36 protein-coding genes and 2 pseudogenes (1 of these 38 running past the window's edge) are annotated in these 40,569 nt (G+C 56.3%); 9 read left to right on the forward strand and 29 right to left on the reverse strand.

The genetic code is table 11. The features are described 5' to 3' along the window. A protein-coding gene (locus NX775_RS14935) for a hybrid sensor histidine kinase/response regulator (RefSeq protein ID WP_258836707.1) crosses the window boundary here: on the reverse strand, positions 1-303 show its 5' end (the start). The gene continues 1,659 nt to the left of window position 1, outside the view; the window shows 303 of its 1,962 coding nt (coding positions 1-303); its start codon is at positions 301-303; its stop codon lies beyond the left edge, outside the window. Positions 304-505: 202 nt separating this feature from the next. On the opposite strand from NX775_RS14935, the gene NX775_RS14940 reads away from it, so the two are divergent. Further along, positions 506-1,276 (forward strand): exodeoxyribonuclease III, encoded by a 771-nt coding sequence (locus NX775_RS14940; RefSeq protein WP_258836708.1) that lies wholly within the window; start codon positions 506-508, stop codon positions 1,274-1,276. Here the strand turns inward: NX775_RS14940 and NX775_RS14945 are convergent, their stop codons facing one another. From NX775_RS14945 to NX775_RS15000, 12 genes are all read right to left on the reverse strand, one after another. Next, the gene (locus tag NX775_RS14945; RefSeq protein ID WP_258836709.1) at positions 1,277-2,215 is read right to left on the reverse strand and encodes a pseudouridine synthase; all 939 of its coding nucleotides are present in this window, start codon (positions 2,213-2,215) and stop codon (positions 1,277-1,279) included. A gap of 7 nt (positions 2,216-2,222) precedes the next feature. Beyond that, complete coding sequence (locus NX775_RS14950; protein ID WP_307732225.1) at positions 2,223-3,104, reverse strand: M48 family metallopeptidase; 882 nt, start codon at positions 3,102-3,104, stop codon at positions 2,223-2,225. 145 nt (positions 3,105-3,249) lie between these two features. Further along, the gene (metW, locus tag NX775_RS14955; protein ID WP_183556659.1) at positions 3,250-3,867 is read right to left on the reverse strand and encodes a methionine biosynthesis protein MetW; all 618 of its coding nucleotides are present in this window, start codon (positions 3,865-3,867) and stop codon (positions 3,250-3,252) included. Beyond that, positions 3,864-5,033: a homoserine O-succinyltransferase MetX gene (gene metX / locus NX775_RS14960; RefSeq protein WP_370660585.1), complete on the reverse strand. Its 1,170-nt coding sequence runs from the start codon at positions 5,031-5,033 to the stop codon at positions 3,864-3,866. Before metX ends, metW begins: the two co-directional genes overlap by 4 nt. 67 nt (positions 5,034-5,100) lie before the next feature. Continuing rightward, a complete protein-coding gene (ptsP, locus tag NX775_RS14965; protein ID WP_258836712.1) occupies positions 5,101-6,855 on the reverse strand; it encodes a phosphoenolpyruvate--protein phosphotransferase in 1,755 nt (584 codons plus the stop codon). A gap of 41 nt (positions 6,856-6,896) precedes the next feature. Then, positions 6,897-7,166 carry an HPr family phosphocarrier protein gene (locus tag NX775_RS14970; protein ID WP_258836713.1) on the reverse strand — a complete coding sequence of 90 codons (270 nt, stop codon included), beginning with the start codon at positions 7,164-7,166 and terminating at the stop codon, positions 6,897-6,899. 87 nt (positions 7,167-7,253) lie between these two features. Further along, a complete protein-coding gene (locus NX775_RS14975) occupies positions 7,254-7,655 on the reverse strand; it encodes a PTS sugar transporter subunit IIA (RefSeq protein WP_183556650.1) in 402 nt (133 codons plus the stop codon). A 4-nt stretch (positions 7,656-7,659) separates the two neighbouring features. Next, positions 7,660-8,604: a glutathione synthase gene (gene gshB, locus NX775_RS14980; RefSeq protein WP_258836714.1), complete on the reverse strand. Its 945-nt coding sequence runs from the start codon at positions 8,602-8,604 to the stop codon at positions 7,660-7,662. An 88-nt stretch (positions 8,605-8,692) separates the two neighbouring features. Then, a complete protein-coding gene (gene gshA, locus NX775_RS14985; protein WP_258836715.1) occupies positions 8,693-9,994 on the reverse strand; it encodes a glutamate--cysteine ligase in 1,302 nt (433 codons plus the stop codon). A 162-nt stretch (positions 9,995-10,156) separates the two neighbouring features. After that, positions 10,157-11,557: an ammonium transporter gene (locus NX775_RS14990; protein ID WP_258836716.1), complete on the reverse strand. Its 1,401-nt coding sequence runs from the start codon at positions 11,555-11,557 to the stop codon at positions 10,157-10,159. A gap of 14 nt (positions 11,558-11,571) precedes the next feature. Beyond that, positions 11,572-11,910: a P-II family nitrogen regulator gene (gene glnK, locus NX775_RS14995; RefSeq protein ID WP_137171558.1), complete on the reverse strand. Its 339-nt coding sequence runs from the start codon at positions 11,908-11,910 to the stop codon at positions 11,572-11,574. A 19-nt stretch (positions 11,911-11,929) separates the two neighbouring features. Next, complete coding sequence (locus NX775_RS15000) at positions 11,930-12,664, reverse strand: TorF family putative porin (RefSeq protein WP_258836717.1); 735 nt, start codon at positions 12,662-12,664, stop codon at positions 11,930-11,932. A gap of 282 nt (positions 12,665-12,946) precedes the next feature. Between NX775_RS15000 and NX775_RS15005 the strand changes: the two are divergent. Further along, a pseudogene (locus tag NX775_RS15005) lies at positions 12,947-13,180 on the forward strand (accessory factor UbiK family protein); the annotation flags it as partial. Between the two features lie 257 nt (positions 13,181-13,437). Here the strand turns inward: NX775_RS15005 and NX775_RS15010 are convergent. Continuing rightward, a complete protein-coding gene (locus tag NX775_RS15010; protein ID WP_258836718.1) occupies positions 13,438-17,019 on the reverse strand; it encodes an ABC transporter permease/M1 family aminopeptidase in 3,582 nt (1,193 codons plus the stop codon). Positions 17,020-17,028: 9 nt separating this feature from the next. After that, positions 17,029-17,955, reverse strand: coding sequence for an ABC transporter ATP-binding protein (locus NX775_RS15015; protein WP_258836719.1), 927 nt, complete (start codon positions 17,953-17,955; stop codon positions 17,029-17,031). 237 nt (positions 17,956-18,192) lie between these two features. Between NX775_RS15015 and NX775_RS15020 the strand changes: the two are divergent. The 6 genes and pseudogenes from NX775_RS15020 to NX775_RS15045 form a co-directional block, all read left to right on the forward strand. Further along, positions 18,193-18,429, forward strand: a pseudogene (locus NX775_RS15020) (magnesium chelatase domain-containing protein); the annotation flags it as partial. Positions 18,430-18,776: 347 nt separating this feature from the next. Further along, positions 18,777-19,013 (forward strand): helix-turn-helix domain-containing protein, encoded by a 237-nt coding sequence (locus tag NX775_RS15025; RefSeq protein ID WP_307732263.1) that lies wholly within the window; start codon positions 18,777-18,779, stop codon positions 19,011-19,013. 228 nt (positions 19,014-19,241) lie between these two features. Continuing rightward, positions 19,242-20,507 carry a site-specific integrase gene (locus tag NX775_RS15030; protein WP_258836721.1) on the forward strand — a complete coding sequence of 422 codons (1,266 nt, stop codon included), beginning with the start codon at positions 19,242-19,244 and terminating at the stop codon, positions 20,505-20,507. Then, positions 20,497-22,197, forward strand: coding sequence for a hypothetical protein (locus tag NX775_RS15035; RefSeq protein ID WP_258836722.1), 1,701 nt, complete (start codon positions 20,497-20,499; stop codon positions 22,195-22,197). Before NX775_RS15030 ends, NX775_RS15035 begins: the two co-directional genes overlap by 11 nt. Positions 22,198-22,382: 185 nt before the next feature. Further along, positions 22,383-24,227, forward strand: coding sequence for a hypothetical protein (locus tag NX775_RS15040; RefSeq protein ID WP_258836723.1), 1,845 nt, complete (start codon positions 22,383-22,385; stop codon positions 24,225-24,227). Further along, a complete protein-coding gene (locus NX775_RS15045; protein WP_258836724.1) occupies positions 24,214-24,654 on the forward strand; it encodes a hypothetical protein in 441 nt (146 codons plus the stop codon). The genes NX775_RS15040 and NX775_RS15045 overlap by 14 nt, the downstream gene beginning before the upstream one ends. A gap of 404 nt (positions 24,655-25,058) precedes the next feature. Here the strand turns inward: NX775_RS15045 and NX775_RS15050 are convergent, their stop codons facing one another. The 3 genes from NX775_RS15050 to NX775_RS15060 all read right to left on the reverse strand — a co-directional run bounded on the left by NX775_RS15050 (position 25,059) and on the right by NX775_RS15060 (position 28,354). After that, positions 25,059-26,303 carry a P-loop NTPase fold protein gene (locus NX775_RS15050; protein ID WP_258836725.1) on the reverse strand — a complete coding sequence of 415 codons (1,245 nt, stop codon included), beginning with the start codon at positions 26,301-26,303 and terminating at the stop codon, positions 25,059-25,061. A gap of 173 nt (positions 26,304-26,476) precedes the next feature. Beyond that, complete coding sequence (locus NX775_RS15055; protein WP_258836726.1) at positions 26,477-27,352, reverse strand: hypothetical protein; 876 nt, start codon at positions 27,350-27,352, stop codon at positions 26,477-26,479. A gap of 624 nt (positions 27,353-27,976) precedes the next feature. Continuing rightward, complete coding sequence (locus NX775_RS15060; protein WP_258836727.1) at positions 27,977-28,354, reverse strand: VOC family protein; 378 nt, start codon at positions 28,352-28,354, stop codon at positions 27,977-27,979. Between the two features lie 124 nt (positions 28,355-28,478). Between NX775_RS15060 and NX775_RS15065 the strand changes: the two genes are divergently transcribed. Further along, positions 28,479-29,564, forward strand: a complete 1,086-nt coding sequence (locus tag NX775_RS15065; RefSeq protein ID WP_258836728.1) for a serine hydrolase domain-containing protein — start codon at positions 28,479-28,481, stop codon at positions 29,562-29,564. 231 nt (positions 29,565-29,795) lie between these two features. Here NX775_RS15065 and NX775_RS15070 read toward each other — a convergent pair whose 3' ends face one another. The 11 genes from NX775_RS15070 to NX775_RS15115 form a co-directional block, all read right to left on the reverse strand. Further along, on the reverse strand, positions 29,796-30,239 hold the full coding sequence (locus NX775_RS15070; protein ID WP_258836729.1) for a hypothetical protein: 444 nt from the start codon (positions 30,237-30,239) through the stop codon (positions 29,796-29,798). 196 nt (positions 30,240-30,435) lie between these two features. Then, positions 30,436-30,765 (reverse strand): H-NS histone family protein, encoded by a 330-nt coding sequence (locus NX775_RS15075; RefSeq protein WP_258836730.1) that lies wholly within the window; start codon positions 30,763-30,765, stop codon positions 30,436-30,438. A 203-nt stretch (positions 30,766-30,968) separates the two neighbouring features. After that, positions 30,969-31,595, reverse strand: a complete 627-nt coding sequence (locus tag NX775_RS15080) for a tyrosine-type recombinase/integrase (protein ID WP_258836731.1) — start codon at positions 31,593-31,595, stop codon at positions 30,969-30,971. Between the two features lie 114 nt (positions 31,596-31,709). Beyond that, entirely contained in the window at positions 31,710-32,051 is a 342-nt protein-coding gene (locus NX775_RS24250) for a DUF6968 family protein (protein WP_379732045.1), read from the reverse strand. A gap of 169 nt (positions 32,052-32,220) precedes the next feature. Further along, positions 32,221-33,120 (reverse strand): alpha/beta hydrolase, encoded by a 900-nt coding sequence (locus tag NX775_RS15085; RefSeq protein WP_258836732.1) that lies wholly within the window; start codon positions 33,118-33,120, stop codon positions 32,221-32,223. 1,198 nt (positions 33,121-34,318) lie between these two features. Then, complete coding sequence (locus NX775_RS15090; RefSeq protein WP_258836733.1) at positions 34,319-35,713, reverse strand: hypothetical protein; 1,395 nt, start codon at positions 35,711-35,713, stop codon at positions 34,319-34,321. 7 nt (positions 35,714-35,720) lie between these two features. Next, positions 35,721-38,144, reverse strand: coding sequence for a heavy metal translocating P-type ATPase (locus tag NX775_RS15095; protein ID WP_258836734.1), 2,424 nt, complete (start codon positions 38,142-38,144; stop codon positions 35,721-35,723). Between the two features lie 186 nt (positions 38,145-38,330). After that, complete coding sequence (locus NX775_RS15100; protein ID WP_499560824.1) at positions 38,331-39,230, reverse strand: CopD family protein; 900 nt, start codon at positions 39,228-39,230, stop codon at positions 38,331-38,333. Continuing rightward, positions 39,231-39,599 (reverse strand): copper homeostasis periplasmic binding protein CopC, encoded by a 369-nt coding sequence (gene copC, locus NX775_RS15105; protein WP_258836736.1) that lies wholly within the window; start codon positions 39,597-39,599, stop codon positions 39,231-39,233. A 23-nt stretch (positions 39,600-39,622) separates the two neighbouring features. Next, positions 39,623-40,051, reverse strand: a complete 429-nt coding sequence (locus NX775_RS15110; RefSeq protein ID WP_258836737.1) for a YybH family protein — start codon at positions 40,049-40,051, stop codon at positions 39,623-39,625. A gap of 91 nt (positions 40,052-40,142) precedes the next feature. Further along, a partial coding sequence (locus NX775_RS15115) for a DUF305 domain-containing protein (protein ID WP_258836738.1) occupies positions 40,143-40,569 on the reverse strand: 427 nt, incomplete at its 5' end.

Raw genomic sequence — 40,569 nt, forward strand, 5'->3', positions numbered from 1 at the left:
GCGCAGACGCGCCGGCTGGTCGTACAGCGCCTCGCCCGCCAGCAGCGTGCGCAGGATGAAGTCGATCGTGTCCGGGTCTTCGTGAAAGTCGGCGATATGCCGCCCGACGTAGTCTTCCCAGCCGTAGCCAAGCATCTGCAATTCGGCCCGGTTGGCCCACAGGATGGTGCCGTCGGGGCCGACGCGGTGCAGCCCTTCGACGGCGTTCTCCACGAAATCGTAGAGTTCGGCGGCCGTGGCGTCATCGTGCTCGCGCACGGGAATAGCGACGACGTCCGCAGGGAGCGGTTTGTTAATGTTCATGGGGTCGGGAAGAAGAAAGTGCGGCGTGCCATCGACACGCAGGGGACCGGCAGTATACCAGATCGTTTCCATTTATCACGAACGGTCCCCATAAAGCAACAGATCGAGGGCATGACGGGCAGCATCAAAACACGCTACACTTGCCGGCTGACGACGCGCTTCCCGCTGCGCTCTGCCCTCTTCCACCTGCCTGACCATCTTCATGCCACGAATCATCTCCGCAAACCTCAACGGTATCCGCTCCGCCCACAAGAAGGGCTTCTTTGACTGGCTGGCCACGCAGGACGCCGACTACATCTGCGTTCAGGAGCTCAAGGCCCAGGAAGCCGACATGACCGAAGATTTCCTGCGCCCGCACGGCTACCACGGGCGCTTCCACTACGCCGAGAAAAAAGGCTACTCGGGCACCGGCGTCTACAGCCGCACGGAACCCGACCAGCACCGCATCGGTTTCGGGTGCCTGGAGTTCGATGCCGAAGGCCGCTACACGCGCTGCGACTACGGCAACCTGACGGTCATCTCGGTCTACTGCCCATCCGGCTCCTCGTCGCCCGAGCGCCAGCTGGCCAAGTTCCGCTTCATGGAAGTCTTCCTGCCGCATCTGCAGGAACTGCAGGCCGAGGGCCGCGAAGTTGTCATCTGCGGCGACTGGAACATCGCGCACAAGGAGATCGACCTGAAGAACTGGAAGGGAAACCTGAAGAATTCAGGCTTCCTGCCGGAAGAACGCGCATGGATGACGCGCATCTTCGACGAGCTGGGAATGGTCGATGTGCACCGCGGCCTGGATGCGCGCCCCGACCAGTACACATGGTGGAGCAACCGCGGCCAGGCCTATGCGAAGAACGTCGGCTGGCGCATCGACTATCACGTGGCCACGCCCGGCATCGCGGCGCGCGCGAAAGCCGTCTCGGTCTACAAGGACGTGAAGTTCTCGGACCACGCCCCGCTCATCATCGACTACGACCTGTAATCACACCGGCCAGCGCAAATCGAAGCGGCTGGCAAAGCTGCGCGGCTGGCGCGTGAGCGGATCGTCGAACGCGATGGCGCGCGCCAGCAACTGCAGCGGCGCGCTGAAATCGTCGCTGCCGCAGGGCCGCGCCACCGGATAGAAACTGTCGCCGACGATCGGCGCACCGAGCGACGCCAGGTGCAGGCGCAGCTGGTGCTTGCGCCCCGTGTGCGGATGCAACCGGTAGCGCGCGAGCGGCCCGCGCCCCTCGATCAATTCGATCAGGGTTTCCGAATTGGGTTCGCCCGCCACTTCTTCGCTGAGAAAGAACTGCGCCGCATCCTGCATGCGGCTGCGGTACGTGAACGGCAGCGTGCGCCCTTGCAGCAGCGGCGCGATCGCTTCATAGGTCTTGGTGACCACCCGCTTCTGGAACATCGACTGGTAAGCGCCGCGCGAGGCAGGATTGTGCGAGAAAATCACCACGCCCGCCGTCTCGCGATCGAGCCGGTGGATCGGCACCAGGTGCGGCAAATCGTACGTGCGCTTCAGGCGCACCAGCAGCGTCTCCCTCAAGAAGCGCCCGCTCGGAATCGTCGGTAAAAAATGGGGCTTGTCGGCGACCAGGATGTGGTCATCCTGGAACAGCACCGCCTCCTGGAACGGGATGGGCACCTCGGGCACTTCGAGCTCGCGGTAGTACCAGATGCGCATGCCCTGGCGCACTGGCGTGTCGAACGCCACCCGCGCGCCCTTCGCGTCAACGACCTCGCCGCGTCCCAGCCGCGCCGCCCAGGATTGCATCGGCACGTCGGGAAAGCGCTCGCACAAAAAGCGCAGCATGCCGCCGGCGCGCGTCTCGGTCAGCCACAGGTAGCTGGGCGCGACGCCGTCGCGCAGGGGCAGCGGGACGAGTGCATTGGCTTCGGCCTGACGGCCCCTGGCGCTACTGCCCATCAACGCCTCAATTCAGCGCAGTGCTCTTGTAGGCAGGCAGCTTGGCAACCGTCGTCTTCTTGGCACGCGCATACAGCGGCAGCAGCACGTTCATGTGCGCTTCCATGTCCTTGATGCGGGTGTCGCCGCCCGGGTGGGTCGACAGGATTTCCATCGGCGCGCTCTGGTTCAGCGTGGCCATCTTGCGCCACAGGACGATGCCGGCGCGCGGATCGTAACCGGCACGCGACGAGATATCCAGGCCCACCAGATCGGCCTCGCGCTCTTCGTCGCGCGAGAATTTCAGCACCAGCATGCTGCCCAGGCCATTGGCCGCGGTAGCAGTCAGGTTGGGATCGACGCCGAAGATGCCCGACAACAGCGCGCCGCCGACACGCGCGCCCAGCGCGGTGACGTTGGACTTGGCCAGGCGCTCGCGCCCGTGTTCGCGCAGTGCGTGCGCGATCTCGTGGCCCATGATGGCCGCGGCTTCGTCGTCGGTCAGCTGCAGCTTGGTGAGGATGCCGGTGTAGAAGCCAATGCGGCCACCCGGCATGCAGAACGCGTTGACCTCGTCAGCCTGGATCAGGTTAACCTGCCAGTCCCACTTGCTGGCCACCGGATTCCAGCGCGGCGTGAACGGGATGATGCGCTGGGCGATCGTGCGCAGGCGCTTGAGTTGCGGGTCGCTGGTTGGCGCCAGCAAGCCCTTCTCCTTGGCCTGGCTCATCATCTCGGTGTACTGCAGGCGCGCGGCCTCGTTGACCTGCTCTTCGGGCGCGAGCACGCGCATGCGCGAGAGCGGCTTGACCTCGATGCCATCCTGGACGACGACGCCGGCCTCCTGCGCTGTGGCCAGGCCGGTCGCGGCGAACAGGGTCAGACAAACGGCGAGTTGTTTCAGTTTCATCATGGCTCCGGCAGGCTATTGTTGGCAGCCTGCCTCGTAAAATTGGTTATAAATGGGCAGCGCCCGCGCAGAATCGACGTGATCATGCCGTATGTACCGGCCCAGCTCAAGCCGCCAACGCACATAAGTCGCAACCTGCCCCGCCTTACACTGCCGGCGGCGCTTTTTTACGCAGGCGGAAGACCGCCATGCTGCCGCGCAGGTTCGGCAGAAACTTGACCACCTTGCCGTCGGCCAGCGCCACGCATTCCAGCACTTCCAGGCCGCATTCGACCGCCAGTTCCTGGAAATCGTAGATCGTGGCGCAGCGCACGTTCGGCGTGTCGTACCACTGATACGGCAGCGCGCGCGAAACCGGCATGCGCCCGCGCAGCAGCGCCAGGCGGTGCGGCCAGTGGGCAAAGTTCGGGAACGAGACGATCGCCTCATGGCCGACGCGCACGATGTCGCGCAGCAGGCCCTCGACATGCTGCATCATCTGCAGCGAGTTCAGACACAGCACGGTGTCGAACGTGTTGTCGCCAAAGAGGCCCAGGCCCTTTTCCATATCGTGCTGGATCACGTTGATCCCGCGCGCGGTGCTTTCCAGGACCTTGTCGTCGGCGATCTCGATGCCGTAGCCCGAGCAGCGCTTGCCCGATTCGAGGTAGCGCAGCATGGCGCCGTCGCCGCAGCCGACATCGAGCACGTGGGCGCGTTCGCCCACCCAGTGCGCGATGAAGGCCAGGTCGGGCCGCAGCGTATTGAGGTCGGCGAAATTCATGCGGCCTCCGTGGCGGTGGTGACGGCGCCTGGCGCCAGTTCAAGCGCGATGCGGTTGTAGTACGCGCGCACCACGTTCATGTAGCGGGCATCGTCGAGCAGGAAGGCATCGTGGCCGTGCGGCGCGTCGATTTCGGCGTAGGTCACGCGGCGCCGGTTGCTGATCAGGGCTTCGACGATCTCGCGGCTGCGCTCGGGCGAGAAGCGCCAGTCGGTCGTAAATGACGCAATCAAGAACTGCGCCTGCGTACCGGCCAGTGCCTTTTCGAGATCGCCATCGTACTCGCGCGCCGGATCGAAGTAATCGAGCGCCTTCGTGATCAACAGGTAGGTATTGGCGTCGAAGTATTCCGAGAACTTGTCGCCCTGGTAGCGCAGGTACGATTCGATCTCGAAGTCCACGCCGAAGTCGAAGTTGTAGTCATTCGTCTCGGCCGCGTTGCGCAGCTTGCGCCCGAACTTCTCGGCCATGTCGTCGTTCGACAGATACGTGATGTGGCCGATCATGCGCGCCACTTTCAGGCCGTTCTTCGGCACCACGCCATGTTCGTAGAAGTCGCCGCCATGGTAATCAGGGTCGGTCAGGATCGCCTGGCGCGCGACGTCGTTGAAGGCGATGTTCTGGGCCGACAGCTTCGGTGTGGACGCAATCACGATGCAGTGGCGCAGGCGCTCGGGGAACTTGATGCTCCACGACAGGGCCTGCATGCCGCCCAGCGAGCCGCCCATCACGGCGGCAAAGCGGTCGATGCCGAGGCGGTCGGCCAGCAGCGCCTGCGCGGTTACCCAATCTTCCACGGTCACCAGCGGAAAGCTCGCGCCATACGGCTTGCCAGTGGCGGCATTGACATGCATCGGGCCGGTCGAGCCGAAGCACGAGCCCAGGTTGTTTACGCCAATGACGAAGAAGCGGTCGGTGTCCACGGGTTTGCCCGGGCCGACCATATTGTCCCACCAGCCCGCGCTCTTGGGCGAGTCATACTGGCCGGCGACGTGGTGCGATGCATTCAGCGCGTGGCAGACCAGTACCGCATTGGACCTGTCGGCGTTGAGCGTGCCATAGGTTTCATACATCAGCGTGTAGTTGCTGAGCTGGGCGCCGCTTTGCAGGCGCAGCGGCTCTGCGAAGTGCATCGCCTGCGGTGTGACTATTCCTAGAGATCCCATGGGACTGTGTGCTTTGATTGATGATGCGGTGGTCGGGCCGTTGCCGGGCATGGCAACGGCGCGCGACTCACAGGGTCTGCAACTGCTCGACGGCGCTGGCGATTTCACCCGGCTCCATCGCGCGCAGGATGCGGCGGGTACGGGTCGTGACCACGCCAAGATCGGTATTCAGAATTTCCTGTTTCACCGCCAGCAGCTGCGCCGGGTGCATCGAAAACTCGCGCAGGCCCATGCCCAGCAGCAGGCGCGTGAGCTTGACGTCGCCGGCCATCTCGCCGCACACCGCTACATCCAGCCCGGCCTTGTGGCCCGTGGCGATGGTCGAGGCGATCAGCTGCAGCACCGCCGGGTGCAGCGGATTATACAGGTGCGCCACTTCGTAATCGACGCGGTCGATCGCCAGCAGATACTGGATCAGGTCATTGGTACCGATCGACAAAAAATCCATGCGGCGCACGAACAGCGGCAACGCCAGCGCGGCAGCCGGAATCTCGATCATGGCGCCGACTTCGATGCCTTCGTCGAAGCGGATCTTCTCGTCGCGCAGCTGGATCTTGGCCTGCTCGATCATGCCCAGCGTCTGGTCGATCTCGAACGCGTGCGCGAGCATCGGGATCAGGATGCGCACCTTGCCGAAGGCCGATGCGCGCAGGATCGCGCGCAGCTGCACCAAAAACATCTGCGGCTCGGCCAGGCAATAGCGGATCGCGCGCAGGCCAAGCGCCGGATTGAGCGCCGTGTGGTCGGTCTGGTCGAGCGGCTTGTCGGCGCCCACGTCGAGCGTGCGGATCGTGACCGGGCGGCCCTTCATCGCCAGCACCGCCTTGCGATACTGCTCGAACTGTTCTTCTTCGTCCGGGATGCGCAGCGCCTGCGCGCCGCGGCCCATGAACAGGAATTCGGAGCGGAACAGCCCCACGCCATTGGCGCCGGCTTCGAGAGCGGCCGGACAATCGTCGGGCAGTTCGATGTTGGCCAGCAGCGTGATCGTGGTGCCGTCGCGCGTGATGGCCGGTGTCTTCTTGAGCTTGAGCAGGCGCTTGCGTGCCTTGGCCATCGTGATCTGGCGCGCGCGGTATTGTTCAAGCACCAGCTGGCTCGGATTGCAGATGACGACGCCGGCGTCGCCGTCGACGATCAGCCAGTCGTCCTGCTCCACCAGGCGCGACGCCTGGTCCATGCCGACGACTGCCGGGATATCCAGGCTGCGCGCGACAATGGCTGTGTGCGAGTTCTGGCCGCCGACATCGGTGACAAAGCCGATAAACGAACGGTCACGAAACGCCAGCATGTCGGCCGGCGAGATGTCGTGGGCCACGACGATCATTTGCGGCGGTGGCTGGTCTTCGTCGGCAAACACCGGCGCGACGCTCAGCGCGGTGCCGGTCAAGACCTTCAGCACGCGCTCGGCGACCTGCTGGATGTCGTACTTGCGCTCGCGCAGGTAGGGGTCTTCGATTTCGTCGAACTGCGCCGAGAGCTCATCGATCTGCGTCACCAGCGCCCATTCGGCGTTGTAGTGGCGCGCGCGGATGATGTCCAGTGGCGCTTCCGAGATCATCGGGTCGGACAGGATCAGCGCATGTACGTCGATGAAGGCGCCCAGTTCGGTCGGGGCATCCTTCGGCAGGCCGGCCCAGAGTTCCTGCAGATTGTGGTGGACGGCGGCGATCGCATCCTGCAGCCGCCGCACCTCGGCCTCGACCTGTTCTTCAGGGACCAGGTAATGCTTGACGTCGAGTGCGGCCGGCGTGAGCAGGTGCGCGCGGCCGATCGCGATGCCGCGCGAAACCGGAATGCCGTGAAGGAGAAAGGAAGCCATGGAAGAATCCGTTGAACGCGAGGGGACCGCTTCACGCGGCATTATTCACCTTCACCGAACTTGTCGTTGACGAGCGCCGTCAGGGCGGCCAGCGCGGCTTCTTCGTCAGCGCCATCGGCTTCGAGCGTGACCTTGGCGCCCTTGCCGGCGGCGAGCATCATGACACCCATGATCGACTTGGCATTGATGCGGCGGCCATTGCGGGTGAGCCAGACATCGCTCTTGTACCTGGCGGCCATTTGCGTGAACTTGGCGGAGGCCCGTGCGTGCAGGCCCAGCTTGTTGATGATCTCGAGTTCTTGTTGAATCATAGTCGCTTTATCTTTTTTGTAATGTGTCTGACTGCGCCCGGTATCTCCTCGCACGCATCGCCATTGCCAACGCCATCGCCGCCTGCCCTAGCCAACCCGGATCCGGTTATCCACCCGCACTGCCCCGTTCTGCGCGCCGGCCAGCGCCATCTCGACGACCACGTCGAGCGAGTCGCGCCGGTAGGTGATCGCGCGCAGCAGCATCGGCAGGCTGATGCCGGCGATGACTTCCACGTGGCCCGCGTCGGCCAGTGAATTGCAGCAGTTCGACGGCGTGCCGCCCTTGACGTCGGTGATCACCAGGACGCCGTCGCCGTCGTCCAGGCGCGCGATGGCCTCCTTGGCCAGGCAGTTGATCTGGCCGATATCCTGGTCAGCGGTCACGTCGATTGCCTCGACGCGCTCGGTGGGGCCGCGAAACACGTGCGTCGCTGCGGCGATGAATGCCTGGCCCAAAGGTGCGTGGGTCAGGAGCAGAATGCCTACCATGTCGTTATCCAAGTACTTTCTGTTCAACCGCGTCGATGAACATCGCGGCCACGTCAAAACCGGTCTGGTCGAAGATCTCCTGGAAGCAGGTCGGGCTGGTCACGTTCACTTCGGTCAGGTTCTCGCCGATCACGTCCAATCCTACCAGTAACAGGCCACGCTCGGCCAGCAACGGGCCGAGGGCTTCGGCGATCTCGCGATCACGCTCGCTGATCGGCTGCGCCACGCCGATGCCGCCGGCGGCCAGGTTGCCGCGCACTTCGCCGTTTTGCGGAATCCGCGCCAGCACGAATGGCACCGGCTTGCCGCCGATGACCAGCACGCGCTTGTCGCCCTTGTCGATCGCCGGGATGAATTTCTGGGCCATGATCGTGTAACGGCCATTGGCCGTCAGCGTCTCGATGATCGAACCCAGATTGAGCGCGTCGCTTTTGACCCGGAAGATGCCGGCGCCGCCCATGCCGTCGAGCGGCTTGAAGATCACGTCGCCATGCTTGGCGTGGAAGGCGCGCAGGCGCGCTTCATCCGACGTGACCATCGTTGGCGACGTGTATTGGCTGAACTGGCCAATCGCCAGTTTTTCGTTGTGATCGCGGATCGCCGACGGGCTGTTGATCACGCAGGCGCCTTGGCGCACGGCCAGTTCGAGCAGGTAGGTGCCGTAGACGTATTCCATGTCGAACGGCGGGTCCTTGCGCTCGATGATCGCGTCGAACTCGGACAGCTTCACGTCGACGGCAGTATCGGCCGTGTACCAGACATCCGGCTCGCCCGTCAGGTGGATCTGCATCACGCGCGCGCTGACGATGCCTTCTTCGAGCACCATGTCGCGCTGTTCGAAGAAGTACAGGGCATGACCGCGCCGGGCCGCCTCGCGCATCATGGCGAAGGTCGAATCCTTGTAAATCTTGAATCCGGACAGCGGGTCGGCGAGAAAAGCGATTTTCATGGGGCGTCCAATCGATGTAATACCTTGATTTTAGCCCGAAACGGCAAACCTCGCGGACCAAGCCCCGAGGTTTGCCGGACGCAGTGCGTCAGTACACTTCCGGATTCGGATCGGTGCGTTCGAGTTCGAGCGATGCGGCCAGCATGCCCAGGCGCGCGACCACGCCGTACACGTAAAAGCGGTTGGGCGCGGCGGTGCCCGGCTTGGCCTTCGGATCGGGCATCGCGTGCTGCTGCGCGAACGCCAGCGGCACGAACTGCGAACCGGGCGCATTGAGGTTCTGGTCGATGCCGCGCTCGGCGTGCACGCGGTAGAAGCCACCCACAACATAGCGGTCGATCATGTAGACGACCGGTTCGGCGACCGCGTCGTCGATCGATTCGAAGGTGGGCACGCCTTCCTGGATGATCAGATCGGTCACGGCCACGCCATCCTTGACCACCGACATGCGCGCGCGCTGGGCCGGGGTCAGGTCGCGCACTTCGCTCGCGTCCTTGATGGTCATGATGCCCATGCCATAGGTGCCGGCGTCGGGCTTGAGGATCACGAAGGGCTTGCGCTCCTTCATGCCGTATTCCTTGTACTTCTTCTTGATCTTCGAGAACAGCGCCGAGACGTCGTCGGCCAGCGCTTCGGTGCCGACGTTCTCGCGCAGGTCGACTTCGGCGCAGGTGCTGTGCAGCGGGTTGACCAGCCACGGATCGATGTCGATCAGCTTGCCGAACTTCTTGGCCACTTCGTCCAGCGCCTTGAGGTGGTTGCTCTTGCGGCGCAGCGCCCAGCCGGCGTGCAGCGGGGGCAGCAAGGCCTGTTCGTGGACGTTTTCGAGGATCGACGGGATGCCGGCCGACAGGTCATTGTTGAGCAGGATGGTGCACGGGTCGAAGTCAGGCAGGCCGACGCGGCGGCCATTGCTTGATCGCACGAGCGGTTCGAGCACGAGCATATTGCCGTCAGGCAGCGCCAGCGGGGTCGGCTCGGTGATCTCGGGCGAGAACGTGCCAAGGCGGACATGCAAGCCGGTCTGGCGGAAGATCTGCATCAGGCGCGCGACGTTCTGCAGGTAGATCGGGCTGCGGCGGTCGGCGTCCGGCACCAGCAGCAGGTTGCGCGCGTCGGGGCAATACTTGTCGACGGCGGCCATGGCCGCCTGCACCGTCAGCGGCAGCATCTCGCTGGCCAGGTTGTTGAAGCCGCCCGGGAACAGGTTGGTGTCCACCGGTGCGAGCTTGTAGCCGGCATTTCGCAGATCGACCGAGCAATAAAATGGCGGCGTGTGCTCCTGCCACTCGAGGCGGAACCAGCGCTCGATGGCAGGCGTGGCTTCGAGGATTTTCTTTTCCAGGTCCAGCAAAGGACCGGTCTGGGCGGTGGCGAGGTGCGGAACCATTGATTGGACGTCCTTGTTGTGCGCTTCTTGTTGTTAATTTAACTTGGGAATCGCATATGGGGTTGGTCCGGGTATTTTAAAGGGCAATGCGAAGAATGCAAAAAACGCCGTCCCCGCTTGTGCGGAGACGACGTTTTCAGGGACCAGCGACGACGGAGCGGATCAGTAACGGTAAGCCGACTCGCCGTGGCTCGTGATGTCCAGGCCTTCGCGTTCCTCTTCTTCCGGCACACGCAGACCGATCACGATATCCACCAGCTTGAAGGCGATGAAGGCGACGACGGCCGACCAGATGACGGTCACGCCGATTGCATGGGCCTGGATCCACAGCTGGCCGACGATCGAGTAGCTCGTGTTCATCGCATTGGTCGTGTAATCCCACACGCCCTGCCCGCCTAGTGCCGGCGACGCAAACACACCGGTCAGCATCGCGCCGAGGATACCGCCCACGCCGTGCACGCCGAACACGTCGAGCGAATCGTCAGCGCGCAGCAGGCGCTTCAGACCCGTCACGCCCCACAGGCAGACGATACCGGCCAGCAGGCCGATGACCAGCGCGCCCATCGGACCGACGAAGCCGGCGCCCGGGGTGATGGCCACCAGGCCCGACACGGCGCCCGATGCGGCGCCCAGCATCGATGGCTTGTGCTTGAAGACCCACTCGCCCAGCACCCAGGTGAGGGTCGCGCCGGCAGTGGCCAGCAGCGTGTTCAGGAACGCCAGTGCCGCCACGTCGCCTGCTTCGAGCGCCGAGCCGGCATTGAAGCCGAACCAGCCGACCCACAGCAGCGACGCGCCGACCATCGTCATCGGCAGCGAGTGTGGCGCCATCGATTCACGGCCGTAGCCGATCCGCTTGCCGATCACATAAGCGCCCACCAGGCCGGCCACGGCCGAGTTGATGTGCACCACGGTGCCGCCCGCGAAGTCGAGCGCGCCCTGCTGCCACAGGTAGCCAGCAGCTGCAGTAACGGTTTGCAGCGACGCAGCGTCGGTGATGGCGTCAGGACCGGCCCAGAACCAGACCATGTGCGCGACCGGCAGGTAGCCGAACGTGAACCACAGCACGACGAACACCAGCACGGCCGCGAACTTGGCGCGCTCGGCAAAGGCGCCGACGATCAGCGCGCAGGTAATCGCTGCGAAGGTGCCCTGGAAGGCGACGAAGATGAATTCGGGGATCATCGTCTCTTTGCTGAAGGTCGCGGCCATCGCAAACTTGCCGGCGACCGGATCCCAGATGCCTTGCAGGAAGGCGCGGTCGAAGCCGCCGATGAACGCGTTGCCCTGCGTGAAGGCCAGCGAGTAGCCGTACAGGCACCACAGCACGATCACGAGGGCAAACACCATCATCACCTGCATCAGCACCGACAGCATGTTCTTGGCGCGCACCAGGCCGCCGTAGAACAGCGCCAGGCCGGGAATGGTCATCAGGATCACCAGCAGCGTGGCGACGAACATCCAGGCCGTATCCCCCTTGTTGATGGACGGCGCCGCCATGGCCGGCAGGGCAACGCCCAGGCCCAGCAAGGCGGTCAGTATCGTTGTAGTTATGCGCTTCATGAAAACATTCCCTCTTACAGTGCGTCGTTGCCGGTCTCGCCGGTACGGATACGGATGACCTGGTTCAGGTCGGCCACGAAGATCTTGCCGTCACCGATCTTGCCGGTGCGGGCAGCGCCCTGGATCGCATCGATGACCTGGTCGACGATGGCATCGTCGACGGCGGCTTCGATCTTGATCTTGGGCAGGAAGTCGACGACGTACTCGGCGCCACGGTACAGCTCGGTGTGGCCTTTCTGGCGGCCGAAACCCTTCACTTCGGTCACCGTCATGCCTTGCACGTTGATTTCCGACAGTGCCTCTCGCACCTCGTCGAGCTTGAAGGGCTTGATGATGGCGGTGATCATTTTCATGGTATTGCCTCTTTTGCAATCAAAAAGTTTTTGAGACGGACAGCACGGCGGCGGACTTGCCGAGGTTCTTGCCTTCCGGACTCAGGTAGGCGTCGGTATTCGCCTTGTGCCACGCCAGCGCCACGGTGGCGACGCCGAAGTCCTTGGTGACGCCAACCTTGTAGTCGGTGTACGAAAACGCGCTGTTGTTCTTCAGTTTCTGGCGCCCGACGTGCAGGTTCAGGATGAAGCCGTTGCTGACGTCGATGTCGGCGCCCACGTCCAGGTAGCCGCTGCGCTTGCTGTCTGCGGTGCCGAACAGATTGGTCGTCGAGTGCGAGTACTTGATGTAAGCCGGGCCGTAGCCGAGTTTGCCGTACAGCTCGAACGTGTTCGCGCTCGGGTTCAACCCGTTGTCCGGGTAGTAGTAATACAGGCCGCCAATGTCATAGCTGATCGCGTCGCTCAACTGACCGCGCTTGCCGCCATAGACGTCCCATTCGATATTGCCGTCGCCGCCCAGGTCTTTCGTCCATTTGATGGTGGAAAGCCAGGTGCCCACGTAGAAGCCGGATGGGCCGTGTACGTAGTCGACGCCGCCCTGGAGGGCCGGGTCGAGGGCTGTTTGCGACAGGCCGCGGTAACGGTAGTCGCTGGTGATGCTCGCGTTGTAGCTCACCTGGTGTTCGGCGGGTTGTTCCTGTGCCATGCCCTGCGTGCTGGCAAGTGCCGACACTGCCAGGACAACTGCGCTGAATTTTGCTTTGCACTTCATGACAAACCCCTTGATGAACAACATGAAAAATGACTGCTTGTGGATCCTCGTGATGTTCTTTATCTATGGTTTATTTAGCAGGATGCGTGCCAGCTCATAACCAGCTCATAGCCACCTCATAAACGGGAAAAAGGTCCTTGTTTTTTTGGTAAACACGCCCCACATCGGTTTTGCTACAACACAACGGACCGCACACGGCACCCAGACGGCCGTTCGGCGCACTACATCAGGTCACATTGCACCATCATGGAGCGTGCGGCCTCGGCAGAAAGGGAAATGGATATGAGTAATAGCAACTTCTTCAGCGACTTGCAGGGCAAGATCAACCAGGCGCTCGAGAGCGGTCCGGCCAAGGACATTGAACGCAATGTGAAGGCAGCCATGACGTCGGGCTTTTCCAAGCTCGATCTGGTGACGCGCGAGGAATTCGATATCCAGGCCCAGGTGCTGGCCAAGACCCGCAGCAAGCTCGAAGCGCTCGAACTGCGCGTGAGCGAGCTCGAAGCCAAGCTGGGTGCAGGCAGCACCACGGCGTCGTCGGCAACCTCATCGGCAACCTCGGCGACAGCGGCCTCGGCATCGGCCGCTTTTCCGACCTCGGGCAGCTCGGCGATTCCAATGCCAGGCGCTGCGCCGTCGGCTACTGCGCCGTTCCCGGCCGCACCGGAAGACCCGACGATCGTCGTGCCGCCAACGCTCGACAAGCATTAAACAGTTACCAGCGTCTATTTGAACGCGTGGGCGGGAAACCCGCCCACCCTACTGCCCAGTTTTCAATCGATGCTGACTTCCTTGCGGTTGTCACGCGCCACGCGGTCGATCAGCTTGTTGTACGGGTCGATACCCACATCGAACGGCTGCTCCTTGACGGTCACCGTCACAGTCGGATTCTCGCCCCGTAATACGCGCTTCTCCAATAACAGCACCCGCTCGTCCGACTCCTTGGCATCCTCCGCGCGCGCGAACACGCCGATCTCCACCGCCTCGTCATAGGTGCGCGGCGTTTCCTGTCCCTTGCCGTCGGCCTGCATCTTCGCCAGATGCAGTTTCATCGTCACGTCCCACTGTCCGTCCGGGCGCTTGACGGCCTTCGCATCGGTTACGCGGTTATCGTAGAAGACGATGCGTTCGAACAGGTCGGCGATCAGCGCGTGCTTGCCGACCGGAGCTTCGGCGCGGATGTAGTCGACCAGTTCGGCGGATGTCGCAAACGGCGCCTCCTGATAGCCCTTGTCCTGCAGGAAGCGCTTGAGGGCGCGGTTGAGCGCCGCTTCACCGATCTCGTCGCGCAGGCGGTAAAAGACCAGGCTGCCCTTGCGGTAGTGGATGTAGTCCTGGTTCTCCACGCGCACTAGCGGCAGCTCCTCGATCTTTTCGGCGCCGCGCGAACTGAGATAGCGGTCCAGTTCATAGCGCAGGAAACGGCGCATCTGGTGCGGGCCGTATTCCTTCTCCATCACCATCAGCGCCGAGTACTGCGCCAGCGATTCGATCAGCATGCTCGCGCCCTGCACATTCGCGGCCGTGACCTGGTGGCCCCACCACTGGTGCGCCATCTCGTGCGCCGTCACGTAGAACACGTAGTCGATGTCCTCTTTGTCGCGCAGGTCGGCGATGAAGCCGATCGATTCCGAGAACGGGATCGTGTTGGCGAACGATTGCGCGAAGCGCTGGTAGTTCGGGAATTCCAGGATGCGCACCTGCTTGTGCTGGTACGGCGTGAACTGGGTCGTGAAGTAGTCGAGCGACTTTTGCGTGCCCGCGATCATCCGGTCGACGTTGTAGACGTGCTTCGGATCGTGATAGATCTCGATCGGGATGCCGTGCCAATCGCTTTTCTTGACCTGCCAGTTGGCCGAGAGGTAGGCGAAGAACGGCATCATCTTCTGGTCCATCTTGTAGCGATAGTAGTTGCGGCCGTTTTCCTTCCACGCCTTTTGCAGGTAGCCCGGTGCCAGCGCGATCTGGTCGCCGCTGGTGGAGACGGTGGTATCGAAGCTGATCCAGTCGGCGTCATCCCCGAACATCGTGTTGGCGCGGGCCGCCTGGTTTTCAAGCTTGGCCATGCGCTCCGGCTCGCCCAGGCCGCGCTTGCGGCGCTCGTTGCGGTCCAGTAGTTCGAACTCGCTCTGGTAGCCGACCAGCGGGAAGAACTCGCGGTTGTTGAAGAACGTGCCATTCAGGTTGAGCGTGTCGCCCCTGCCCGCGTTGGAAAAACCGGGGCGGCGCACGTCGACCGTGAAGTCCAGCGCCAGGCGGGCGCCCGGCGCCGTCGGCTGCGCGAGCTTAAGTATCCGGAAGCCCGCCACCTGGTCATCCAGGACCACCGTGTGCGCGGGCAGGCCGGCAAACGTGGTCACGACGTCCGGATTGACCTGCAGGCGCAGCGTGTCAAGCGGCTGGCTCGTCTTGTTTTCGAAGACGTAACGGCCCTTGACCATCACGCGCCGCTCGGCCGGGTAGATGTCCACCGCAGCGCGCACATCGACGATCTTCACGTGCGGCAGGTCCTTGTACTTGCGGTAGGTCTTTTCGTATCTGGCCTGCTTGTCCATCGCCACGTTCTGCGCTTCGTAGCGGCCCAGCGTGACGGTATTGTGGAAGATCCAGCCACCCACCAGCGCGAACGCGATCGTGCAGGCGGCCAGCGCAGCGCCCGATGCGCTTTTCAGGCGCCGCGTTGCTTCGCGCGTGCGGGTGCGCCACTCGACCGACAGGCCGCGCACCCAGAACGCCTGGGCCACGATCAGGCCCGCCACGGCAAACAGGGTCCAGTACAGCGCGAACCACGACCAGCCTGCGATGAAGTGGCCGAAGCCGTTCATGTCCGAGTACGGCGTCTCGGGCAGCAGAGCGATGTTGTACAGGTTGTGATCGAAGTGCAGGACTGACAGGACGATTTGCGACACGATCAGCACGATCATGAACAGGTAGCCCAGAAACTTGTTGTTCGTGACGACCTGCAGCGCCACGGCGATCAGCGCCATCAGGATGTACGGCGTGCCGGCCATGAACACGCCCTGCAGATACACCATCGGTTCGATCGGCGCCCCGCCCTTGTACAGCTGGATAGCGATCGCGGTCAGGATCCCGGCAAACAGGAAAGCCAGCACCACGCCCACGAGGGCCAGGCTCTTCGCCACCAGCGGCGCCCAGTTCGGCATTGGCATCGCGTCGCTCACGTCGGCGATGCCGGCCTGGCGCTCCTTGAAAATCAGTTCACCGGCGTAGAAGATCACGATGATGAGCAGCAGGAAGTTGTAGCTGCCCTTGAGCAGCTCGATCATCAGGTAGGTGCGCGGGTAGACGTCGGTGCCGAACATCTGGTGCAGCTGACTCGAGCTGCCCACCATATTGAGTACGCCGAACAGCAGCATGACCAGGAACGGCACGCTCTTGAAGACGGCTACGGCATCGAAGACGAAGATATGCCAGCACTGGGTCCAGCGCGTGCCGCGTGTGAAGCGCGGAGCGATGCGTGGCAGCGCGACGTGCGCCGGCGTGCCCGCTACCGGCGCTGCCGCTTTGGCCTTGCCGAACAGGCGCTTTCCGGTGCCGGCGCGCTGCGGCTTGAACAGCGCCAGCGTCAGGCCAAGCAGCGCCAGGCCGATCACGCTCCACAACAGCCGGTTGGCCAGCATATAGCCCCCGATGGCCGGCAGGCCGGCATTCGATTCGGCGGTGGAGAAGTAACGCGTAGCGCGGCCCAGGGCGCGCAGGCCGAACGGGTCGGCCAGCACGGCGAACCACTCGTTGTCGATATTGCCGGTGAATTTTCCGGCCAGGATCCACAGCACGAAGAACGCCATCACGCCGACATACACCATCATGATCGAGCGCGTCGTCGCGGCCAGCAGCATCAGCAAGGCGCCGATGAACAGCAGGTTCGGCATCACCAGCACGCACAGCGCCCACAGGTAGGCGGCGCCGGGGAACGGCCCCACGCGCTCGGCGTCGATCCACGGCATCAGGGGACCGAGCATCATGCCCGCCACGATCACCGCGAAAATCACCATGCAGGCCAGCAGCCCCGCCAGGAAGCGGCCGACAAGGTAGTCGTGCTTTTTCATCGGCGTGGCAAACAGCATGTCGGAGATGCCGACGTCGCCATCGCGCAGCACCGAGCCGGCGATGAAGATGGTGACGACGAACATCGACATCAGGCTGAAGACGCCGAGCAGCTGTGCGACGACGACCGGCGCATTGCGATTGACGTTGCCGATGCTGCCGCCGATCTGGATCGCATCGGTGGTGGTCGCGCCAAAGGCCAGCGCGCCGAAGATCAGCGCGCACACCCACAACAACGGCTGGCGCAGCTGGATGCCCAGCTCAAACTTGAAGAATTCGCGTAGCATGCCGGCTCCTTACGCCACGACCGGTGCGGTGGATGCGGACGCCGCGCCGGTGGCCGAAGCGGCCGCGCGGCTGGCGTTGCGGATCTGGAGGAAGTAGACGTCTTCCAGGTCGGGCTCGACGCTGACGAAGCCGTCGTCCGGCTGCGACTCGGCGAACACGTTGATCTGCGGGCGCCCCGCCACCAGGCGCGTAGAGAGCACGTTGAAATCGCGCTGGTAGTCGGCCAGCGCATCCTGGCTGACGGTGCGCCGCCACACGCGGCTCCTGAGCGTGTCGATCGCAGCTTGCGGCTCGCCCTGCAGCAGCACGGTGCCTTTGGCGATCATCGCCATGCGCGGGCACAGATCGGTGACGTCTTCGACGATGTGGGTCGACAGGATCACGACCACCTGCTCGCCGATCTTGGCCAGCAGGTTCAGGAAGCGGTTGCGTTCATCGGGGTCCAGGCCTGCGGTTGGTTCGTCGACGATGACCAGGCGCGGCGCGCCAAGCAGCGCCTGGGCGATGCCGAAGCGCTGGCGCATGCCGCCCGAGAAGGTGCCCAGGCCGCGCGAGCGCGCTTCCCACAGATTGGTCTGGTGCAGCAGCGCTTCGACCATCTCCTTGCGCTCGCCCTTGGCCGTCAGGCCCTTGAGGACGGCAAAGTGGTTCAGCAGTTTTTCAGCGCTCACTTTGGGGTAGACGCCGAAGTCCTGCGGCAGGTAGCCGAGCTGGCGGCGCAGGCCTTCCTTGTCCTTCAACACATCCACGCCGTTGAAATCGATGCTGCCGCTGTCGGGGTCCTGCAGCGTGGCAATGGTGCGCATCAGCGACGACTTGCCGGCACCGTTGGGCCCGAGCAGGCCGAACATGCCGTTGGGGATCTCGAGACTGACGTTGTTGATCGCCTTGACGCCGTTGGCATAGGTCTTGTTGAGCTGCTTGATCGATAGCATGGACTGATTCTCCGGGGACGGTTGCGGTTGTGGTGCTGTTCACGATCAATGTAACGTTAACAAAAAGCAATGTCTGCATTTTGTGACAGACGGTATGAATTGCGGCATGAACGACGAGAACCCGGGTATATGCATCGGTCATGAACGGGCAAGCGCGCGCACGCCTGTCCGCTCTCAAACGGTGGCGCAATGCCCGCTTTAGGATGGGGCACCCTGGCGTCATGCGGAAGGAATCCAATGAGTCTTGCCGTCCTCAAAAGCCGCGCGCTGGCCGGCATGGCTGCGCCGCCCGTCAATGTCGAAGTGCATCTGGCCAACGGATTGCCCGGCTGGACGATCGTTGGCTTGCCCGACACCGAAGTGCGCGAAGCGAAGGACCGCGTGCGCGCGGCGCTGCAGAATTCGGGCTTCGATATTCCACCGCGCCGCATCACGATCAACCTCGCGCCGGCCGATCTGCCCAAGGAGTCGGGGTAAGGATTAGTTCCCCCATGGACTTCTCAAGGGTTTGTTCAATCTATGGACGAGGAATCTTAGATTGACTTCCTGACACCATAGGCCTATGCGCTAATGCCTCCCCCACGATCTCAACAACAAGAGCTGGAACACTCACACTACGGCGCTGGAGAAGCGTGGCCGCAGCCGAAAGATTCAAAAGATCCTCATACATCGCGACGGGCACACGTATTAAAACCTGCTTTTTATTCGACGAGCTACTTGAGTTAGTCATGGATTCCGCACTAATTTTGTAATATGGGAAATGGGCCACATATGCCGTGGCCTATTCTGCACGAAACCTAGACGATACGGCAATGCAAAGAATGCCTTTCGTCCTAAGGGATGACTATCCCCTGCGAGCCTTAGGTACTGCGATCCGCGCACTGCGTAATGAACAGGGTATCTCACAAGAAGATCTTGCAGACTTGTGTGGTATTGATCGCAGCCACCTAGGACGGATTGAACGTGGCGAACGAAATGTTGGCATCCTGAACATCGTCAAGATTGCAGAAGCGCTAACTTGTACTCTCGCCGAGTTGTTTCGCCGCGCTGAGCTATAAAATCTCGTTGATACTACTATAAATATTCTAGTAAATTCACTAAGTGGCCTGCCGCTTGCATTGAGTATACGAGTATCTCAATTGTGCCCCTCATCTGCAAAATTAAAACGCGCCCAAAGATTCTGACGTCAGAATAATATAAAAATATATCCTTGAAAATCAAGGACTTATTGACATTCCACCGACCCTAGCTTTACTGTTACGAAGTCTTCATCTTTAGGACACTTCATGGCAAAGCTAGAGTGCATCCATTTTCGTTCCCATAGTTGGGCGGACGAAAACAATTGGGTTAAACTAGATTCCGGTAGCATTAGCGGCCTTCCCCAGATTTTCTGGGATAACAATATGCCGTGGACCGAAGCCAACCAATGGTTCTATGAACGTGGCTCATCCAATAACGTATCGATTAAAACTGTAGAAGCAAATGCAGCCGCAGTTCATGCATATGCTCAATGGTTGGAGGAAACGGGCACCGAGTGGTGGCACTTTCCAGTACGAAAGGCAGAACGATGCCTTGTCCGATATCGAGGACACTTAATAGCTCAAAGAAGCGCAGGCATCATTGCTCCGTCAACTACCCAGCAGCGTATGAACGCTGTCATTCTCTTCTATCGTTGGCTGGTGGAATCCGAGTTGCTCACCGTCGACTCCCCGTTGTGGAAAGAGAAAAGCGTAGGGGTGCACCTAAGCGACGGATTCGGACTCAAAAGAACGATAACCGTGAGGACCACAGAACTATCAATTCCTAATCGACATGCACCAGGAATGCGCCTAGAAAAAGGACTCCTCCCTGTCTCTCCTAATGATCGAGACCGGCTGCTCCAATTCTCGTCCCAGTACGCTTCATACGAGTTGTTTATGTTGCTTACACTAGGGTTTTTTACGGGAATGCGGATAGGAACGCTTACGGACCTTAAAGTCGAAACCCTTCAAAACGCTGTTCCTGATCCATCCACCCCAGAACTTTATCGATTGAGCGTAGGCCCCAGTGCAACCCCACCCGTCGCAACAAAATTTGGAATAAGCGGATGCGTTTGGATTACAGCGACGCATTTAAAAACACTCACTGAATACTCATACAGCACACGGCGTTTGATTCGTGAAGCTAAAAGCTCTCCCGAAAACAGAAATAATGTCTTTTTAACGAAATTTGGGAATCGCTACTCTCGGTTCGGCGGGGATAAAAGCGCCGCAATAAATGTCGAACTGCATCATTTACGCGGCTTAGCCAAGAAGCACAACTTCCGCGGATTTGAAAATTTCCACTTCCATCAGACTCGCAGCACGTACGCAACGGAGCTTGCTCAAATCGCCTTAGCCACCACTACTCCCGATCTTGCAGTCGCTTTAGTAAAAGACGCGTTACTGCATAAGGATGAGGCTACGTCATGGCGCTACATCAAATTCGCGCAACTTTACCCAGTAAAGCAAGACATCGCGAATTCATTTACCCGGTCGTTTCTAGGTTCACTAAGGGAGGCCAATGCCGAATAGCCCGAAGGATCTAAAATTTCATAATATCTTATACAGCAGAGATGAAACCATATGGGATCTTTCTTGCTTATTATATATTGGCGGATCCGCTATAAATTCAAGAGCCCGGGACGAATCTCTGCATAGGCTGGACGGTCCTTTAACAGAGAGACTTCCATTAGTCGAGAAAATATATGATTTTCTTGACGAAGCAATTGCAAGCGGGGGGAGTAGACACACTGCGCATTCTAAAATACGTTCAGTACGAGCTTTCTATACATGGGCTGACAATAATGGTGCATCCCCGACATTGACATCTGTTCCGGAACTATTTGCAGGATGGACAGAATATCTAATTCAAAGGCATAGGAAGAATGAGCTGAAGGAAGTTACTATATACCACCTTGCAAATTCCGTTGCAACCATACTGGACCCAATACTAGAGTTAGAAGACGGAATATTACGATCCACTCGCCTAAGAAAACCCCAGCGAGCACCAGGCTATACACAATCAGGCAAACAAGATCTTGACAGCACCTTCAAAATGGGCGCGATCCTTCTTAATATTCGCGAAACACTAACTACAGAAGTAATATTTGGAAAGCTGCCCGTTGTCGTAAATCTAACGAATGGAAGAATGCTAAACGAGTGGTCGGGTCTTCAACCGATAGACGATCTTAAGACTCTGTCGAATCCAAAAGCAAACGCTTGGGCAGTGCAAAACATCTTCAGAAAAAGGACCGCTTACGAAAACGATCGAACGCACCGAACTAGACATCCACTACTTAACCTTAGAATCGAATGCGAGTTACTCATTTTCATTGCTCAAACTGGGATGAACTTAGCTCAAGCACACCAACTTAAAATCGGCAATTTCTCTTATCAAAGTTACTCGCGCGGATACAAGGTATTTCGTGTATATAAAGGGCGTCGAAAGGGCGAAGTGGAGTTTGAGATTTTTAGCGAATATAGACAAGTTTTCGATCAGTACCTTCGTTGGAGAAGAGAAAACTTCGACGAAAATGAAGTATTATTGTTCCCCTTTATAAAAACACGAAATCGGTCAATCGATATCCCTCCAATATTCGCCGCGCTTAAAAAGCGATTTTCCGAACTGAATGAGACCTTCGTCGGACCTCGCATGTTACGCCAGACAAGAACTAATTGGCTATTGCGCAGAACGAAGAACATTGACTTCGTAGCACAAGCCAACCAGCATAGTCCGCTTACCTTAATTCGGAACTACGACAAACCGAACCATCAAGTCGCACTTAGAGAAATCGCCGATTTTCACGTAGTGTCAAACGCGACTAATGAGCCACCCGGCCCTGGAAACTGCGGCTCAAGAACGCAAACGCCTTCTCCTTCGTTGCATATCTCTCTTGAGGCACCAGCCCCGGACTGCTCTAATCCTTCCGGCTGTCTTTTTTGCCTACACTATCAAGATATTGATACGAGAGATCATGCATGGTCTTTGCTGTCATATCGACACTTGAAAGTACTTGAGCTTATAGGTCAAACAACGACCCCGGACTTTACCCAGCAGCCAGTTACATCAATCGTTGCGAGAATCGACGAAAAAGTGGCTTGGTTTGAAAGCTCGTCACCTGTACGTAACGAATGGGTTCATGAAGCCAAGTTAAGGGTTTTAGAAGAAGATTACCATCCCAAATGGGACGGCTTCATCCAACTAATGGACGACATAATATGAGAAATTCATCTTTAAAACTCTCGCTTTGTATCGATAGTCCTCTGATTAGCCGTGAGTCCCTCAACTTTTCTCCTCCAGAATGGCCTCCGAATAGGAGCACGCCGGTCGTGATAGGCCATAAAGGGGAAATAATTAGTCGTTTTAACGACCATTTTTGGGATCTATCAATATGGGCTGGCAAGTCCATGAAGATTAACTTCGGCGATGGCCCTCAAAGAAAAGGATGTCCACCAATCTCGACCGATAATGCCGATACACTCAGACTATTCGCAGGCTGGATGCTTTGGGGACCGAGAGGCGTACGCAGCCCAGGAACACTTTCATCAAAAATAAAGCTTCTGCGGCCATTTTTTATTATTAGTTCAAGAGAGAATATTCGAGTCGAGGCACTTGGCCGACATCCAAAATTGATTGATGAGCTTTGCATTCAATTAAAGCCAAAAAGTCTACCGGAAACAATACGCATGCTCACAGCATTGTATGAGCAACGCAAACAAATTGGAGGATATATTCTCGGACCGGAAGAAATAAAAAGGTTGACTGCAATTCGCAAAGAGGATTCTCGCCGACAAACTCCCTATATCCCCCCGAGAATTTGGAAATACCAGCTTAATCGATTACGCGAGGTTCTAGAAGAATATATCGAATTCAAAGACAAAATAGAGCAGTGCCACGAGTTTTGCCTAGATGCTTATATCAAAAACTATGGCTCTATCGATTCAGCATACTCTCCATCCAGAAATTATGATATTGCACCGTTCGGCGACCCGCCGAATACCGCAGAACATACTAGATTATTAGAATTTCACGGCAGCTTCCATAATACTGCAGCTCGCTTTGGAATTGATAATCTGCTTTGCAAATACCGCAAAATCAGCGAAAGTAGCATTCCTATATATGCTCTTTCACAATATATGAGAATGATTACAGAGGCCGGATGTGCATATATTATTAATCTGTCTTTGATGAGGATAGAAGAAGCATGGCGACTAAAATTAAATTGCCTGAAAACTGAAAGCGACAGTACGCTTGGTACAATTTATATGCTTGAAGCTCCAACGACTAAAACTATAGACGACAATCGAGCAGTTTGGGTAACATCTTCCGAAGTATCGGTGGCGATAGACGCTATGGCGTCAATCGCAGCAATGCGTAAATCTGCCATGCCGTCGTTTAGTAATATTCAACCAAGGAGATCACATCATGACTTCTATCTTGCTCCTCCAGTATGGGCGCCCTGGGTAAGCGTAGGAAGAATTTCTCTTCAGTCAGAAAAACGGCAAGCTTATACAAGCTATCGCCGATTGGTCGAGGAAAACCCTCGTCTGTTCGATGCCAAAGAATTAACGATTACTGAGGAGGATCTCTATTTCGCGTTAAGATTGAATCCTGATTTAGATACCAAACTGTTCAAAGTAGGTAGTGTTTGGCCTCTCGCGTGGCATCAATTGCGCCGAACTGGCACAGTTAATATGCAGGCGTCTGGTATTGTTTCCGAAGCATCATTACAGTATCAACTAAAACATTTGTCTCGGGCAATGACTATGTATTATGGGCGTGGCTCGGCCTATGTTAATCTCGACGAGGGTACGCGGACCGAATATCTCAAAGCGATGTTTGAGGTCCAAGGAAAAAAAATTGACAAGCTATTTAACGATAGTTTTGTCAGTCCATATGGCGCGCAAAGAAAGGCCGAGATTCTGAGGCCCGTCAATGGCATAACGGCGAATAAATTATCGACAGCGGCAAAAGAAGGCCGGGTAAGTTGGAGGGAAACTCTACTGGGCGGCTGCACTAAACGAGGACCCTGTGAATACGGAGGAATCGATAACATAATAAGATGTGGCGGTGGAGATGGGAAAAGCCCTTGTGCTGATGCTCTATATGACCGAGATAAAAAGCAACGCGTGATCAAGCTCAGCAATGTTATCTCAGAGCGCTTACGCCATGCTACAGAAGGTACTCCCCATTACGCCTCGCTTATAGCACAACGGTCTGCCGTGCAGAAAGTCCTTAATGTCATCTCGTGAAAAATCTCAAGATAAACATGCCGAGAAGAATTTCCGCTCTGCTTTTGATAGACTAAAATCTGGAAAAACGGAACGCCTCCCTGCGGGCTCCCGTTTTTCACAAAATAATATTGCGCGGGAGGCAGGCTGCGATCCATCAGCTCTAAAAAAATCAAGATACCCGGCGCTAATACTAGAAATACAAAGTTGGGCTAATTCTAGCGCAGCAATTGCAAGCGATAAAAAGGTTTGTTCTTCGTTAATATCTAAGAAAAGTAGAAGGGCACTAAATGATCAGATGCGTGATCTCAAGGAACAACGCGACCATTTAGCTAGCCTCCTTCTTGAAGCGCAATCAAAGATAATGACTTTGAGCACAGAACTCAATACTCTGCATGCTGCTACAGTACATACAAATGTTCTACCAATCAGAAAAATGGATAAATAGTCCGAGCAGATGTTGCCCGTCGTTAAGACCTTGTAAGCAAGACGCCTGGCGCACCAGGTTAGTATCGGTAAATGGCTACGCCAGCATGTTAAGTCACTGGCGCAGCGGAGTTCGCGTGGAATTGAAAACCGGACAAGATATTAATCTTGATAGAGAGCCATATATTAAGCACCGCGTACAAAAGAACTATTATGAAGATTATCGTCAGCTATTATTCATACGATCCCCAATATTGAACGCGCGGTGATACTCTTGGTGCAGAACAACTATTCACATCTTCAAGAAAATAAGCGAGTGGTTGACCAGACATGCCAATAAACCCACGTTTTTACTCTGCAAACAATTAGCTATTGATTGATTAGAAGCGGACCTTGCTTGTGCCTGCAAGTACAAAGCTTAAACCTCTAGCTGGATTCGCTCCAGCGAAGAGCGAACAATAAATATGGATCGCGAATATCCAGTACATCTTTATCCGGATCCCACTCCATAATTGCTGCATTCGCTGCGTCGTTGGCGAGCGCTGACATATGTGCGCACGCGCCAGTTACACTCGATCCTTGAGGATGATCTTGAAGGCATACTTCGGAGATCCGCTTAAGTAAGTCTGGATAACTCAAGGTAAGTTGTGGCGGAGGAAGCTTAAGAGCTCTAACTAAAATTGGATAGACGTCGCTAGCGGTTTGATCTTTTAGTACGTAAGGTTTTCGATCTGTACCCCGAACCTTCGGCCCTTCCTTCATCACTCGTATTACAGAACGGTAGTCGTTTGTTTGTGCAGCACGGCGACAAATCTTATCAATCAGTTGAAGTGTACCTTCAACCAAAAATTCGTTAGGCATTGTTTCGGTAATTTCAACTTCAAAGCAAAGATTGAGGCACAGTGACTGCATGAGCTGCGGGGATCCCGCAGCCTCCATTGCAAATGCAGAAATTATAGAATTCGAAACATTCATGTTCAGTTCCTTGAACCCCTGCAAGGCAATTTTTGCCAATTCAGGCGCATTCCAGTAGTCGAAGTCAAGATTCAACATCCGGCCCCGGAGATCAGCATTTGCGATTACGACGTCGTCGGAGTGATATGGAACTGCTGCTAGTATAAATCGGACGCCTTGACGTACAGCTTCTTTTATTACTTCAGCAACTTGAATTTGAATCTCTTTTCCAATGTAATGAAAGTCATCCACAAACACGACCAATCCGCTGTCTTTCAACTCAGCTACTAGAAGAGCCAGATAATCTGGGCGTACATCAGTGGTGGTGCTGCCAGTGTTCGTCCATTTTCCACCAAGATTCACTGCGCCCTTAGTCAAAAGCGGAACACCCCCTTCAATGCTTGCGACACTGCTTACTTCTGAAATTTTTGATTCTAATACGGTTGAAGGAATTGGGGTTCCAATAGCCGTGAAAATTCGTCTCCATAATTCTTCTGCCGTAATAATATTGGCTCCGCTAACATGGACCAAGTTATCGCGACCTAACACTGATTCCACGAAGACGGTTTTCCCGGATTTAGATGGGCCTGAAATCACAATTACGCTGCCACCAATCTCAAGATTTTCCTCCAAAGTCTTCCGTTTCTCCTTCAGGTGGTCTCCGACGAGGGTGACAGTCGGTAGATCATTCGGAGTAAATACTTGAGTCCGTTTCATGGGAGCCTTTTCTTTTATTAATATTCGTAAGAAAGAACGCGAGCGTCGTTCTATTAATTGGTCGCTCTAATGCCTACCGCTTCCGGCCCAAGCTGGGTAAATCGCACGATGCGCAGTTATCCGGGGTTTCTCTACAATTCTCGCTTATTTGAAACCTGATAATGCTCGGCAGGTCAACTCACTCTTCTATTTGCCAGTTCACGCAGGCGGTCTGCTACCTTCGGCACCAAGGTTGCGAGTCCCTCATCGTTTGGGAGATATCTAATGTATCGAATGTGCCGCAGGTCGAACGGAACGTCAGATTCGTGTTGTGCGATCAGGATCACTTCCTTGCCAAGAGTGTGCACGATACCGGCCTCGTAGAAGACGTTAGCATTCTTTCCCGATAGATCACAGATAACAACAGTCGCCGTGCTAATGAGCTTTACGACATCTTGGATGATTGTGTCGTGATCCCAGATGTCGTCAGCACGAGAGCAATGCATACCAGCATCAGCAGCCGCCTGCTGCAAAGCCCCGTACACTCGCTTGAAACCTGCGTCGAATGGCATCATTACGCTTACCAAATCGTGTCTTGCCGGCTCCTTAGGTAATGTGAAGACATTGGGCTTCACACGGCCTATACCTTCAGTAAAGAGCACACGGAACAAGTCCGCGTCCTTCACGGCCCAGTGGTTAGTACCAAAGTCACCGAATCCTCCCTTCGTGTTCAAATCGAAATGCAGCTGGGGCGCCAACCGCTCCAGTAGGGAGTTTGGAATAGGTGGAATGTCGGCGTCAAGCGTGTACTCGACAATGTAGTTGGTTGCACCGCGTCGTACTTTGGTTACCTTTCCGACTCGCGCTAAGACAGGACGTTCACGATCCCAGCCGGACTCATTAGTAAACACTGTAGGCAGCCCTAATAACGCAGCCTCGTCGAGCACGCGGTTAGGCGCGAATCGCTGCTTCAAATCTGGGTCTGTATAAAGGAAAACGCGGTCGTGGCCTAGAGTTAGCGATCCGCGCGGCTCGGTAATCTCCAGACCACCCACCAGGAAGTTAAACATCCGGAAACCTTTCTAAAAGTGTCGGCGCAATTTGGGTGTTGCCGCTCAGTTATGTGTTTTCAGGATTGTAACTCTCTACAGCGTTCTATAGACGCTTCGACGAATTTCACATCGGGTCATGGCTGATCGCGGCTGCTGGCGATCCCGTGCACGCCTTCAGCGCTATCCCACGCGCCTTTGAAGGGCGCTTCCAGCCTCTCAACCTTTCGATTCGTACACACCTCGATCCAGTCGATCGTCGAAGTTACGTTTACATATCGTCATGGTTAAGCTCTAACTTTGATAATATGTGAGCTTAACTTTGACTACGTGCACTTCTGGCCATCGTCAAAGTTAGCCACTCGCCTTAGCCCAGTGATTTCAAGGGCTTACAGCGTGTAAGCTCAACTGAGATCGAGAGCGTTTCTTTACAGTTAGGAATGCTGAATAGGCATTATCCACCTGGTGAGGTTCAGGAAGGAGCATCCCTTCCAGCTGTGACGGCCCGGCGACTGCTACTGGCCGAATCCGGCCTGTCGGAGCACGGTAGCAGCTTGCTGGGCGAAAAATTCCTTGGATTGTCACGACCGGCTGGTTCCGACCCATAGCAGACGCTGACGGTTGACGCTCACTCGTGTCAAGCTGTCAGGCTGTCACATTGATGACCGCCTCAATCCGATACCCCTCGGGATCGAAAACGAAGGCGGCGTAGTAGCCTTTGCCATACTCGGGCCGGGGTCCTGGGGCGCCATTGCATCGTCCACCGTGGCGCAGCGCGGCGGCATGGAATTCGTGTACCTGACTCGGTTCAGTGGCTGTAAAGGCCAGATGAAAGCGTTCGCTAGGAACGATGACTTGCTTTGCACGTTTCAAGCACAGCTTATCGTCACCTCCCTCATACCCGTAGCCCACGGCCTCGTCGTCAGCGAAGACCTGGGTGTACCCCAATGGCCTTAACACCGCGTCATAGAAGGCAGAGGTCCGGTCTAAGTCAGAGACCGCAATAGACAAGTGATGCAGCATACTTTCCTTATTTGATAAGTCTGTTTCTGGCCGAACCCGACCGTTGAGCTGAGCATAGCAGGTCACCAAGGCGGAAAAGTCGCAGACTGTCACGAAGGGCAGGCATCAGCCAAAGCAGTCGTCGGTGAAGTGTTTTTTCGATACCAAAGACGCCTTGGCACGTACAATTTCGGCTTTATCTCAAAAAACAGGCCGGGACCGCATGCAAAAACTTTTAGAATATTACAGCGAGTTGGAAGCGATCTTGCCGTCGCAGGGACCGGGTTTCAGCGCCGCGATCCTGTGCGCAGGAGAAACGTTATTTGAGCGCCATCATGGCCTTGCTTCATTGGAACTCAAAGTGCCGTTGTCGCGCGACTCGGCATACTACCTGGCATCGGAATCGAAGCAATTCACGGCGGCCTGCGTCATGTCCTTGGTACACGAAGGCGCGATAAGTCTTGATGACGACGTTTGCGCACATTTGCCAGAGTTGACCAAATTCGAGCAACCCTTTCCGTTGCGAAGTCTGTTAAATCATAGCAGCGGGATTCCAGATTATTTCCAGTTCCTACAGTGTCAGCTTGGACGGCACGAAGCTGACTACTTCAATAACGACATCATCCTGCAGTTGATTTCTCGCATGGACACAGTGGAGTGTCCTGCACAGACTGAACACCGGTATAGCAATAGCAACTACATCCTTCTAGCCACTCTCGTCCATCGATTGAGCGGCATGACGTGCAAGGACTATGCTAGGAAGACGCTGTTCGAGCCGCTCGGCATCCAGGAAATGACATACGATGACGATCGCTTTGATGTCATAGAACATCGGGTGTTCAGCTATGAAAGTGACGCGGCACGTTCTTCTGGGTACAAACAGCATTTGGGTAATGCCAACACGGTTGGTGATGGCGGCATTTATGGCAGCACTGCTCAGCTGCTACTGTGGGAAGTCGAATGGCATCGCCAATGGGCCGACCATTCAAGCCTGCTGCATGCAATGCTGCAACCGTCCCCCTTTTTGGATGGAACAGTGCCTGACTACCGATTTGGATTAGAGATCACGGAAAGGTTTGGGCAAGAAGTTGTGTTCCATAACGGCGGTCTTTGGGGATTCAACACGCTGATTGTTAGGGTACCCCAGTCCCGTATATCAATAATACATTTGGCCAATTGCCAAAATGCTGAGCCGGACATGGATCGAATCCTCTCTGCAGCACTTACCTAGGTGTAGGACAGTCAGCTAGACCATTCCCGTATGGACCTTCTCGGTGCAAGGCATTACGCGTCATTCGCTACGACTGCTTTTGGCCGAATCCGGCCGTTCAGGTCAGCATAGTAAGTTGCTAGGATTGAACACCCAGCGGTAGCCGGTATAGGTGAAGATCGGCCCAAGCATACGACCGTCGGGACCGAGGGAACTCATTTTAAAGTCTCGCCCCGAGCATTGGCAGGCTCATCATTTGGCACAGATTTGCACTCGCGATGGTCCATCCTGTTTCCAATTTCCCATAGCTGTACGAGCAACAAAAAGGTGCCCGGTGAAGCGACAGTCCCCTGCTTGGTACGCTTTAGGATAGACACTTCCCTGTAAAAATTCGATGCGATCACCTTGTTGCTGGAACTGAAATACGCGAATATATTCTGGGCCCGAGAACTCTCCGTATTCATCAGGCACATCTGCAAGGCGTACTACTTTGCCAATGCGTTCTAAAGCGTTTCGTGCTCGAAGGGGCAGTCTGTCGTCAACGACAAAGGTGAGCTCATTAGTACTACGTTCGTTCAGAGCGGCTTTGGCAGCAGACATCCAGTCGGCATCAGTAAGTTCCGAAGGCGTTTTCCCGTTTGCAGATTCTAAGCACATGACGCCTAGGAACATCAAAAGGAGTATGGATTTCTTCATGTCGCCACTTTTTCGTTCCCTCAAACACTAGTTAAGAGACGGTACTAACGTAGCGCAGACGCTACACGAATGTCCGCTTGTGGCCGAACTCTGCGCTACGCGTCAGCTTAGCAAGCTGCCGGTCCGGAAAAGCCACTGACTCGACAACTGCTGTCAGTTGAGCCAGCTTGGACAGTACACCTATGAACTGTTGAAATTAGATTCTGAAATCTGCCAGTTGCTTACCGCCAGCGATGCCTTCTGCTATCCATTTTGGCTGGCGCCCACGGCCGCTCCAAGTTTGACCTTTATCAGCTGGATTGTAGTACTGCGGCTCTACCTTCTGCCCTTTCCCCTTTGACGACTTTTTCGAATTTACCGCCAGCAATTCCTCGACGGTCACGCCTACGCCCTGTGCAATCGAGAGAATTTGCTGACGTGCTTTTGCTAAGTCGCCTTGCTGGCGTTTCTTGATCTCCTCGTCGATGCCATGTTGGAGTTCCTTCAGTTCGCTAAGGTTGTAGCTTGACAGGTCAATCTTCGTCATTTTGTTTCCTTTTCAATGAGTTATAACGTTCTGGTGCCGATTCTAATATGCGCTCATCAATTTACATGTCTTACGAAGCACCGTCAGCGGTCTTCTAAAGGGCTTGAGCAAAGAATGCGGGACAGTTTAAGCTATCTGCCCTACTACGTGGAGCAAAAGATAAGGCCGACAGAATACCCCGACATCAGCCGAGGGCAGTAGGTCTAAGCTTCAGTTTGCTCGGAAATTTCTAGTGCGTCATCAACTTCGATGCCAAGGTATCGAACTGTGCTTTCGAGCTTGGTATGCCCTAGCAGAAGTTGAACCGCACGAAGGTTCTTGGTCCTTCGATAGATGAGTGTCGCTTTCGTTCGGCGCATGGTGTGTGTACCGTATGCTGCGACATCAAGCCCTATTGAAGTGACCCACCGTCTGACGATGCGAGCGTACTGGCGCGTGGACAAATGCGGCGAACGCGTGACTCTGCTTGGGAAGAGGAACGCGTTGTTAGAAAGCTTGGCTTGCTCAATCCATGCCAACAGTGACTGCCTTGTCATTTCAGTAACTTCAAACTGTACTGGACGCTGCGTTTTACGTTGCATGACTATTGCACGATGCATGATGCTGCGCCCCTGTGCGATGTCGCTGACTTTCAAGCTCAGCAGGTCACAGCCACGCAATTTGCTATCGATTGCCAAGTTGAATAGGGCAAGATCTCTGACTTGTTCAGTCAACTGAAGCCGAATTCGGATGGCCCATATCTCTTTCAACTTCAAAGGACTTTTCTGGCCAACAAGCTTCCCCTTATTCCAGGCAGCTTGAGAGGCCGACGTCTGCATGCACGGTTTCATGAGGTCCTCCTTAGGAATCGGACCTTATTTTGGCGTACTGTTGCTGTTGTAACGGACGGAGTCGGACGCCGTCACCTGACCCACAGGGACGTAGCAAGAAGGACTGCTTCTCAGCTAACGAGGACGCGTGAAGAGCTTGGGTGCTACTTCCTGTCCCCAACGGGGAAGAAGTTCGTCGGGTTCCATGCTCTCGCCATCGAACCAGGAAAAACGCCATCCCACTGCAGTTTTTAAACTTAGTTCCATCCAGATCATCTGCATACCCATCTGGAGCGCGTGCCATTGGTCCACGCCGTACGCAACTCGATCCTCGTCTAGAATTCCTTCAAGGCTGAGCTTGCATTGCCACGCTCGATCAGCAATGGTGCCCGGTGCAAAGACGCCAATTTGGACCGAAAACTCAGGTCCTTGAGGTGAGTACACTGTGCATTTGCGGCTCACAAATAGTTCAGTCATTAAGTATTCACATTGGAAAGTCGGCTAGATCACCGGTATTACGCTAACCGCTTCTGGCAGAGCCCGGCCGTTCAGGCAAGCATAGCAGGTTGCCAGGTTGAAAATTCAGCAGTGCCGCGACAGGCTGGAACCGACCCAAAGCGGTCCTTGGAATTGTAGGATGAAAGATTTATTTCGACGATTTCAGGAAGCTTCGTAATCCGTGCGTTAGCACAAGCGGAAATACACTAGCATGATCTTCATCTTGAAATACACGAACACGAGTCTTGAGACCCGGAAACCTATTTGAATTCAAAACCTTGTCAAATTCTTGAAGGTCTTCCACCATGTCGGCATCCTCGGTTAGCCGCGAACGCTTTTCCCCTGGCGGCAACCGTTCTAGTCCACCGATGCCGAAGAATACAGAAGCAGGTAGGTCATGATGCGATTTAGCAAATGCTCTCTCCCTATCAAACATAACACCGGCGTCATACCAGAGAGACGGACTGCCTAGGATGTAATGGTTAAAAGTGCGCGGCTCTGTAAATAAAATTTGTAATCCCAGTAAGCTGCCGTATGAGTGACCAATAAAAATCTTTCTATTCACGTCAACACGGTAATGTCGATTAATATTTGAAAACACCTCATTGGATATAAATTTAGCATATGCCGCAGCCTCTCCGAAAGCAGGTTTTTTTCCTGGCATATCTGAGTTGTAGCTGTGGTTTCGCGGAGCCGTAGGCGTGTAATCACGGCGACGACTGTAGGCACCACTCTCACCCTTAGCGTAGGACAACCCAACTACGATCATCTCTTCCATACCCGCATGCTTGCTAAGACGCGAAGCAATGTTGCGAACAATGGGAAATGAGTAGTCAGCATCGACAACGTAAAGTACGGGGTAGCTCTTGCTAGTCTTCCTGTAGGAATCTGGCAACGCCACGTAGAGTTGGTAATCTCGGTTTAAAGCTTGAGCGCGGACACTGCGCACTTCCGTATTCTCAAGAAAATAGGATGGGACACTTGAACTGGCGGCTGCTGCGCCGCTAAACCAGCAGCAAAATGCAGCGATTAGGCTTAAGAATTTCAATGTATTTCTTTCATATTGTTTCGTCTAGTCTTCGACCAGATGCTTGGCCAAATTCCGTTTTTCGCTAATGACTGGTTTCGACCCGAAGCGGACCTTTGCAATGGATGGGCAGTCGTCCGCGAACTCTAAGCGTGCTTCCTGAATAATTTGCACCCCACCCAACCGATCAAGCCGACTAGGACCACAATCGAGGCCTGCATCGAATACACCTCAAGAGTTTGAGGACAGCCCCACATGCAGACGGAAATGTTGAAGATTGCTGATAGGGCTAGTACGACGACCAGTGCCACCAGGGCAAACGAAAGCAGTACCTTTTTCATAAGCCCCTATTGTGGAGTACCGCGAGTTAGCTGAATGGCAGTGCCGTGGTCTGCTCTTGGCCGAATCCGGCCTGTCGAGCCAACATAGCAGGTTGCCCGGTTGAAAATTCGGCGGTGGCCGCGACAGGCCGGTACCGACCCAAAGCGGTCTTCGCACTAACAACCTGCTGGGCGAATTGCCCGGCTCTCCCGGGTGGGATCGTGCGACCGGCAATAGCCAGCGTGATTCACGATACCCGCAGCTCTACCTTCTGCGTTAATGGTCACGGTCACGGTGAACTGATCACCCCATTGCGGCTTGTAGTAGATGATCCTAGGCCAAGGTGGAGGTGCGAAGTCGAGTGTGATGTGTGCTGACGTGATCTCCTCAAATGGAACATGCGAGAGGTCTGTCAACTTTGCAAGGAGGCCGCGATAGTGAGCCAATACAGGCGCGAGCTCAGACGACGACGGCTGAGTGGATGATGCCAACAAGTCGAGTAATACCGTGGTCTGACCATTCCGTTCGGCCAGCGAACGTAGCTTGCCGATTGCCCAGTAACCATCCAGATCGTTGTTCCGGCTAGCGAATGAGCCGCACAAATTACTGGCGACGTTTGTCAGGTGCGCCCCTCTAGGCATGTGTCATCCCTTGTTCAATTAGTTTGGTACACAACGTCGAGCCGTGACCGAGCTATTTTTGCCAACCTAGGCCGTTCGCGTCAGCTTGGCAGGGTTCCCGGCCTGAAGAGTCACTGACTGTTTCGACCGGCAGCTGTCGACCAGAACCTGACGTCTAGCAGATTAAGCTAACAGAGCGCTACGCTGGTCTCTAGCGCTTCACTTTTTGCTCAGATATTTGGCAATCCATTTTTGCTTCAACAGACGGGTACGCTCAGTCATTTGCAGTCATTAGCGCAGCAGCTCCTGCTGCTTGTTGCCTCACTGATGGCCTTCAACTCGGCAGTCACTTCTTCATCCCCCAGACTGTACACGGGTGCGAATCCGCCGCCTGGAGTCCTGAAGTTCGTGGTCTGACCTTGATAGACGCGCGCGGCTGTCCACTGGACTCGGCTGTTGTATACGTAGCTGCGCAAGTCAAACTTCAAAGTTTCAGGACTGTCAGCCGTACCGGAAACCCGAACGCCAGGAGCGACAACTCGCTGAGCGATGTATTCGCCCAACAAGATTTCTTGCCAAACCCGCTTCGTTACCTTGTCGCCCCGGTAGGCCGCTCTGCCTCCGTATCCAGCGACAGGCTTGAAAAACAGATTGCCTCGCTCGTTCCACAATCGTTCCGCGTTATTGGTCGTGACGCTCTCGGTGAAAGGCACGTTGGCAACCAATATGTCGATAGTAGCTTGGGGGACTCCCAACCCTTTGAGCGCTGTGGCGTCACTTAGTATGGTGAGATTGTGCTTGTTCGCGTAAAGCGCATGAGCTTGAGGATGCGGGGTGAGTACAAACGCGTCTTCGCAGTACGCGTCGTGCAGAGCGCGCGACTCAGGCGCCTCAAGCATGAAGTCGGTAAGCCGATTGTAGACCAAGTCAATCTTAAGCTTAGCAAACCACAGCGCGCCGTCTCTAAAAGTAAGTTCCCTCGGGTCTGCGATGATGGCGTTGATGTCGTTCTTGGCGAACAGCCGCTGAAACAGGAGGAATTCAGGGTAGAGGAACTGTTGCTGAGGTTGCGTGTCGACTATTGCTATCGTCCGCAGAGGCGCAGTTTGTCCTGCTGCTGCCCATTCTGCCCAGAACATCTGCACTATCTCGTCCTCGAACATAGCGCCGGAAAGGACAGCTTGTGCCAGCTGGTTATCGTCCAGACAACAGGTTCGATGTGCCCTTGCCATAGCAGCGTTAAGCATCGCACCTCCAGCGTTTGTGTTTATTTCGATGAGGCCGAGATTCTCGCCGTCCGGGTGGAAGTCATATCCGAAAAACACACCTCGCGCACCGCCGGCTCCACTCTTGGCAATATCGGGCGCATCGGCCAGTACAAGCTCTCGGTATGAGGGGAGCTCAATGACAGACTCTAGTGCACGTACCACCTCCTCGATTCTGTCCGCCTGCGTACTGGAGATGAAAACGGGCCGTGCAGAGAACAGGTATGGGCATCGTTCCTCTATCAGTTCAAATAGCATATCGTCATGCACTTCACCGGACAGCGCCGACTTCAAGGCAGTCTTGTCCAAGCTGCTGCAAAAGCAGGAACTGTTGAGCTGTTCTGCTGGCAACCTGGTCGAGTCATAGTTGCTTGCCGGGTTGTCAGTAACGATGTCGGAATTTCGCATACGGTTCCTATCCTTGGTGCGAGCTTATGGCTCGGGTACTCCGCGCCGCCGCCTGCCCGCGAAGGCGTAACGCGTTAGTAATTACGGAGACGGAGCTAAGGCTCATGGCAAGGGCGGCAACCATGGGAGACAGGAGCTGTCCTGTGAAGGGATACAGCACCCCGGCCGCCAGGGGTATCCCAAGCGCGTTGTAGACAAATGCAAATCCGAGGTTTTGCCACATGTTTCGCACCGTCTGGACAGAAATGGAGCGAGCGACCGCAATGCCGCGTAGGTCTCCCTTCACGAGGGTGATATGGGCACTATTGATGGCCACGTCCGTTCCGGTACCCATGGCTACGCCAACGTTTGCTTTGGCGAGCGCCGGCGCATCGTTGATACCGTCGCCAGCCATTGCGACAACCCGCCCCTCTTTCTGCAATTTGTCTACCAATGCAAGCTTGTCCTGCGGTTTCACCTCGCCATAGAACTCGTCTATCCCTAGTTTGGAAGCAACCGAGCGCGCCGTCGTGGTTCCATCCCCGGTAGCCATAACGACAGTAATTCCATCGTTACGGAGGGTCGTCAGCGCCTCTATTGTCGTGGCTTTGATAGGGTCAGATACTGCCAAGATGCCTACTAGTGCGCCTCCCTCGGCGAGGTACATTACGCTGGCACCCTCAGCTCTCAAACTCTCAGCAGGCCCCGTGAGGGCGTGCCAGTCGACACTCAAAGACTCCATCAATGCAGTATTTCCTAGTGCAACCCGTTTTCCGTCTACGATACCGGTCACCCCAATACCACTGGCAGACTCGAAGGTTTCGGGCTTCGATAGCAAAATACCTCTCGTCTTTGCCTCGGCTACGATAGCGTGAGCCAACGGGTGTTCGCTGCCTTGGTCAAGGCTGGCGGCGAGCTGAAGGACGTACTCGTCGTTGTACCCTGGCGCCGCGACAACGGTGTTGAACGCCGGCTTTCCTTCCGTTAGCGTGCCCGTCTTGTCGACGATAAGGGTATTAACCTTTCGAAGGTCTTCGATAGCTGCAGCGTCGCGGAATAACACACCCTGCGTTGCCGCACGGCCGGTTGCAGCCATGATGGACATAGGCGTGGCTAAGCCGAGCGCACAGGGGCATGCAATGATAAGCACTGCCACCGCGTTAACGAACCCAAAGACCCAGCTTGGTTCCGGGCCGAACAGTCCCCAGACCACAAGGGTCAGAAGCGCGATTGCCGCGACAACAACTACGAAGTACCCCGCCACGGAGTCAGCCAGGCGCTGCATTGGCGCGCGCGAACGTTGAGCCTGCGAGACCATTTGCACAATCTGGGACAGCATTGTTTCTGACCCAACCTTCTCTGCGGTCATCACGAGGCTTCCGCTTGTGTTAATCGTTGCGCCTATTAGCCGGTCGCCAGGTCGTTTTGTTACCGGCACGGGCTCGCCTGTAAGCATCGACTCGTCGACCGCGCTTTTCCCTTCCGACACCATTCCGTCTACCGGGACCTTTTCGCCTGGGCGAACTCTAAGGGAATCTCCGACGTGTACATGGGTTAGGGGAACATCTTCTTCGCTCCCGTCTGCGGCAATACGTCGCGCCGTCTTGGGCGCCAGACCCAGCAACGATTTGATGGCAGCAGAGGTTTGCGAGCGCGCACGCAGTTCGAGGATTTGGCCAAGCAGCGTCAGGGAAACGATTACTGCCGCCGCTTCGAAATAGACACCGATACGACCGTGGCTTGCAAAAGTGACCGGGAAAGCGTTCGGGGCTAACGTGGCTACGACGCTGTAGCCATACGCAGCCATGACCCCTGAGCCAATGAGCGTCCACATATTCGGGCTCATGCGCATGAGGGACTGGAACCATCGCACGAAGAATGGCCAGCCGGCCCAGAGAACGACCGGTGTGCTTAGCGCTAACTCAATCCAGTTTTGCCCAGCTACGCCTGCCGGGAAAAGGACATGACCGAACATTGCCAGCGCAAAGACAACTGCTGTCAGAGGTAGGGTCCACCAGAAGCGCCGACGGAAGTCGACTAGTTCCGGGTTTTCTTCGTCGTCCAAGGAAGGAAGTTCAGGCTCCAACGCCATGCCACAAATTGGGCAGTTACCTGGCACGGCCTGTCGAATCTCGGGGTGCATCGGACAGGTGTACATCGTCCCTGTAGGAGCGTCCGTTGAACGAACTTCTGCCGGTTTCGCGGCGGCCAAATAACTCTCCGGCGCAGCTCTGAACTTCTCCATGCACTTTGGGCTGCAGAAGTGATAGACCTCGCCCCCAAACGTAATTTCTCGCTCAGGGTTTGGACCAACCTTCATCCCGCATACAGGGTCGATGAACGGTTTTGAATTCGCTGGTTGCTCTGGATGGTGCACGGAGTCCGCACCGTGGGCATGGTGATGATTTCCGTGTCCCGCCGCGTGGTCGTGTGTACCCTTGCTCTCAGTCATGGTCGCCCTCCCAGGGTCGTAATGTCACATCAAAACTGCAGCGCTACCGATAAAAGATGCGGCACAGTTGCTTGTCTATCCATTCACTAGTCATGACTTACTCTAAACGTTCCCTTAATGGGAAGGTCAAGCACATTCCTGCTGTTCAGAGCCCGCACCAACGTGCGGTCTCTGAACAGTCGGCTACTACATTGCAGCCGGCGGCTGCTGCGAAGTCAAAACCGCAGCTGCAAACAGCACAACAAGTAAGACAATGCTCTCCACCTTTAGCACGAACTTCACGCGCTCAAGACCATGCACTGAGCCTCGGGCAAGGGCAAGTCCGACAAACTTGTTGTACCCGCCGAGAATGAGCGCAGCGCCTACCAGCCCGACCTTTATCAACAATGCAGTTGTGTAGATGCTGTTGCCAAATAAGTTGTCTACGGTTCCAACCCTGTTCCATGCATTGAACAGCCCAGTTATGAAGACTGCTCCGACTGCGACCATGGCCGCTGCAGACATCGAATCGAGGTAGCGAGCCAGGCGATTCAGGTCAGGCTGGCCTGCGTCCGTAGGCATCGACTTCCATGCAGAGACAGCAACTAAGCCAGTCCATGCGCCCATCGCAGTCAGGTGGATTACCTCCGCTGCGAAAGGCAGAGTCCAGTAACCGTTTTCGCCGGCATGCCCCATTGACGCGCGCACAAACGCGAAGAGACCTAGGGCCACCAGCACCGTCCACTCGCGCCACACTGCAGTCGAACGAAGTGCTCGAATCACCAATACCAGGGTAATCGCAAAAAACGAGATATAGCCGGCCCGCCCAATACTTGTCATGGTCAACATCTGCCAGACTACATCTTTGGCTTCTTGTAAGCTAACGCCCCCCATTACGGCGGCGGATGCCCACAACATTGTGACTGTCGCTAGGACGCCGAGTGTAGCCGCGACAATATCTCCCGCGCGCAGCAGGGCTTCAGCGTCTGCGCGAGGGACACCTGAGGCCAACAGCCAACGGCGGGCCAGCCAGGAGCCGACAAGCCACGCGAACGCAGCGTTTAAGGCAACGACTGACCCAACTTGAAGGCCCAGGACGCTATCCACTTATTTCACCGAGAACGAAAACGTGCCCGTACGGCGGTGACCGTCATGGCCGGCGACAGCCCATTTAACGGTATAAGTGCCTGTGGACAGACCATTGGTTTGTAGGCGCACCATTGTCGGGTTGGCGGCATCGACCTTCGCCTTCTCGGTCTCGACGACCTTACCGTCGGTGTAAGTCAACGTAACGGTGCTAAACGCTTGCTCGACTTTCTCGTTGAAGGTCAGGGAAATTTCGGTCGGCGCCGCTTCCAAAACGGCTCCTGGTGTCGGGTTCGAAGCTGCAAGCTTCGCGTGTGCCATCGCGAGTGGGGCTGCGATGGTAGCTGCTGAAAAAACGCAGGCTGCTGCGATTTTTTGGATAGATTTCATATTCAACCTCTAGTAGTTATTGATTACTTAGCTTTACGGGAGGACCAGTGGACGTGCGTGATGAGCCACTTGTCGCCCTGCTTTTCTAGTACGGCAGTCTCTGTTCCAAACGAGTGGACGTTCGTTCCTTTGAACTTGCCTTTTGTCTCCGTTTCGCGCGTGACGATGGCGATATTTCCTTCCACTCGCTCGTTCTGGCGAATGACCGTCTGGCTCGTCGCTTTAGCAAAGGCCATGTCACTGGGGAGATGGTGACCAGCATATTCATCACGTGAGCGCTCAACATAACCAGACTCGAAAATCTGGATAGTTGGGGAGAGGAAGACGGTAGCTGCGTCGGCCGTCCCCGCCGACAACGCTTCATGAAACGCAGAGACGGTTTCGAGCGGAGTCGCGGCGAGTGCCTGGAAGGACGCGGCAGAGAGCGCAATGGCAAAAAGTGTTTGGCGCATAGATTTTTATATGTCTGTAATGGTCGGGGACAGCCGACAAGCCGATTTTCGATTACTAGACTTGTCGTGCTCTTAACTGCTCTCGAACTACTTACTTCGTCGGCGTTGCCCAGGATTTTTTCATCTCGGCCATGTGCGCCACTTCCTTCTTCTGCATTTCGACGAGTCTGTTCGCGAACTCCTTAACTTCGGCGTGCTGGAGCTTTGGAGCTGCAGTCTGCGCCATCTTGATGGCGCCTTTGTGGTGCTGGCTCATCATGTCTACAAACATGCGGTCAAACTGCTCACCCTTGGCTGACATTAGCTTGTCACCGCTCATGCCTTTCATTGACTCGGGCATCCCAGGCATTTTCATGTTCATCGCTTCTGGCTTCCCGGCATACCACTGTTCTTTCCACCCTTTGAGCTGGGCAATCTCTTTTTCCTGCTCGGCCATCATCTTCTTGGCCATATCCTTAAGTTCTTGGTTGGCTGAGCGACTTTCAACCAAGCTGGCCATATGCATTGCCATCTGATGA

The sequence above is a fragment of the Massilia aurea genome (genome assembly GCF_024753205.1).
Classification (GTDB): Bacteria; Pseudomonadota; Gammaproteobacteria; order Burkholderiales; family Burkholderiaceae_D; genus Telluria; species Telluria aurea.

What these genes read in the sequence shown, in the direction of transcription:
- NX775_RS14940 (WP_258836708.1), top strand. Translation starts at nt 506, where the DNA reads ATGCCACGAATCATCTCCGCAAACCTCAACGGTATCCGCTCCGCCCAC.
- NX775_RS14945 (WP_258836709.1), bottom strand. Translation starts at nt 2,215, where the DNA reads ATGGGCAGTAGCGCCAGGGGCCGTCAGGCCGAAGCCAATGCACTCGTC.
- NX775_RS14950 (WP_307732225.1), bottom strand. Translation starts at nt 3,104, where the DNA reads ATGAAACTGAAACAACTCGCCGTTTGTCTGACCCTGTTCGCCGCGACC.
- metW (WP_183556659.1), bottom strand. Translation starts at nt 3,867, where the DNA reads ATGAATTTCGCCGACCTCAATACGCTGCGGCCCGACCTGGCCTTCATC.
- metX (WP_370660585.1), bottom strand. Translation starts at nt 5,033, where the DNA reads ATGGGATCTCTAGGAATAGTCACACCGCAGGCGATGCACTTCGCAGAG.
- ptsP (WP_258836712.1), bottom strand. Translation starts at nt 6,855, where the DNA reads ATGGCTTCCTTTCTCCTTCACGGCATTCCGGTTTCGCGCGGCATCGCG.
- NX775_RS14970 (WP_258836713.1), bottom strand. Translation starts at nt 7,166, where the DNA reads ATGATTCAACAAGAACTCGAGATCATCAACAAGCTGGGCCTGCACGCA.
- NX775_RS14975 (WP_183556650.1), bottom strand. Translation starts at nt 7,655, where the DNA reads ATGGTAGGCATTCTGCTCCTGACCCACGCACCTTTGGGCCAGGCATTC.
- gshB (WP_258836714.1), bottom strand. Translation starts at nt 8,604, where the DNA reads ATGAAAATCGCTTTTCTCGCCGACCCGCTGTCCGGATTCAAGATTTAC.
- gshA (WP_258836715.1), bottom strand. Translation starts at nt 9,994, where the DNA reads ATGGTTCCGCACCTCGCCACCGCCCAGACCGGTCCTTTGCTGGACCTG.
- NX775_RS14990 (WP_258836716.1), bottom strand. Translation starts at nt 11,557, where the DNA reads ATGAAGCGCATAACTACAACGATACTGACCGCCTTGCTGGGCCTGGGC.
- glnK (WP_137171558.1), bottom strand. Translation starts at nt 11,910, where the DNA reads ATGAAAATGATCACCGCCATCATCAAGCCCTTCAAGCTCGACGAGGTG.
- NX775_RS15000 (WP_258836717.1), bottom strand. Translation starts at nt 12,664, where the DNA reads ATGAAGTGCAAAGCAAAATTCAGCGCAGTTGTCCTGGCAGTGTCGGCA.
- NX775_RS15010 (WP_258836718.1), bottom strand. Translation starts at nt 17,019, where the DNA reads ATGCTACGCGAATTCTTCAAGTTTGAGCTGGGCATCCAGCTGCGCCAG.
- NX775_RS15015 (WP_258836719.1), bottom strand. Translation starts at nt 17,955, where the DNA reads ATGCTATCGATCAAGCAGCTCAACAAGACCTATGCCAACGGCGTCAAG.
- NX775_RS15025 (WP_307732263.1), top strand. Translation starts at nt 18,777, where the DNA reads ATGCCTTTCGTCCTAAGGGATGACTATCCCCTGCGAGCCTTAGGTACT.
- NX775_RS15030 (WP_258836721.1), top strand. Translation starts at nt 19,242, where the DNA reads ATGGCAAAGCTAGAGTGCATCCATTTTCGTTCCCATAGTTGGGCGGAC.
- NX775_RS15035 (WP_258836722.1), top strand. Translation starts at nt 20,497, where the DNA reads ATGCCGAATAGCCCGAAGGATCTAAAATTTCATAATATCTTATACAGC.
- NX775_RS15040 (WP_258836723.1), top strand. Translation starts at nt 22,383, where the DNA reads ATGAAGATTAACTTCGGCGATGGCCCTCAAAGAAAAGGATGTCCACCA.
- NX775_RS15045 (WP_258836724.1), top strand. Translation starts at nt 24,214, where the DNA reads ATGTCATCTCGTGAAAAATCTCAAGATAAACATGCCGAGAAGAATTTC.
- NX775_RS15050 (WP_258836725.1), bottom strand. Translation starts at nt 26,303, where the DNA reads ATGAAACGGACTCAAGTATTTACTCCGAATGATCTACCGACTGTCACC.
- NX775_RS15055 (WP_258836726.1), bottom strand. Translation starts at nt 27,352, where the DNA reads ATGTTTAACTTCCTGGTGGGTGGTCTGGAGATTACCGAGCCGCGCGGA.
- NX775_RS15060 (WP_258836727.1), bottom strand. Translation starts at nt 28,354, where the DNA reads ATGCTGCATCACTTGTCTATTGCGGTCTCTGACTTAGACCGGACCTCT.
- NX775_RS15070 (WP_258836729.1), bottom strand. Translation starts at nt 30,239, where the DNA reads ATGAAGAAATCCATACTCCTTTTGATGTTCCTAGGCGTCATGTGCTTA.
- NX775_RS15075 (WP_258836730.1), bottom strand. Translation starts at nt 30,765, where the DNA reads ATGACGAAGATTGACCTGTCAAGCTACAACCTTAGCGAACTGAAGGAA.
- NX775_RS15080 (WP_258836731.1), bottom strand. Translation starts at nt 31,595, where the DNA reads ATGAAACCGTGCATGCAGACGTCGGCCTCTCAAGCTGCCTGGAATAAG.
- NX775_RS24250 (WP_379732045.1), bottom strand. Translation starts at nt 32,051, where the DNA reads ATGACTGAACTATTTGTGAGCCGCAAATGCACAGTGTACTCACCTCAA.
- NX775_RS15090 (WP_258836733.1), bottom strand. Translation starts at nt 35,713, where the DNA reads ATGCGAAATTCCGACATCGTTACTGACAACCCGGCAAGCAACTATGAC.
- NX775_RS15095 (WP_258836734.1), bottom strand. Translation starts at nt 38,144, where the DNA reads ATGACTGAGAGCAAGGGTACACACGACCACGCGGCGGGACACGGAAAT.
- copC (WP_258836736.1), bottom strand. Translation starts at nt 39,599, where the DNA reads ATGAAATCTATCCAAAAAATCGCAGCAGCCTGCGTTTTTTCAGCAGCT.
- NX775_RS15110 (WP_258836737.1), bottom strand. Translation starts at nt 40,051, where the DNA reads ATGCGCCAAACACTTTTTGCCATTGCGCTCTCTGCCGCGTCCTTCCAG.